The 55,396-nt window shown below is 62.9% G+C and carries 48 protein-coding genes; 25 read left to right on the top strand and 23 right to left on the bottom strand.

Annotated elements, in window-relative coordinates:
• Window positions 1-70 precede the first annotated feature (70 nt).
• Together greA and MOD31_RS19815 are read right to left on the bottom strand one after the other, a co-directional pair.
• Complete coding sequence (gene greA, locus MOD31_RS19820) at window positions 71-577, bottom strand: transcription elongation factor GreA (protein WP_250821479.1); 507 nt, start codon at window positions 575-577, stop codon at window positions 71-73.
• Between the two features lie 154 nt (window positions 578-731).
• Window positions 732-1,190: a DUF4307 domain-containing protein gene (locus tag MOD31_RS19815; RefSeq protein WP_142939884.1), complete on the bottom strand. Its 459-nt coding sequence runs from the start codon at window positions 1,188-1,190 to the stop codon at window positions 732-734.
• Window positions 1,191-1,263: 73 nt separating this feature from the next.
• Here MOD31_RS19815 and mca point away from each other — a divergent pair, with 73 nt between their 5' ends.
• The gene (mca, locus tag MOD31_RS19810) at window positions 1,264-2,169 is read left to right on the top strand and encodes a mycothiol conjugate amidase Mca (protein ID WP_250821478.1); all 906 of its coding nucleotides are present in this window, start codon (window positions 1,264-1,266) and stop codon (window positions 2,167-2,169) included.
• A 106-nt stretch (window positions 2,170-2,275) separates the two neighbouring features.
• Window positions 2,276-2,560, top strand: a complete 285-nt coding sequence (locus MOD31_RS19805; protein ID WP_166841444.1) for a hypothetical protein — start codon at window positions 2,276-2,278, stop codon at window positions 2,558-2,560.
• A 7-nt stretch (window positions 2,561-2,567) separates the two neighbouring features.
• Here the strand turns inward: MOD31_RS19805 and MOD31_RS19800 are convergent, their stop codons facing one another.
• Complete coding sequence (locus MOD31_RS19800) at window positions 2,568-3,209, bottom strand: hemolysin III family protein (RefSeq protein ID WP_166841443.1); 642 nt, start codon at window positions 3,207-3,209, stop codon at window positions 2,568-2,570.
• A gap of 150 nt (window positions 3,210-3,359) precedes the next feature.
• Between MOD31_RS19800 and MOD31_RS19795 the strand changes: the two genes are divergently transcribed.
• Together MOD31_RS19795 and MOD31_RS19790 are read left to right on the top strand one after the other, a co-directional pair.
• The gene (locus MOD31_RS19795) at window positions 3,360-4,121 is read left to right on the top strand and encodes an isoprenyl transferase (protein WP_142939972.1); all 762 of its coding nucleotides are present in this window, start codon (window positions 3,360-3,362) and stop codon (window positions 4,119-4,121) included.
• A 237-nt stretch (window positions 4,122-4,358) separates the two neighbouring features.
• Complete coding sequence (locus tag MOD31_RS19790; RefSeq protein WP_142939880.1) at window positions 4,359-5,753, top strand: PhoH family protein; 1,395 nt, start codon at window positions 4,359-4,361, stop codon at window positions 5,751-5,753.
• A 127-nt stretch (window positions 5,754-5,880) separates the two neighbouring features.
• On the opposite strand, the gene MOD31_RS19785 is transcribed toward MOD31_RS19790, so the two are convergent.
• Together MOD31_RS19785 and MOD31_RS19780 are read right to left on the bottom strand one after the other, a co-directional pair.
• On the bottom strand, window positions 5,881-6,525 hold the full coding sequence (locus MOD31_RS19785; RefSeq protein WP_250821477.1) for a GNAT family N-acetyltransferase: 645 nt from the start codon (window positions 6,523-6,525) through the stop codon (window positions 5,881-5,883).
• Window positions 6,526-6,557: 32 nt separating this feature from the next.
• Window positions 6,558-7,319 (bottom strand): hypothetical protein, encoded by a 762-nt coding sequence (locus MOD31_RS19780; protein WP_142939878.1) that lies wholly within the window; start codon window positions 7,317-7,319, stop codon window positions 6,558-6,560.
• Between the two features lie 61 nt (window positions 7,320-7,380).
• Here MOD31_RS19780 and MOD31_RS19775 point away from each other — a divergent pair, with 61 nt between their 5' ends.
• Together MOD31_RS19775 and MOD31_RS19770 are read left to right on the top strand one after the other, a co-directional pair.
• Window positions 7,381-7,932: a prepilin peptidase gene (locus tag MOD31_RS19775; RefSeq protein ID WP_250821476.1), complete on the top strand. Its 552-nt coding sequence runs from the start codon at window positions 7,381-7,383 to the stop codon at window positions 7,930-7,932.
• A 126-nt stretch (window positions 7,933-8,058) separates the two neighbouring features.
• A complete protein-coding gene (locus MOD31_RS19770; protein ID WP_250821475.1) occupies window positions 8,059-8,535 on the top strand; it encodes an NUDIX domain-containing protein in 477 nt (158 codons plus the stop codon).
• Window positions 8,536-8,537: 2 nt separating this feature from the next.
• On the opposite strand, the gene MOD31_RS19765 is transcribed toward MOD31_RS19770, so the two are convergent.
• The 5 genes from MOD31_RS19765 to MOD31_RS19745 all read right to left on the bottom strand — a co-directional run bounded on the left by MOD31_RS19765 (window position 8,538) and on the right by MOD31_RS19745 (window position 13,976).
• Window positions 8,538-10,208 carry an MDR family MFS transporter gene (locus MOD31_RS19765; protein WP_250821474.1) on the bottom strand — a complete coding sequence of 557 codons (1,671 nt, stop codon included), beginning with the start codon at window positions 10,206-10,208 and terminating at the stop codon, window positions 8,538-8,540.
• Complete coding sequence (locus MOD31_RS19760; RefSeq protein ID WP_142939874.1) at window positions 10,205-10,891, bottom strand: TetR/AcrR family transcriptional regulator; 687 nt, start codon at window positions 10,889-10,891, stop codon at window positions 10,205-10,207. The genes MOD31_RS19765 and MOD31_RS19760 overlap by 4 nt, the downstream gene beginning before the upstream one ends.
• A 185-nt stretch (window positions 10,892-11,076) precedes the next feature.
• A complete protein-coding gene (locus tag MOD31_RS19755; RefSeq protein WP_250821473.1) occupies window positions 11,077-12,504 on the bottom strand; it encodes a class II fumarate hydratase in 1,428 nt (475 codons plus the stop codon).
• An 87-nt stretch (window positions 12,505-12,591) separates the two neighbouring features.
• A complete protein-coding gene (locus MOD31_RS19750; RefSeq protein WP_142939872.1) occupies window positions 12,592-13,206 on the bottom strand; it encodes a carbonic anhydrase in 615 nt (204 codons plus the stop codon).
• Between the two features lie 68 nt (window positions 13,207-13,274).
• Window positions 13,275-13,976: a DUF4245 domain-containing protein gene (locus MOD31_RS19745; protein WP_223942082.1), complete on the bottom strand. Its 702-nt coding sequence runs from the start codon at window positions 13,974-13,976 to the stop codon at window positions 13,275-13,277.
• Between the two features lie 200 nt (window positions 13,977-14,176).
• Here MOD31_RS19745 and glpX point away from each other — a divergent pair, with 200 nt between their 5' ends.
• Window positions 14,177-15,199, top strand: a complete 1,023-nt coding sequence (gene glpX, locus MOD31_RS19740) for a class II fructose-bisphosphatase (RefSeq protein ID WP_187697249.1) — start codon at window positions 14,177-14,179, stop codon at window positions 15,197-15,199.
• Between the two features lie 170 nt (window positions 15,200-15,369).
• Here glpX and MOD31_RS19735 read toward each other — a convergent pair whose 3' ends face one another.
• The 5 genes from MOD31_RS19735 to MOD31_RS19715 are packed head-to-tail and all read right to left on the bottom strand — an operon-like array spanning window position 15,370 to window position 20,998.
• Complete coding sequence (locus tag MOD31_RS19735) at window positions 15,370-16,305, bottom strand: peptidoglycan bridge formation glycyltransferase FemA/FemB family protein (RefSeq protein WP_142939869.1); 936 nt, start codon at window positions 16,303-16,305, stop codon at window positions 15,370-15,372.
• 3 nt (window positions 16,306-16,308) lie between these two features.
• Complete coding sequence (gene manA / locus MOD31_RS19730) at window positions 16,309-17,559, bottom strand: mannose-6-phosphate isomerase, class I (protein ID WP_250821472.1); 1,251 nt, start codon at window positions 17,557-17,559, stop codon at window positions 16,309-16,311.
• A 53-nt stretch (window positions 17,560-17,612) separates the two neighbouring features.
• A complete protein-coding gene (locus tag MOD31_RS19725; RefSeq protein WP_250821471.1) occupies window positions 17,613-19,235 on the bottom strand; it encodes an LCP family protein in 1,623 nt (540 codons plus the stop codon).
• 15 nt (window positions 19,236-19,250) lie between these two features.
• The gene (purE, locus tag MOD31_RS19720; protein ID WP_250821470.1) at window positions 19,251-19,814 is read right to left on the bottom strand and encodes a 5-(carboxyamino)imidazole ribonucleotide mutase; all 564 of its coding nucleotides are present in this window, start codon (window positions 19,812-19,814) and stop codon (window positions 19,251-19,253) included.
• The gene (locus MOD31_RS19715) at window positions 19,811-20,998 is read right to left on the bottom strand and encodes a 5-(carboxyamino)imidazole ribonucleotide synthase (RefSeq protein ID WP_250821469.1); all 1,188 of its coding nucleotides are present in this window, start codon (window positions 20,996-20,998) and stop codon (window positions 19,811-19,813) included. The genes purE and MOD31_RS19715 overlap by 4 nt, the downstream gene beginning before the upstream one ends.
• A gap of 180 nt (window positions 20,999-21,178) precedes the next feature.
• On the opposite strand from MOD31_RS19715, the gene MOD31_RS19710 reads away from it, so the two are divergent.
• Window positions 21,179-21,745, top strand: coding sequence for a GtrA family protein (locus MOD31_RS19710; protein WP_166841431.1), 567 nt, complete (start codon window positions 21,179-21,181; stop codon window positions 21,743-21,745).
• Between the two features lie 2 nt (window positions 21,746-21,747).
• Here the strand turns inward: MOD31_RS19710 and MOD31_RS19705 are convergent, their stop codons facing one another.
• Entirely contained in the window at window positions 21,748-22,443 is a 696-nt protein-coding gene (locus MOD31_RS19705; RefSeq protein WP_250821468.1) for a TIGR03089 family protein, read from the bottom strand.
• 376 nt (window positions 22,444-22,819) lie between these two features.
• Here MOD31_RS19705 and MOD31_RS19700 point away from each other — a divergent pair, with 376 nt between their 5' ends.
• The 3 genes from MOD31_RS19700 to MOD31_RS19690 are packed head-to-tail and all read left to right on the top strand — an operon-like array spanning window position 22,820 to window position 28,450.
• A complete protein-coding gene (locus MOD31_RS19700; RefSeq protein WP_250821467.1) occupies window positions 22,820-23,362 on the top strand; it encodes a WhiB family transcriptional regulator in 543 nt (180 codons plus the stop codon).
• A gap of 11 nt (window positions 23,363-23,373) precedes the next feature.
• Window positions 23,374-26,769 carry a glycosyltransferase family 2 protein gene (locus MOD31_RS19695; protein ID WP_250821466.1) on the top strand — a complete coding sequence of 1,132 codons (3,396 nt, stop codon included), beginning with the start codon at window positions 23,374-23,376 and terminating at the stop codon, window positions 26,767-26,769.
• On the top strand, window positions 26,762-28,450 hold the full coding sequence (locus MOD31_RS19690) for a DUF5719 family protein (RefSeq protein ID WP_250821465.1): 1,689 nt from the start codon (window positions 26,762-26,764) through the stop codon (window positions 28,448-28,450). The genes MOD31_RS19695 and MOD31_RS19690 overlap by 8 nt, the downstream gene beginning before the upstream one ends.
• A gap of 116 nt (window positions 28,451-28,566) precedes the next feature.
• On the opposite strand, the gene MOD31_RS19685 is transcribed toward MOD31_RS19690, so the two are convergent.
• A complete protein-coding gene (locus tag MOD31_RS19685) occupies window positions 28,567-29,085 on the bottom strand; it encodes a metallopeptidase family protein (RefSeq protein ID WP_142939859.1) in 519 nt (172 codons plus the stop codon).
• 164 nt (window positions 29,086-29,249) lie between these two features.
• Here MOD31_RS19685 and MOD31_RS19680 point away from each other — a divergent pair, with 164 nt between their 5' ends.
• From MOD31_RS19680 to MOD31_RS19660, 5 genes are all read left to right on the top strand, one after another.
• A complete protein-coding gene (locus tag MOD31_RS19680; protein ID WP_250821481.1) occupies window positions 29,250-29,627 on the top strand; it encodes a DUF3499 domain-containing protein in 378 nt (125 codons plus the stop codon).
• Between the two features lie 154 nt (window positions 29,628-29,781).
• Entirely contained in the window at window positions 29,782-30,000 is a 219-nt protein-coding gene (locus MOD31_RS19675) for a Trm112 family protein (RefSeq protein WP_142939858.1), read from the top strand.
• Between the two features lie 42 nt (window positions 30,001-30,042).
• Window positions 30,043-31,521: an adenosylhomocysteinase gene (ahcY, locus tag MOD31_RS19670; RefSeq protein WP_166841427.1), complete on the top strand. Its 1,479-nt coding sequence runs from the start codon at window positions 30,043-30,045 to the stop codon at window positions 31,519-31,521.
• 264 nt (window positions 31,522-31,785) lie between these two features.
• Window positions 31,786-32,874, top strand: a complete 1,089-nt coding sequence (locus MOD31_RS19665) for an Ig-like domain-containing protein (protein ID WP_250821464.1) — start codon at window positions 31,786-31,788, stop codon at window positions 32,872-32,874.
• Between the two features lie 187 nt (window positions 32,875-33,061).
• On the top strand, window positions 33,062-33,883 hold the full coding sequence (locus MOD31_RS19660; RefSeq protein WP_250821463.1) for a pentapeptide repeat-containing protein: 822 nt from the start codon (window positions 33,062-33,064) through the stop codon (window positions 33,881-33,883).
• Between the two features lie 44 nt (window positions 33,884-33,927).
• Here MOD31_RS19660 and MOD31_RS19655 read toward each other — a convergent pair whose 3' ends face one another.
• Window positions 33,928-34,731: an RDD family protein gene (locus tag MOD31_RS19655; protein ID WP_250821462.1), complete on the bottom strand. Its 804-nt coding sequence runs from the start codon at window positions 34,729-34,731 to the stop codon at window positions 33,928-33,930.
• A gap of 106 nt (window positions 34,732-34,837) precedes the next feature.
• On the opposite strand from MOD31_RS19655, the gene MOD31_RS19650 reads away from it, so the two are divergent.
• Both MOD31_RS19650 and MOD31_RS19645 read left to right on the top strand, forming a co-directional pair.
• On the top strand, window positions 34,838-35,833 hold the full coding sequence (locus MOD31_RS19650) for a stage II sporulation protein M (protein WP_142939852.1): 996 nt from the start codon (window positions 34,838-34,840) through the stop codon (window positions 35,831-35,833).
• 139 nt (window positions 35,834-35,972) lie between these two features.
• A complete protein-coding gene (locus MOD31_RS19645; RefSeq protein ID WP_250821461.1) occupies window positions 35,973-37,139 on the top strand; it encodes a TIGR01906 family membrane protein in 1,167 nt (388 codons plus the stop codon).
• A 53-nt stretch (window positions 37,140-37,192) separates the two neighbouring features.
• On the opposite strand, the gene MOD31_RS19640 is transcribed toward MOD31_RS19645, so the two are convergent.
• A complete protein-coding gene (locus MOD31_RS19640; protein WP_142939847.1) occupies window positions 37,193-39,025 on the bottom strand; it encodes a long-chain fatty acid--CoA ligase in 1,833 nt (610 codons plus the stop codon).
• A 13-nt stretch (window positions 39,026-39,038) separates the two neighbouring features.
• Window positions 39,039-40,877, bottom strand: coding sequence for a phospholipid carrier-dependent glycosyltransferase (locus tag MOD31_RS19635; RefSeq protein WP_250821460.1), 1,839 nt, complete (start codon window positions 40,875-40,877; stop codon window positions 39,039-39,041).
• 133 nt (window positions 40,878-41,010) lie between these two features.
• Between MOD31_RS19635 and rsmI the strand changes: the two genes are divergently transcribed.
• Complete coding sequence (gene rsmI, locus MOD31_RS19630; RefSeq protein WP_250821480.1) at window positions 41,011-41,880, top strand: 16S rRNA (cytidine(1402)-2'-O)-methyltransferase; 870 nt, start codon at window positions 41,011-41,013, stop codon at window positions 41,878-41,880.
• 160 nt (window positions 41,881-42,040) lie between these two features.
• Window positions 42,041-43,522 carry an NAD-dependent succinate-semialdehyde dehydrogenase gene (locus MOD31_RS19625; protein WP_142939845.1) on the top strand — a complete coding sequence of 494 codons (1,482 nt, stop codon included), beginning with the start codon at window positions 42,041-42,043 and terminating at the stop codon, window positions 43,520-43,522.
• 137 nt (window positions 43,523-43,659) lie between these two features.
• Here the strand turns inward: MOD31_RS19625 and MOD31_RS19620 are convergent, their stop codons facing one another.
• From MOD31_RS19620 to MOD31_RS19610, 3 genes are read right to left on the bottom strand one after another with little or no spacing between them, the layout of a single operon-like run.
• Window positions 43,660-46,170, bottom strand: coding sequence for a DUF3488 and transglutaminase-like domain-containing protein (locus tag MOD31_RS19620; RefSeq protein WP_250821459.1), 2,511 nt, complete (start codon window positions 46,168-46,170; stop codon window positions 43,660-43,662).
• Window positions 46,167-47,630 carry a DUF58 domain-containing protein gene (locus MOD31_RS19615; RefSeq protein ID WP_250821458.1) on the bottom strand — a complete coding sequence of 488 codons (1,464 nt, stop codon included), beginning with the start codon at window positions 47,628-47,630 and terminating at the stop codon, window positions 46,167-46,169. The genes MOD31_RS19620 and MOD31_RS19615 overlap by 4 nt, the downstream gene beginning before the upstream one ends.
• A 13-nt stretch (window positions 47,631-47,643) precedes the next feature.
• Window positions 47,644-48,732, bottom strand: a complete 1,089-nt coding sequence (locus tag MOD31_RS19610; protein ID WP_142939840.1) for a MoxR family ATPase — start codon at window positions 48,730-48,732, stop codon at window positions 47,644-47,646.
• A 197-nt stretch (window positions 48,733-48,929) separates the two neighbouring features.
• Here MOD31_RS19610 and MOD31_RS19605 point away from each other — a divergent pair, with 197 nt between their 5' ends.
• The 5 genes from MOD31_RS19605 to MOD31_RS19585 all read left to right on the top strand — a co-directional run bounded on the left by MOD31_RS19605 (window position 48,930) and on the right by MOD31_RS19585 (window position 55,064).
• On the top strand, window positions 48,930-49,826 hold the full coding sequence (locus MOD31_RS19605) for a TatD family hydrolase (protein WP_142939839.1): 897 nt from the start codon (window positions 48,930-48,932) through the stop codon (window positions 49,824-49,826).
• 290 nt (window positions 49,827-50,116) lie between these two features.
• Window positions 50,117-51,286 (top strand): resuscitation-promoting factor, encoded by a 1,170-nt coding sequence (locus MOD31_RS19600; protein WP_142939838.1) that lies wholly within the window; start codon window positions 50,117-50,119, stop codon window positions 51,284-51,286.
• A gap of 26 nt (window positions 51,287-51,312) precedes the next feature.
• Complete coding sequence (rsmA, locus tag MOD31_RS19595) at window positions 51,313-52,194, top strand: 16S rRNA (adenine(1518)-N(6)/adenine(1519)-N(6))-dimethyltransferase RsmA (protein ID WP_142939837.1); 882 nt, start codon at window positions 51,313-51,315, stop codon at window positions 52,192-52,194.
• Window positions 52,191-53,183: a 4-(cytidine 5'-diphospho)-2-C-methyl-D-erythritol kinase gene (locus MOD31_RS19590; RefSeq protein WP_250821457.1), complete on the top strand. Its 993-nt coding sequence runs from the start codon at window positions 52,191-52,193 to the stop codon at window positions 53,181-53,183. Before rsmA ends, MOD31_RS19590 begins: the two co-directional genes overlap by 4 nt.
• 51 nt (window positions 53,184-53,234) lie before the next feature.
• A complete protein-coding gene (locus MOD31_RS19585; RefSeq protein WP_250821456.1) occupies window positions 53,235-55,064 on the top strand; it encodes an ABC-F family ATP-binding cassette domain-containing protein in 1,830 nt (609 codons plus the stop codon).
• Window positions 55,065-55,396: the final 332 nt, after the last annotated feature.

Here is a 55,396-nt window from a genome sequence, read left to right as displayed (position 1 = left end):
TGGAGCGCCAGCGCAGCGCAGCGAACCTGGCCAGTGTCGCCTCGCTTCTTGTGGGCGTTTACCGCCCGCTTCAGTTTTTCACCGCCGTCAGCTCCACCGACCAGCCCATGGCTTCACCCCGGCGCTCTTCTTCAACGAGGTCAGCCACCTTCTCGGAAGAGGCAGACAAGACCGCGATGATCGCTGCGCCCAGGGGCGATTTCTCGCTGAAGACGTCAATGTCCGAGTCACCGGCGATTTCACGCGAACCCAAAAGGAACTTCTCTTCGTCACCGGCGATGCGGGCAATAACCAGCATGCCGGGCTCAACGATTCCGTCATCTGCCGGGGCCTCGCCCACATGGGCGTCGCGCAGAAGGGCGGTGAGCTGGCGGATACGTGCCTCGATCTTGCCCTGCTCCTCTTTGGCCGCGTGGTAGCCGCCGTTTTCCTTGAGGTCGCCTTCCTGGCGGGCAGCTTCGATCTTCTGGACAATATCCGCCCGGCCAGCGCCGGAAAGGTGGTCCAGCTCAGCCGTCAAGCGATCGAATGCTTCCTGGGTGAGCCAAGCTGCAGTGGCGCTGTTGGTGGTAGACACGGATTTCTCCTCTAGATCTGACAATGCAAAAAGACCCCGCCGAGGTGGCCACTCGTGATACTCAGTAACCAACTTAACGGGGTGAAGGTTTCATCCATTGTAGTAAATCCTTTGGACGAACCCAAACCGGTTGAGTCCTGGCTCACACGAGGTGCTATTTGCCGCTGTCCACGATCCAGCAGTTGTCCACCACTCCCGAGACAGCCGGGGACTCGGTCCTTAGGACAGTTCGCTGCGCGGTGGTGCTGCCGCCGTCGGGATCATCCTGAGGATCGTTGGGCCCGATTTCCACTACCTTCCAGCCCACCACCGCGAACTTCGAATCCAAGGCCTTGATGGCACATTTGGCTGTAGCTCCGGGGTACTTTGTGACCTGGTAATCAACCTCTGCCTGGGTGTCGTCCACCGTGCTGTACCCAATGTCCTTGAACGTGACCGGGGCCTGCGCGGAGCCCGTTGCCACGTAGGCGGCGAACCCAATCCCCAGGACCAAAGCGGCGATGACGATGTTCCGCTTGGTCTTGCGGGTCATGGCGCGCTTTTGACCGCCGTAACGATTGGCTAGGCTGGAGCTTGCCGGTACTCGGGTGGCCGATAGGTCCTCTGAAGTCACCCATCCAGTTTAGTGCCGATCCCGGCGCCCCATCACCGCCCCCAAGCTCGATCCATGAAAGAGGAGCCGTCACGTGACAGCGTCCAGCAGTTCCGACCAGCAGCTCCGGCTGCTCGCCGTCCACGCCCACCCGGACGATGAGTCCAGCAAGGGCGCTGCAACCATGGCGATGTACGCCGCTGCCGGAGTGGACGTCATGGTTGCCACCTGCACGGATGGCTCGCGCGGAGACATCCAGAACCCCGCCATGGAAGAGACCCCCCACCCCAAGCGGGACATGGCCGGCGCCCGTCGCATCGAGATGGCAAACGCAGCCGCCGTACTGGGAATCCAGCAGCGTTGGCTGGGCTTTGTGGACTCGGGCCTTCCCGAAGGTGACCCCCTCCCGCCGCTGCCGCCCGGTTGCTTTGCCTTGCAGCCGCTGGAGCGCGCCACTGCGCCCTTGGTGCGGCTGGTGCGTAACTTCAAGCCGCACGTCATCCTCAGCTATGACGAAAACGGTGGTTACCCGCACCCGGACCACATCATGGCCCACAAGGTTGCCGTGGAAGCTTTTGAGGCCGCTGGCGATGCCGGGCGCTATCCCGGCATGGGTGAGCCATGGGCGCCCAGCAAGCTCTACTACGACCGCGCCTTCAGCCCGGATCGGTTCCGTGCGCTGCATTTTGCGTTGGAAGCAGCGGGCCTGCAATCTCCCTACGCCGAGCGGCTGGCTGCGTGGCTGGAAACCGACGCAGAAGGCCACACTGCACCGGAGGCAGGGCACCGGACCACCACCCAGGTTGAATGCGGTGATTTCTTTGAGGCCCGGGATGACGCTCTCCGTGCACACAGGACCCAGATCGACCCCCTCGGCTTCTTCTTCGCAGTGTCACCGGATCTGCAGCGGTCGACGTGGCCATGGGAGGACTACACCCTGATCAAGTCCCGGGTCCCTTCAGAGCTGCCGGAAAAGGACCTGTTCGCGGGGATAAGATAGGAAAGCCGGTAGTTTCTATCGCTCGTAGAAATTACTGTGTGGCCAGCCGGCTTACCGGCCACGCGCTGCCAGTCGGCACGCATCAGCTCCCATAGAAGGTTTGAAAGTGCATCACTTGATTCTTGCCCTGACCGTCACTCCGTCGCCTGATCCCACGGGCACGCTGCGGCCTGGCCTGTCCGAGGATCAGGTGACGCCCGGTACGTGGGGCTTCGTCCTCACGGCCTTCATTGTGATTCTGACCACATTTTTGATTGTGGACATGGTTCGCAGGATTCGGCGGGTCCGCTACCGCGCACAGGTTGAGGAAGCGCGCCTGGCTGCCGAAGCTGGAGACGACGCCGGCAGCTCGGCTGAGGAGAGCGGCGAAAGCGGCCCTCGAGGCCGCTGAATCCGGCCTAGCTCAGCACTGCCATCATGATCGCCACGAAGTGCGCGGCGAAGGCCAGCACCGTGAAGGCATGGAAGAGCTCGTGGAAGCCGAAGTGCCGGGCACTGAAGTTCGGTCTCTTGATGGCGTAAAAGACAGCGCCGGCAATGTACAGCGCGCCGCCCACGCAAATGAGTATCGCTGCAGGGGCGTTGGCAGTGAAGAACTGGGGCAGATAGAACAAAGCTCCGCAGCCCAAGGCGATATAGACCGGAACGTAGAGCCAGCGGGGAGCGTGCGTCCACAGAATGCGGAAGAGAACGCCAACTATGGCTCCGGACCACACCAGCCAGAGCAGGGTCACGGCCTGTGAGCGCTCCAGGAGGGACCACGCCAGGGGCGTGTAGCTACCGGCGATCACCAGCATGATGTTGGTGTGGTCCAGCCGCTTGAGCAGCATTCGGACCTTGGGTGACCAGTTTCCGCGGTGGTAAACGGCGCTGACGCCAAACAGCAGAAAGCCCGTCAACGCGTAAATGGCTGACGTGATCTTGCGGTCCGGGGTAGGGGCGACGGTCACCAGGATTATCCCTGCAGCGAGTGCGAAGGGAGCGGCGACGGCGTGGATCCAGCCACGCCAAAGGGGCTTGGTGTCAAGGATCTCAGCCATGGGACAAGAATAACTTACGTTTCGGTAAGTTACCCACTGGTAACAAAGAGCGGGCCGAATTTGACTGGCGACTGCACCGGGGCGGCAGCTGGGGACGGTAGCCTTGGATGTGCGCCGTCGTCGTACAAGTAAGGAAGTCAGGTGAGTCCGGTGGAGCTGCCCGGTTTCCTCTATGGCTTCTACGAGCGCAAGCTACTGCGTTCCCTCAAGCAAGACAGAATCCCGCGGCATATCGGCGTCATGGTGGATGGAAACCGTCGGTGGGCCCGGCAGTTCAATGCGCCCACCAGCCAAGGACACCAGGCTGGGGCCGACAAGATCCACGAGTTCCTCGGCTGGTGTCAGGAACTCGGCGTCAAGGTAGTCACCCTCTACATGCTCTCCACGGACAACATGAGCCGCTCCGGCGAAGAACTGGACCTGCTCATGGGCATCATCGCCAACACCATGGACCGCCTTGACGAAGACGAAGACGTCTCCGTCCACGCCATGGGCGCACCGGAACTCCTCCCGGATTACCTGGCCGAGCGCCTCAACAAACTCACCGCCCGCACCCCCGTCCACGAAAAAATCCACGTGAACGTGGCCGTGGGCTACGGCGGCCGCCGCGAAATCGTCGACGCCGTACGCGAACTCCTGCACGACGCCGACGCCAAAGGACGCAGCATGTCCGACGTCGCAAATGAACTTTCGGTGGACGACATCTCCAGGTTCCTCTACACCCGCGGCCAACCCGATCCGGACCTCGTGATCCGAACCTCAGGCGAGCAGCGGCTCTCAGGCTTCCTCATGTGGCAAAGCGCCTACAGCGAGTTTTACTTCTGCGAAGCTCTCTGGCCGGCCTTCCGGAAGGTCGATTTTCTCCGTGCGCTCAGGGACTATGCCGGGCGCCAGCGGCGGTTCGGCGCGTAAGCGACCCCGGTTTACCAAAATTTAACGAGTCGGACATGCGACTTGCCGGGCGTGGATTGCGGAAATGAATGTGCTGAGGATTACGTTAATCCCATCAGCAGGCAAAACCGCCCGCTGATCGGGGAGGCCAGTATATGGAGCGGACTATCGCACCAGTTACATGGGAGGCCACGCCCGGCCTTCCGGCCGAGCCGCTTCACCATTAGGCCGGGCGAACTGCCCGGGGCTGGAGTCGATGTGGCTATTTCTGAGCAACTGCCCGCAATGGTTTCCGACGGGGAAAGTGCAGCTACCTCTCGCGCCAAGCGGGTCTCACCACAAGGGCGGACCACACCATCCGCCACAGGCCGCAGCTACGTGATCGATACGTCCGTCCTGCTATCCGATCCACACGCACTGTTGCGCTTCGCCGAACACGAGGTGATTGTCCCCATCGTGGTCATCAGCGAACTGGAAGGGAAACGCCACGACCCCGAACTGGGCTACTTTGCCCGGAAAGCGCTGAGACTCCTGGATGACCTCAGAATCGAACACGGCGGACTGGACCATTCCATCCCCATCGGCAAAGACGGCGGAATGCTCAGGGTGGAAATGAACCACATCTCCCCGGAAGTGTTGCCCGCAGGATTCCGTGGGGGAGACAACGACAGCCGCATCCTGGCTGTCGCCAAGAACCTGGCCAACGAGGGCCACAACGTAACCGTCGTGTCCAAAGACCTCCCCATGCGCGTCAAAGCCTCTGCCATGGGACTTCAAGCTGACGAGTACCGCAACGAACTCGTCAAAGACTCCGGCTGGACGGGCATGGCCGAAGTGGACGCCACCGAGGAAGAAATCACCACCCTCTACGGCCACGAACCAGCTTTTATCCCCGCAGCCGCGGAACTGCCCGTCAACACAGGACTCGTTCTCCTCTCCAACCGCGGCTCCGCGCTGGGCCGGGTTGGGGCAGACAAGCAGGTCCGGCTCGTCAAAGGCGACCGTGACGTCTTCGGACTCCACGGACGTTCAGCAGAACAACGGTTGGCCATCGATCTCCTCATGGACCCCGCCGTGGGCATCGTCTCCATCGGTGGCCGCGCAGGCACCGGCAAGTCCGCACTAGCCCTCTGCGCGGGCCTGGAAGCCGTCCTGGAACGCCAGGAACACCGCAAAGTGGTGGTGTTCCGCCCCCTTTACGCGGTAGGCGGCCAGGAACTCGGCTACCTCCCTGGCTCCGAATCGGAAAAGATGAACCCGTGGGCGCAGGCCGTGTTCGACACCCTCGGGGCATTGGTCAGCCAGGAAGTCGTGGAAGAAGTCATGGACCGCGGCATGCTCGAAGTCCTGCCCTTGACCCACATCCGCGGACGATCCCTGCACGATGCCTTCGTGATTGTGGATGAAGCGCAATCACTCGAGAAGAATGTGCTCCTGACCGTCATGAGCCGCATCGGACAAAACTCCAAAATTGTCCTCACCCATGACGTCGCCCAGCGCGATAACCTCCGCGTAGGGCGGCATGACGGCGTCGCAGCTGTAGTGGAGACGCTCAAGGGCCACCCGCTGTTCGGGCACATCACGCTGACCCGGTCCGAGAGGTCGCCTATTGCGGCCCTGGTGACGGAGTTGCTCGAAGGGGCTGAAATCTAACCCCATCGACGCTTTGCCCACCTACGGCGAAGGCCAGACATCCTCTGCGTGCTAGCTCGTTCCTCGCTTTTGACGCACGCTGCCGGATGCCTGGCCTTCGCCTTGTCAGGCGCCCCGCCGGAAGTTGCTAGATGGCTATATATTGGGAAAAGGCTTCGTGGCCTTGGACTGTGAGGGTCCAGGTGGGGCGTTTGAAGGTGGTGGGGGTGAGGCGGACCCTTTGGACTTCTTCCACTTTTTCGCCCCAGCCATCGCGGAAGATGCCGTTGAGTTCGTAGCCCAGGGCGGTGGAGACGCCCAGAGATTGTTGGTTCCAGACGGCTGCCTCGGAGGCGGCTACTTCCGCATTCAGGTAATCGAAGGCGTAGCTGACGACGGCGGAACGCATCTCCTTGCCGAAGCCCTGGCCCTGTGCGGACTCCTTGAGCCATGAGCCCGTGCTGACTGTTTTGAGGGTGTTGAAGTTCTTGGCACCGATGTCTTGGACGCCCAGGAGCTCATCGTCGTTCCAGACTCCGAGGAGCACGGTCCAGGACTCAGGCGTGAAGTTCGCCCGGCAGCGCCAGTACCACTGCGCCATATTCGGGGCGAGTTCGTCCTCTGGAAGTTCTGCCCACGGCACGCTGAACGGGCTCTTGCCGGGTCGGTGCACGCCGGAGCGGGCCGCAGCCACGGCGGCCGGGATGTCGTCGTCCAGAACGGGACGGAGGGTCAGCCTCGGGGTGGTGAGGGTGAGTCCGAACGGGGGCCATATTTCTGCCAGCGATGTCATCGCCGTAGCTTAGCGCGGATGGCGTGTGGCTCTTAGGCGGCGGGGCCTATGTCCCAGGAGATGTGGCGCCGGACGTCCGTGAGGTTCATCGATTCCGCCAGGAAAAGGTCGTCCAGCATGTACTCGTCCACGGCAAGGATCCTGAGCCAGTGGCCCTTGCCTGCGGAGTCTCCGTCCAGGCTTTCACTGGCGACGCAAACGCCGGTGGCGGTGTCGATCCTGATCATGGTCCGGCCGGGGTGTGCCAAGGGTTCCGTTGGGTCCGAGGGGACGTACGTGCGGCTGGGCGTGACGATGGTTTCCAGGGCCAGCCGGCCCTCATGGTCCACCTCGCGGGGTTGCTCGAGGAAGACGGGGTTGGTGTCCGGGAATTCCAGGGGGACCGGTGCCTTGCCGGCAAGTTCCACGGGATCCAGCGCGGCGGCGAGGCGGCCATTCCCAAAGGAGGGTTCCCCGTAGGCGGCCTCGGGACGCCGGCGGACGAGGCCGGCGTCGTCATAAACGGGCGTCACAAGATGAGCCGGCAGAAGCCACGAACGGCGCGTGGAACTGACGTAAAGATCATCCCGGGAGTCGTTGATGCCGGTGGTGCTGTGCAGAAGTTGGCCGTCCGGGGTTTCGAGGCGCAGTGCACCCGGGCGCCTGAGCCATGCCCGGACCAAGGTGGCCTTGGGCGCGGACCGTTCAAGGTACTCGAAGCGGAGGCTGGTCCACTTCCACGGCGAAGAACGGCAAAGATTGCGGAATGTGGAGGACAAGTCAAAACCCGGTCCTGCTGCACTATAGCGCCCCATATCCACAGTTTACCCAAGCGTTCAAGCGGGCCGGACGGCCAAAGCGGGATAGCATCCGAAGGTGATTCGACGACTCTCAGACCTCTGGACGGACAGCCCGCTCGGCTTTTGGCTGGTAGTGGCCGCGTGCGTGTACTTCGTGGTCACGGCAGTGCGGTTGACGGTGATAGATGTCCGGAGCCACCTGTTGCCCGATCGCATCGTGTTCCCGGCCTATGCGGTCGCCGGGACGCTCTTGCTGGCTGCGGCCCTACTGGCGTACTTCGCCGATGCACCCACGGAAGGTGCATCGACGGCTGTGCTCTTTGGTGTGCCCGGCCTGGGTGTGATTGCCGGCGGTGCCATGCTCTGGCTCTTCTACTTCGTGCTGCGGCTCGTTCACCCGCCGGGGATGGGCTTCGGCGACGTGAAGCTGGCCGGAGTGCTGGGCCTCTATCTGGGCTACCTGGGATGGAGCCACATTTTTGCGGGGACGTTCGCGGCCTTCCTGTTGGGAGGGCTGTGGAGCCTGGGTATCCTGGTGGCCCGGCGAGGCACGCTGAGCTCGGCCATCCCGTTCGGCCCGTTCATGCTGGCAGGCGCGGCTGCCGCAATGCTGATCCTTCCAGCGTGAAACCATGCAAGCGCTCGTTCCGGGCTAACTGCGGCCAAATTGCAACGCTCCCCGTCTTCTCGGTGTTAACCGTGCTGGGTCATGCTTTAGGCAAGGCCACCATCGAACTGAAGGAAAGCTGACACCATGGGTGCACCCGAATTTGTGCTCAAACTACGGGAAAAGATCGGTAACGACCCCCTCTGGCTGCCCGCCGTGCGGGGAGTGGTATTTGATGACGATGGCAGGGTGTTGTTGGGTCAACGCGCCGACAACGGCCATTGGACGCTCATCACCGGAATGCTGGAACCGGGAGAGCATCCTGCACCCGGGCTCGTGCGGGAAATCTTCGAGGAAACAGCGGTGGTGGCCGAGACTGAGCGCATCATCGGCGTCGGAGTTGTGGGGCCGGTGACCTTCCCCAACGGCGACGTGTGCGACTTCCTGGACATCACGTTCCGGTGCCGGTACATCTCCGGCGAGGCGCAGGTCAACGATGACGAATCACTGGCAGTGGGGTGGTTCGCGTTGGACGAGCTTCCGGACATGAGCGCCGGAAACCTTGAGGCCATCAGGCTCGCCACGGAGCCCGAAGGCCCCGTGGCGTACCAAGTGGAGGACTAGCGTTACTGGCGTCCCGCGTCAGCACGATCCTTGTCGAATCCCTCCGACGCCGCCAGATCGGCTTCCAAACGCGCAGTCTCCAGTCGCTCTGCCTCCAGACGGTCAGCTTCGTCCCCGCCCACAGCCTCGCCACGAGCCACCATGCCGGCGGTATCGGAGAGCGGGATCTGCTTCAGAGTAATGGCCAGGATCAGCGCGATGGCGATGAACGGAACCAGGTACCAGAACACCGGTGCCAGTGAATTGGCATAGGCGTTGACGATCGCATCGCGCAGCTGTTCAGGCATCTGTGCCAAGGCCTGGGGGTCCAGCGTGCTGGTGGACTGCGAGGCCTGCTCGGCAGAGGCCCCGGCCCCAGTGAAGGCCTCAGTGAGGGACTCCGCCAAGCGGTTGGTGAAGATTGCTCCGAAGACGGCCACTCCCAGTGAAGCGCCTACTTCACGGAAGTAGTTGTTGGTACTGGTAGCCGTACCGATCTGGTCCGCCGGAACAGAGTTCTGCACCACCAGGACGATGACCTGCATGATCAGTCCAAGGCCCGCGCCGAAGATGAAGAGCTGAACGCAGATAACCCAGATAGGGGTTGCCGCCGTGAGCGTGGTCAGCCACAGCATGGCAGCGATGGTGAGCGCTGCACCCAGGATGGGGTACATCTTGTACTTGCCGGTCATGGAAATGCGGATACCGGAGTAGATGGACGTGCCCATCAGGCCAACCATCATGGGCAGCATCAGCAGGCCTGATTCGGCGGCGGAGGTTCCGGATGACATCTGCAGGAACGTAGGAACGAAGGCGATGGCCGCGAACATGCCCAGGCCCAGGGTGAAACCGATGGCCGTTGCGTTAATGAAAATGGGGTTCTTGAACAGGCTCAGCGGAATGATGGGGTCCTCGGCGCGACGCTCGACCATCACAAAGAGAACCGCAGCCAGGACCATGCCGGCCCCAAACGCCCATGTAAGGGGCGAGTCCCAGCCCTCATCCTTCTTGCCACCAAAGTCGGTGAAGAAAATGAGGCACGTGGTGGCAGCGGAGAGGAACAAGACACCCAGGATGTCGATCTTCTTCTCGGCCTTCTTGTTAGGCAGCGTCAGGGTGAACCAAGCGGTGATGAACGCGGCGATGCCGATGGGGATGTTGATGTAGAAAGCCCATTCCCAGGTCAGGTGGTCCACAAAGAACCCACCCAGCAGGGGTCCGGCGACCGCGGAGAGGCCAAAGATGGCGCCCAACGGGCCCATGTACTTGCCGCGTTCTTTGGCCGGAACGATGTCAGCGATGATGGCCTGCGAAAGGATCATGAGTCCGCCGCCGCCCAGGCCCTGAATGGCGCGGAAGATGACAAAGCCCCAAAAATCGGTGGCAAACGCGCAGCCTACGGACGCAAGCGTAAACAGGGCAATAGCTACAAGGAACAGGTTTCGCCGGCCCAGTATGTCACCGAACTTGCCGTAAATGGGCATCACGATGGTGGTTGCCAGGAGATAGGCCGTGGTGATCCACGCCTGGTGCTCAACGCCGCCCAGCTTGCCCACGATCGTCGGCATGGCAGTGGAGACGATGGTCTGGTCGAGGCTGGACAGCAGCATGCCTGCAATCAGCGCCGAGAAGATGATCCAGATTCGCTTCTGGGTCAACAGCAGAGGTTCAGCTGCCTTGGAGAGTGTACTCATGCGGGGTCCTTCGAGGATTCAAGGGGGTTGGGGCCCAGTTGGTGGTTCGTGGCCAGCGGCTGGGCAAAGAGTTTGCGTGCGGCGTTGAGGTTCTGTTCGAGGATCCCGCGGTAGGGGCGCTCGTTGTCCTCCGAGAAGAACTGCTGCGCGGTCTTCTTGGATACTGCCCCGAATAACACCGTTGCCGTCATGACTTCGGGATGATCAGGGTCCAGGCCCTCACGGGCGGCGACCAGCTCCGCAAATTGGCGCTCGCGGGCCTCACCTTCAAGAGTGAGCCGCGCCAGGAGCTGCGGCTCGGCAGTGATGGCCGCGATGAACTGCTGAACCTCTGCGCGGCTGATGGAGGAGCGCTCCATCAGGGTCACTGTGAGGACATGCAGCGCAGCAAGAAGGGTTCCGGAAATGCTGTCCGGCGTGCGGGAAGTGTTCTGGTTGAATACTTCGAGCGCATCCGTCGGCAACTCATCCGAAAATGAGCCGATCACGGCGTCTTCTTTGGAATGGAAGTAGTTGAAGAAGGTCCGGCGCGAAATCCCCGCCGCCTCGCAAACTTCCTCAACCGTAAAACCGTTGAGGCCATGCTCAGCGGTCATGGAACGCGCGACGGCGGTGATCGCCGTCCGCGTGGCAGCCCGCTTGCGCTCGCGGAGGCCGCCGTCGATATTTGCACTATTGCTCACAAAGTAAAGTTTTGCACTCTTATCTCAATAGTGCAAAAAGAAAGTAGAGTTTTTGTACAGCTAATGACCCTTAGGGGGCGCCTTAGGGGCGTTAGCTGTACAAAAACTCCGGGTACGACGACGGCCGGCACCCTCCGTGCGGAAGGTACCGGCCGTCGTCGTGCTTCAGGTATTGAACCTTAGGGCTAGGCCTTGTGGGCCGGGGCCGTCATGGTGGTGACGTCCAGGGCCTTGTCCAGCTCTGCTTCGGTGACCTTGCCTTCGCCCTCGCCGACGAAGCCGAGCTTCTCGGTGGCCTGGCGGATGGTGAGGCCTTCCTTGACGGCGATCTTGGCGATCTTGGCAGCGTTCTCGTAACCGATGTACTTGTTCAGCGGGGTCACGATGGACGGGGAAGCCTCGGCCAGGAAGCGTGCGCGCTCCACGTTGGCGGTGATGCCGTCGATCATCTTGTCGGCCATGACGCGGCTGGTGTTGGCCAGCAGGCGGATGGACTCAAGAAGGTTGGCGGCCATGACGGGGATGCCGACGTTCAGTTCGAAGGCGCCGTTGGTGCCGGACCAGGCGATGGCGGTGTCGTTGCCAATGACCTGGGCGCAGACCATGATGGAAGCTTCGCAGATGACCGGGTTCACCTTGCCCGGCATGATCGAGGAGCCCGGCTGGAGGTCGGGGATGGCGATTTCGCCGAGACCAGTGTTGGGGCCCGAGCCCATCCAGCGGAGGTCGTTGTTGATCTTCATGAAGGAGATCGCGATGTTGCGCAGCTGGCTGGAGCCTTCGATAAGGCCGTCGCGGTTTGCCTGGGCTTCGAAGTGGTCGCGGGCCTCGGTCAGCGGCAGGCCGGTGTCGGCTGCGAGGAGTTCGATGACGCGCTCCGGGAACCCGGCCGGGGTGTTGATGCCCGTGCCCACGGCGGTTCCGCCGAGGGGGACCTCGGCAACGCGGGGGAGTGCTGCGTTGATGCGCTCGATGCCGTAACGGACCTGCGCTGCGTAGCCGCCGAATTCCTGGCCCAACGTGACGGGTGTGGCGTCCATGAGGTGCGTGCGGCCGGACTTGACGACGTCCTTGAACTCGGCGGACTTGCGGTCCAAGGATGCTGCCAGGTACTCAAGGGCCGGGATCAGGTCGTTGATCAGGGCAGAGGTGGCGGCAACGTGCACAGACGTGGGGAAGACGTCGTTGGAGGACTGCGAGGCGTTGACGTGGTCATTCGGGTGGACAACTTTGTCACTCCCGGCAGCGGCCAAGGCGCGCGATGCAAGCTCTGCGATGACCTCGTTGGTGTTCATGTTGGAGGACGTACCCGAGCCGGTCTGGAAGACGTCAATCGGGAAGTCGCCGTCGTACTTGCCGGTTGCAACCTCATCGGCAGCTGCGGCGATAGCCTCGGCGAGCTCACCATCGAGCACCCCCAGTTCGGCGTTCGCCAGTGCGGCTGCCTTCTTCACGCGGGCCAAGGCCTCGATGTGGGTGCGCTCAAGCGTCTTGCCGGAGATCGGGAAGTTCTCCACAGCACGCTGCGTCTGGGCGCGGTACAGGGCGTTCACGGGGACGCGAACTTCGCCCATCGTGTCATGTTCAATACGGAACTCAGTGGTGGAAGTCATGGGGCTAGCTTATGGCGATTGGGCGCCGCACAGAAAACCCGAAGGGGAGTGCTACGTGCTCCGGCGCCACGGCCGGAGCACGTCCTCCTAGAGCTTGCCGATCCCGGAAACGAGGGCCGCGCGGCCTTCGTCCAGCTTGTAGGACAGGCCGATCACGGCAACGCGGCCGTCGTCGATGGCGTCCGAAATCACACGTGAGCTGTCAGCCAGGCGGGCAGCGGTCTGCTTCACGTGCTCCACCACCATGTCGTTGACGTCGTCCTGGTTATTGCGCCTGGCCGTCAGGACCGACGGTGTAATGCGCTCCACGAGGTCGCGGATAAAGCCCGGAGGCATCTCGCCCGTTTCCACGGCCGACTTGGTGGCCTTGACCGCACCGCAGCTGTCATGGCCGAGGATGACGATCAATGGAACACGGAGTTCGCTGATGCTGTATTCGAGTGAACCCAGGACGGCATCGTCAATAACCTGGCCGGCGGTGCGCACCACGAAGGCGTCACCGAGGCCAAGGTCAAAAATGATCTCTGCAGCGAGCCGGGAATCCGAGCAGCCGAAGATCACGGCAAACGGGTTCTGGTTCTCAATCAGAGAAGAGCGTCGCGAAGCATCCTGGTTGGGGTGCAGGGATTCGCCGGAAACAAAACGTTCGTTGCCCTCGCGGAGACGGCGCCACGCCAGGGCTGGAGTCAGGTAAGTAGGCACGAGCCTTACTTTACGACGCGGACACCGCAGTCCGTGAAAGTGTTGCGCGTGATAAACCGGACGGCTTCTCAGGCGGAGGGCTGCGGAGACGACGTTGCGGTAGCCGGAACGCTGGCAGGCGGTGCCTGCTCTGCGGACTTCACGACGGCGGCGGCCAGGGTTGCGAACTCATCGAGCTTAGCCGTGCCGCTCAGGACGATGGTGGTGCCGCGATACTCCAGGACCATGCTCCGCTTTTCTTTGCCGGAGTCCCGCAGTTCCCACTCCTGGCCACCAGCGTTACGGGTTCCGGTCACAGGGAGGTTCTCTGTCTGCTGCAAAACCCACGTGGGGTTCGCCTGATTGGTCTGGGTGAGGCCAATGAAATTTTCCTTGGGAGTGAGGAACCCGATCTCCCAGGTAGGCACGCCGCTTCCAGTGCCGGACTCCCACCGGGCGTAATTGGGTTTGAATGTGTCGCCGACGTCCGGGGTGACGGGTGTGAATCCCGCCACACCTGTGGCGTTGCGGGCAATGGCCGCGACGTCAACATCAGGCCGGAAACCCTCGCCCTTGGGCGCCGGGTTCATCAAAACGATGGGAAGAAAAGCCAGGACACAAACCAGCAACGCAATGACCATGCCGATGACAGAAGCGTTGGCCCGCTTGGCAGCTTTCGCCGCAATGACGGGTTTATAGGGGGCATCCGGGGCTGCCTGGGCATCGGTGGGATTGGCCGCTGCAGCCTCGGATGGGTTCTCTGCTGCGGGCCTGTCCTGCGTTTCACTCACCCCTCCATGATCCCTTATCCGGGCAGGGAACACACATCCGGTAACCTCACCACAGGTGCCGGGGGCTGTGGTCATCCAACGACTCCCGGACCACTCGGCGACTATGATCGTTGATAGAGGAACCCCGGGTTGCCCCGTGCAACCATGTCCGGTCCCGTGAATCGTCACTCGAAGAAGAGGTTCAAGTGTCTCCTGCACCAATGACCCAGCAGTATTCCACGATTTCGCCGTCGCTCGCCGTCGGCCTCGACGAACCCGACCGCAACCTTGCGCTTGAACTCGTCCGCGTTACCGAAGCTGCGGCAATTGCCGGCGGCCACTGGGTAGGTTTCGGTGACAAAAACAAGGCCGACGGCGCCGCCGTCGATGCCATGCGTTCATTCCTTCAAACCGTCCACTTCAACGGCGTTGTGGTCATCGGTGAAGGCGAAAAAGATGAAGCCCCCATGCTGTTCAACGGCGAGCAGGTTGGCGACGGCACCGGTCCCGAATGTGACGTCGCCGTCGACCCCATCGACGGTACCCGCCTGACCGCCCTCGGCATCAACAACGCCCTCGCGGTGCTGGCAGTAGCTGAGCGTGGCTCCATGTTCGATCCCTCCGCCGTGTTCTACATGGAGAAGCTCGTTACCGGCCCCGAAGCCGCCGACATGGTGGATCTTCGCCTGCCCGTCAAGCAAAACCTGCACCTCATCGCCAAAGCCAAGGGCGTCAAGGTCAACCAGCTCAACGTCATGATCCTGGACCGCGACCGCCACCGCCCCCTCGTGGAAGAAATCCGCGAAGCCGGTGCACGCACCAAGTTCATCATGGACGGTGACGTTGCGGGTGCCATCGCGGCAGCACGCTCCGGCACCGGCGTCGACGCCCTCATGGGCATTGGCGGTACCCCGGAAGGCATTGTCACCGCCTGCGCCATCAAGTCCCTCGGCGGCGTCATCCAGGGCCGTCTGTGGCCCACCTCGGACGACGAAAAGCAGAAGGCCATCGACGCCGGACACGACCTCGACCGCGTCCTCTCCACCAACGACCTCGTCACCTCCGACAACTGCTACTTCGCAGCAACCGGCATCACCGACGGCGACCTCCTGCACGGGGTCCGCTACCAGAAGGACCGCGTGCTGACCCAGTCGATCGTGATGCGCTCCAAGTCCGGAACGGTCCGCTTCGTGGAGGCCGAGCACCACGCATCCAAGTGGGAGACGTACGCGCGCAAGCCGTAACCCCTCCATTGCAGTCGCGTCTTTGACGCGAAAAGCGCCCCATCGCTCTGCGGCTATCTCCTCGTACCTCGTCGATTTGATGCCGCTCCCGCGATGGGGCGCTTTTCGCTGTTTGGATGCGGTGGGGGCAGCGGCTCCCGGCTTCGCGCTGTTGAGAGGCTGATGTGGGCCTAGCGGAGCTTGTCGCGCAGCTTCCGTGCCATTTGGTATGCCCCGTAGCGGAGCTTGTTGACGGGGAGGTCCCAGGTGCCGGGGTAGGAGACTTCGCGGCCGCCGAAGGACTTCTTGAAGGCCGTGAAGCCCGCCCATTTGTGGTCCGGCTGGTCCTCGGGAGCCACGCCCCAAAGGTCCACGTGTTTGAGGCCCTTCTCCTTGGCATCGGCCATCAGGGTCACCAGGAGGGGAATGCCCGCACTGAGCTTGCGATGGGTATCGTCCAGGGCAGCGTGGGCGTAGACACGGGTATCAGCGGAGTCGTAGGCGAAGGCAGCCGCGATCGGCTCGCCCTCAAGCTCGGCAATGAACAGCGTTCCCGCCCCATTGGGCAACAGGGAAGCGGCTACTTGGGTGAGATACTCGTCGCTCTGCGGTTTGAAGCCGTTCCGGGCAGCCGTCAGGTGGAGGAAGTGCAGAAGGATCTTGATGTCCGCCGGATCTTGGGATGCGCGGAACGTCACGCCCTTCTTGTGGATGTTCCTGTAAAGGTTCCGGTTGGTGGGCTTCATCCCGGCCAACACGTCCTTGAAGTCGCCTTCCAGATCTACGACCCAACTCAGCTCCGGCTGCTGGTTGACCGGCGCCGGCTGCAAGCCGCGGGCGCGCAGGAGAGGTCCAGCGTCGGACGCTGTAAACCCCGCCGCAGCGGGTTCCATCCGCACGAACACCGCACTCTCGGTCTTAGCCAGGGCAACCAGGGCCGCCGTGGCGGCGTCGAAAGCCTCCACGGACTCCGCCACGGGGCCATAGGGAGCATAGATAACCTTGCCGGCAGGGTTCTTTTCCTCAATGGCGAGGAAACTCCAGCCGGGCCCGGACTGCTCGTGGACACGGCGTCCCAGGGAACGCTGGACTGCCGCCCATGCGGGCGTTTGCAGGAAAAACTCCATGGATCAGTTCCCCAGGCCCGTGGTCACTGCGAAGGCAACACTGACGTCGGTGGCACCTTGCACTGGGTGAACATTGACGGGCGCTTCGATATCGGGGATGAACGCGGCGGCGCCGCGCTCAAGCCGGAGGTCGCTCTTGGGGGAGTCGAGCATCACCGAACCGGATACCACCACGACGACGGCGGGCCCGGTTTGCGCCAGCGGCACCGGCTCGGCCCCCGGGGCAAGCTCGATGCGCTGGAGCTGGAATTCCCTGAAGGGCGGGCGGTACAGTTCCTGCCCGAATTCCGTACCGCTGGCCTCGACGCGCGGCACGCCCAGTGCTTCGAAACGGACAGTCTTCAGCAGCTCGGGGACGTCCACGTATTTGGGCGTGAGTCCGCCGCGGAGCACGTTGTCAGAGGACGCCATGACCTCCACGCCCAATCCGTGGAGGTAAGCGTGGATGTTGCCGGCAGGCAGGTAGACCACGTCGCCGGGCTCCAGGGACAGGTGGTTGAGAAGGAGGGAAATGAGGACGCCGGGATCTCCGGGGAAGGCCTCATTGATGTCCAGCATTGCGGTCAGGGCTTCGCGGTGCGGCTCCAACGGTGCACCGGCGGACAGGACGGCAACCACCTCATGGATCACGTCGGAGACGTCGCTGCCACCCTGGATCAGCCGGCTGAAGGCGGCCTTCAGCGCTGCGGACTCATCGGAATGGCCGAGGTCTGCGATGACGCCGCTGATGACATCGGGAGTATCGACTGCTGCCGAATCAAGGACAGAGGCCAAGTGCTCAAAGATGTCCTTGGACGCAGCCGGCGAACGGAAACCGCACAGTGCCTTGAACGGAGTCAGGGCGAAAATCATCTCCGGTTTGTGGTTGTCATCGCGGTAGTTGCGGTTCGCGGCATCCGCCGGGATCCCGGCTTCATTCTCCCTGGCAAATCCTTCCCGTGCCTGCTCCAGGCTGGGGTGCACTTGCAAGGACAAAGGCTGCTCGGCAGCCAGGAGCTTGGTGAGGAAGGGGAGCCGGGGCCCGAACTCGGCGATGCTCTCGGAACCCAGGCAGCGCACCGGGTCCGAGCCGATCAGGGCATCGAGGGGCTGGGTAACACCGTTGGGGTGAACGGCTGTGGAGGGCGAGTCCTGGTGGGCCCCGATCCACATCTCGGCCTCGGGTCCACCCGACGCGGGACGACCCAGCAGTTCGGCGATGGCCGTCGTCGAACCCCACGCGTAGGGTCGCAAAACATTCTCAATCTTGTACACGAAAGAAGGTCCTTATCGTTGCGCTGGACGTGGGGTGGAGCGGACGAACAAGCCTACAGGGGCGCGCACTGTCCATTGGTGGCCACGAGATTACGGATGCCTTGCTCATCGCCTTGCGCCTTGAGGCCGTTCAGCAACTCGATGGTGATTGGCGTGCCGTCCGGTGTGGTGGTTACGGGGGTGAAATCGGCCGACGGCGAGGGCAGCTGACTTGCGGGCAGGAGCCCGACTGTTGGACCCGCGGCCACAACGGTACCGGCACTGGCGTCGTCGTGGGATACGACGGCGTCTTCCGCCTTGGGGGTGTTGGACGACGCCAGGACTTCCTGGACCTTGGCATGGATCAGGTCAAAGTCAGGCACCGTGGAGAAGGACGCGTCAAAGTCCGGGGGCCCGATGGTGAGGCGCTTGACCGGCTGGTTCTTGGACTTCAAGGCCAAGTCAACGAAACTGCCCAGTTGGGTGGAGGAAATGTTCGAATCCACCACCTTGGTGCCGGCGTTGGCGATGTCCTCGAACTTGGTCAGCAGGGTGGCGGGATCGAGTTGCTTGAGCATGGCCTGCTGCACACACTGCTGGCGCGCGATGCGGGCGTAGTCATCCACGAACTCGCGGGAACGTCCGTACCACAAGGCCTGGAAACCATTCAGGTGCTGATCACCGGCCGGGATCCAGCCGTCAGGCATGCCGTGGATTCCGTTCGCCTCGTCAGTGACCGGACCACTGATAGGCACCCAACCGCCGGCCTTGATACGGATTCCACCCATGGCATCGATGAGTTTGGCAAAGCCGTCCATATCCACCAAGACATAAGCTTGGACGGTGATGCCCAAGGTGCCGGACACCGCTTCGAGCGTGGCCTGAGCGCCGGGATCGGCAACCCCCGGGTAGAGATCCTGGTGGTTGTTGGTGACTTCGGTGTTGACGGCGTTGATGAGGCATTCGTCGCCGCAGTTGTAGCCGTCCGGGTAAATCTCGCGCATGGGCGAGCCCTCGCTGAACTGCGCATTTTGCAGGTTGCGGGGGACGGAGATGATGGCGCTCTCTCCGGTTTTGGCATCGACGCTGATGACGGAGAGGCTATCCGGTCGCCGGCCTGTCCTGTCGTCGCCGGCGTCGCCTCCCATCATGAGGAAGTTATAACGGCCGTCCACGGGATCGATGGCGGGACCGGCGTTGAAGATGCTGCCGATCGCATTCCGGCTCACGTTCAGCACGTAGGCGAGGTAGCCAAGAGATCCGCTGGCGATGACGGTGCTTACCGCCAAAACGACGGCGATGATGGGCCGCATTCCCGGTGCCAGGAGTGCCGGCCTGATGATCCGCAGAGTATTGAGGAACAGGAAGGCCCACCCCAAGGCCAACGCCACCAGGATCACAATGATGAACAACGAGCCCACGGGATGGGTGGCAAGGCTGAGCAGCAGGCTTCGATTCACCAGCGCAACGATGAGCGTGAGCAGGGCAAGGGCCCACACCGTGATGGTGACGCGCAAAGCCATGCGGCCAAGTTTGCGGTCTCCGGCAACGATTTGGGCACTGCCGGGAACAAAGAGAGTGAGGAGTACCAGCACGAAGGCGCGTTTGGTCCGCACCGGCGCACTCGCGCTGGACGGATAGCGGACGGGATCAGTCAGGGCGGAACCGGGCTGATTCGTGGACTTGTGCATGGTCATCAACCGCTGCCTTCCTTAGCGGGGGCTCCGGGCGGAGGCATTGGCAGGGGAGAAGACTTGTTCCACCTTGTGGCGCAGGTTTTCGCCCTTCTTGGTAGCGACGTCGTTCAGTTCCTGGGCAAAGGTAAGGAGGTCTTCGCGGAGCTTGGACGCGAGTTCATCCGTTCCTGAGGCAAGCATGCGAACGGCAAGAAGTCCCGCGTTGCGTGCTCCTGCGATGGATACCGTGGCCACGGGAACGCCGGCAGGCATCTGCACGATGGACAGGAGGGAGTCCATGCCGTCCAGGGTTTTGAGGGGGACCGGGACACCTATGACCGGAAGGGGCGTCACCGAAGCCAGCATGCCGGGGAGGTGGGCTGCGCCGCCCGCACCGGCAATGATGACGCGCAGGCCGCGTTCGTGGGCCGTCTGTCCGTAGCGGATCATCTCGGTGGGCATCCGGTGGGCCGAGACCACGTCTGCCTCAAAGGGTATGCCGAACTCGGCCAGGGCATCCGCCGCGGCTTCCATGACCGGCCAATCGGAATCCGAGCCCATCACAAGTCCTACCAACGGGGCCGTTTTTTCGGAAGTCATGCAGTCTCCTCAAGGGTGGTCTGTTCCGGTTTGCGGCCGTCACGGATGATGTTGGCCACCGCGGTGGCGCGCTGGCGGACGGAGTCGACGTCGGAAACCGAGCTGCCAACGAGGTTCACGTGGCCGATCTTGCGGCCTGGCCGGACGGACTTGCCATAGGAGTGAACCTTGGCTGCTGGCTCGAAGGCCAACGCCATAGGGAAGGCTTTGAAGAGGTCCTGGTTGTCGCCACCCAGGAAGTTCTTCATGACTACCACCGGCGCCAAAGCATCGGTAGCGCCCAAAGGAAGGTCCAACACGGCACGCAGGTGCTGCTCGAACTGGCTGGTGATGGAGCCGTCCTGCGTCCAGTGACCGGTGTTGTGCGGGCGCATGGCGAGTTCGTTGATGAGGAAGCCGGCTCCGACTCCTGGCGTTTCGAAGAGTTCTGCAGCCATGACCCCGGTGACGCCAAGTTCGTTGGCAATTCGCAAGGCAGCTTCCTCGGCAGCGGCCGCCACTTCAACAGAGATGTTCTGGGCAGGAGCGATTACTTCGTCGCAGACTCCATCCACCTGGATGGTGTGCACAACGGGCCAGGCACGCGATTCGCCACTGGGGCTGCGTGCCACCAGGGCAGAGAGCTCGCGGCTGAAATCAACCTTGGCTTCGGCCAGGAGCGGGCTCATGGCCTGGAACCAGTCTGCCGTGTCCAAGGCTTCGTCCGGGGAGCCAACAATCCTGACACCCTTGCCGTCGTAACCGCCGCGGGGTGTCTTCAGGACCACGGGCCAGCCGATCCTATCGCCGAAGGCCACCAGCTCCTCAACGGTGGAGACAGCCGACCACTCCGGGTTGGGCAATCCAAGACGATCAATGGCAGCACGCATCACCAATTTGTCCTGGGCGTTGACCAAGGCATCCGGGCCCGGTTGGACGTTGACACCAGCGTCAAGAAGGGCCTGGAGGTGTTGTGTGGGGACGTGTTCGTGATCGAAGGTCATGACGTCCAGCCCCTTGGCGAACTCAAGGAGAGCATCCAGGTCCTTGTAGTCGCCAATGGGTGCGGTGGCCACTGCAGCCACGGCAGAAACGTCCTCATCTTCAGCCAAAACGCGGAGTTCGAAGCCCAGTGCGGTAGCGGGCGGAGCCATCATTCGTGCGAGTTGGCCGCCGCCAACTACGCCAATTACTGGAAAAGTCACAAGGTTCAGCCTACCGAACCGGCGGCAGGATCACTGATTCTGCCGCCCCATGGGACGGATTTCTACCGGTGTGGGGTGTCAGTATCGGCCTTCTCACAGCCCCCTCAAAGGCAGCGCAAGGAAATCGGCGCTAAAATGGGCTTGGCCCATCGGCCCACATTTCAACGGCCATGGAGGGTCATGATCACCACACTTGCAGATCGCATCCGCGGACTTGCCTCACTTTTTTGGCGTGAGGTAGCAAAGTTCGGCGCCGTCGGCGGTGTTGCTTTTGTCATTGACTCGGCAGTTTTCATCTGGCTGTTTTCCGGCCCGATGCACGGCAGCGAAGTGTGGGCGAAGGCCATTGCGACGATTGTTGCAAGTATTTTCTCCTGGGTGGCAAACCGCTTCTGGACGTTCCGGCACCGCAAGCAGGCCAACGTTGTTCGTGAGGCCGTTTTGTTTGCCATCATGAACCTTGTAGGTCTCCTGATTGCATCCGGCTGTGTGTGGTTCGCCAAGTACATTCTGGACCTCAACGACAAACCTTCGCTGTTCATCGCAGGCAGCGTGGTGGGCCTCATCCTGGGCACCATCTTCCGCTTCTTTGCGTACCGCTTCTGGGTCTTCAACGAAGAGCTGGACGCCGAACCCGAGTTCTCGCATGACCACGAGATCATTGAGCTTCACCATAAGGCGAAGGCGGGTTCCGAGGCAGGGACGAACCCTGCAACGGGCGAATTTCCTTCCGTCAAGAATCTCTAACGCTACGAACGGCTGACGCGCTCGTTCTCGAGCAGGTGTTCTGTCACGTCCAAGTCCGGATGCACCAGTACTACTGAGCCGTCCTCCTTCCAAGCGCCCAAGGATGCTGCCAGGCAGTGCTCCAAGCCTTCGGTGGCGCGGACCAGCAGGCGGACGCCTGGCTCTTGTGGAGCAGCAAAGCCATCAATAAGTTCTTCATGGGGCAGTCCGGTGGTTCCGCGCACGGCGGGCAAGCTTGCCTCGGGTTCGTTGTGTGCCATGAAGACGTCACCGTGGGAACGGACTTCAGCGGCGTAGTCCACGACGCCGGATGGCAGCTCGCCGGGCCAGCGCATCGCAAGTGCCGCGAGCGGCACGGCGACCACCGCCTCGAAGCCGGCCCCGGCGCCGTCGTCGGGCTTGTCCGTCGCCAGGAGGTCGGCTGAGGTGTGGTCGAAGACCACCTCCATGCCCAGCTGCCAGGCAGCCAGGGCCCAGACGACGGATTTCCAGTGCGCCGGCAGATCCAACCTGATGGACATCCCTGGTTCGGCGTCAAGTTCGTCCTGCAGCAGGTTGCTGGTTTTTGCTACCCAGTTGTCCAGAACGCGCCCCGATAGCTCAACCCGCTCGGAGTCGGGGCCATACCAAGTGAGTCGTGGTGAGGTTGAGTGACCGGATCGTAGGGCGGTCATCAGGTTCGCTGCCGGGATGCTCATGCGTCAATCTTGCCACGGCGTTAGGCAGGTTCCTTAGGGCCGGCCATCGTTAATGTGAAATGCAACACACCCTATTTTCTCCAGTCGTTGGCCTCCCGCGGAAGCTGATGCAATTTTCCGCGGAAATTCAATGAAAGTTCATCCGGGCCGATCCAAGGCTGTCATTTTGCGCCACGACACGCGGCGGCTCGACAAAAATGTTGGGCGTGGCGCATCCCACGTTTCTAGAGATTCTTGATTATTATCCCGGCGCGGCTTGACTGGTGGGTAGTTACACGCGTGTAATTAGTAATCAACGCCGCTGCACAGATACCCGGAACGTCGCCGGGAATCGGAAACACATCCAAGCAGCAGCTGCAAAATCAGGAGGGACGCCATGGGGCAAGCGTTGCGTATCCAGGAAGATGCAGTCGTCGCAGAACATGCGTCGGTGAAATACCGTTCGAGGGAAGTACCGGGGGATTGGTACGTTGACCCGGCGGACCCGGAAGCGGCAGATCGATACAACCAGAATGTCCAGCAGTCTTTGGAGGATCAGGCTACCGCCCTCCTCGCTGCTCATGAGGCACTGATTGGTGACCTTCCGGCTGGGCCGGATGAAGACCTGGACGACCCTCCCATGGAGCTGCGTCGTCCCGTTGAGACTCCGGGGCAACCGGTGTGGATCGGCCTTCCCCAGGGGGACTTCGATGACGAAGGCGAACTTGGCTGGCAGACTGATGCGCTGTGCGCACAGACCGATCCTGAAGCCTTCTTCCCTGAAAAGGGTGGATCGACGAGGGACGCCAAGAAGGTCTGCGGAGCGTGCAACGTCCGCTCGCAGTGCTTGGAATATGCTCTCGCCAATGATGAGCGGTTCGGTATTTGGGGCGGACTCTCCGAGCGGGAGCGTCGTCGGCTAAGGAAGCGAGCGGTCTAATTCTCAAGGAAGTGCATGTTACCGCCGTCGTGGTTTCTCACGACGGCGGCAACTATCTGCCCAGGACATTGGCGGCATTGTCGGACCAAACGCGGTCGGCAGATGCCGCCATTGGCGTTGATACAGGTTCCACGGATAACTCACTGGAGTTGCTCAGCGAGGCCTTCGGCCACAACAAGGTGACCTCGTTCCACCATGCAAAGTCGGGTTTCGGGGCCGCTGTCCAGGCTGGTCTGCAGGAGCTGGCCCCCTCTGGACACACCGCACACGCTGCCGATGGCGGTGCCGCACCGGCCGGCAACGACGCCAAGACCACGTCCGTCGAATGGATCTGGCTCCTGCACGATGACGCCGCCCCCGCGCCTGATGCGCTTGCGGAGCTTCTCCATGCGGTTGAACGCGCGCCCTCAGTGACAGTGGCGGGGTGTAAGCAGCTCGGCTGGGACAACAAGCGGCACCTGGTGGATGTAGGACTTTCGACGAGTCGCTGGGCGGAACGCCTCACACTGATCGACGCCGATGAAGTTGATCAAGGTCAATACGATGCCCGTACTGACACTTTCGCTGTGAACTCCGCAGGCATGTTGATCCGCCGCGATGTCTGGGATCTCCTGGAGGGATTCGACCCCGCGTTACCGGGCAGTGGCGATGACGTGGACTTCTGCTGGCGGAACTGGCTCGCGGGCAATCGCGTAGTTGTAGTCCCAGGTGCCCGCATGTTCCATGTAGAACACCGCCCGCATGGCCTGGGCACATCCTCCGCGGCACGTAAAGCCCAGATCCACATGCGCCTCAAGCACACCCCGTGGTGGAATGTGCCGTTCCAGGCGATGGGCGCGTTGTTCGGCGCCATGATCCGACTCGTGCTGAGCATTTTGGTCAAAGAACCGGGCTATGGCCTCTCGCAGTTCACGGCCACCATCGCTGCCCTTGTTCGGCCCGTTGCCATTGCCAAAGGCCGCCGCGTTGCGGCCAGGACGCGACGGGTGCACAGATCGGTTGTGCGCGGGCTGCAGACGCCCTCACGGGAGGTGCGTGCCAACAGGCGCTCGTTGCTCGAAGCGATACGCCCCGCCGACGAAACGCCGGCTATCTCCGATCTTCTTGCCCCGGAACCCAGCGGGGATGCTGCCGATGACTTCGCCGCTCTGGCCACCAATGAGCGGGGCTGGGTGGGCACAGGTGCCGTCGTTGCCGCACTGGTGGCACTCAGCGCCGCGCTCGTGGGATTGCTGGGGTTGCTGCGCTCAGGCGCTGTTACCGGCGGCGGACTCCTCCCTCTTTCAGCCTTACCAGGAGATATTTGGGCCAATGCGTCCACATGGTGGATCACGTTGGGAGCAGGTCTGCCCGGACATGGCGATCCGTTCGGCTATGTGTTGTGGCTGCTCTCGCTCTTTGGCGGCGGGGACGGCAACGCCGCCATGGTGTGGCTGCTGATCCTTGCCATGCCGTTTTCTGCCGTTGGCGCCTGGTTCGCGGCAGGCGCGCTCACTACCAAGCGCCGTTTCCGGGTTGCGGCCGCCTTGGCGTGGTCCGGTGCTCCTGCACTGCTGATTTCCATCAACGAGGGCAGGGTCGGGTCCCTGGTGGCGCATGTCATGATGCCGCTGTTGCTGCTGGCACTGTTGCGCGCCTCGGGATCCGCCGTAGCCCAAGGCCCTGCCCTTGCGGGGACACAGCTGAGCCGTCGTCCTGCCCTGCTCTCCGGCAAGCCCGGAATTAACGGGACGCCATCGTGGACTGCTGCCGCCGCTGCCGGTCTGGCCATGGCCGTGGTCACTGCCTCTGCGCCGTCGCTGTTGGGACCTGCCATTGTCGTGGTGGTTCTGGCTGCGGTGGTCCTCGGGCAACGGGGCAAGACGCTGTGGTGGTCGCTCCTGCCCACAGTCGCCCTGTTCCTGCCGTATGGAGTATCTGTGCTGGACAGGCCGCGCTCCTTGTTGGCCGATCCCGGGTTGCCACTGACTTTTGAGGCAGCTCCCCTGTGGCAGCAGCTTCTCGGCCAGCCGCTCGGTTTTGACATCGACGGCGGTTTGACCGGTTTGGCGGTCTTCGGTCCGGGCGTTGTGCCATGGGCACTACTGCTGGCTCTGCTTGTTGTCGCACCAGTTCTGATCCTTGCAGTTGCCGCCTTGTTCCTTCCCGGAAAACGCGCCGCACTGGCCCGGGTGTTCTGGTTGGTTGCTTTGGCTACCCTTGCCAGCAGTTGGTTGGTGGGTCACGTGGCCACCGGGGTTAACAACAACGTGATTGTTGGCCCATTCACCGGCCCTGCGGTGTCGGCTTCGGGCATGCTACTCCTGGGTGCTGCCGTGCTTGGCGCTGAGAAGCTTTTTGCTGCACCTCGGAGGATGCCCAAGGGTTCCCGGCGTCCAGTCCAGGTGCGGCGCGTTGCTTCGGCTGTCGCCATGGCACTCCTGGTTGCCGGCCCCCTTGCCGGCATGGCGGCCTGGGCTGCCCAAAACGTCCTCCAGCCCACTCCGACTGCTGGATCCAGCGTGGCGGCCGGGGCTGCCGAACAGGCGTCGTCCCTCGGCGCCCGCCGTCAGGTTTGGCCGGAAGATACGGGCACGTTGCCTGCTACTGCCGTAGACCGCGGACAGGGGCCTGAGCGCACGCGAACCCTGGTCATCACCAGCGGTGAACAGGGGGCCTTCTCCTCGTCACTGATGCGTGGAGCCGGGACCACGTTGGACAGTTTGTCCACCATAGCCTCCGCTCGGACCATCATTGGCGCACCAGGACGTGAAGAGATCGCGGACGATGACGCTGCCACCACATCCTTGCGTCGGGCCGTCGCCACCATCGTGGCGGGCACGGGCGTGGATCCGCGCGCAGACCTTGAACAGCTTGGCGCCGGATTCATCGTCCTCAAGGCCGAGGACAACGCCGCGCAACTCACGGCCAGCAGAATCGACGCAGTCCCGGGACTGGTGGCCGTAGGCCAGACCGACGCCGGATGGCTGTGGCGGGTGACGCCCCGGAACCAGGAAGCCGCTACTGCCGCCGATACAGCGCATAGGGTACGAATCGTGGACTCCAAAGGTGCTCTTGTGAGTACGCTCCCATCCGAAGAAGTAAACGTAGACGCCACTGTGCCCTCCGGGGATGAGGGTCGAAAGATCGTCCTCGCCGAACGCTCCGATCCCGGCTGGACCGCGTGGATGGATGGTCGCCAACTGCGGGCCACAACATCAGGTTGGTCACAGGCGTTCGAGCTGCCTGCCAGCGGAGGCGACCTTGAGATCCGGTACGCAAACCCCTGGGCCCTGTGGTTCGGGATCCTGCAAGCGGTGGTCATCGGTCTCACGGTCCTGCTGGCTGTGCCGATGCCCGCACGCCGTAGCCGAACCGGCATGTCGAGGGACGAAGTCTCCCTCCGTAAGGAGTACAGCAGTGTCTGAGGACCAGAAGAACGTGTCCGGCGAAAGCACTGAAGCCCAGGAGCCCAAGAAATCCCGCAGCGCCAGCTCCAGCCGCAGCGCCGGCTCCAGCCGCAGCTCCAACAGCCGCAGCTCCAATAGGGGAGCCATCACCGGCGTCCTGTCAGCAGTGGTCATCCTTGCCGCCAGCGGAGGGGCAGTAGCCGCCACATCCATGGTGCCTGAACCCTCAGGCGGGACCTCCGTGGACATCCGCCAGGCTGACGTACCTGCTGGCCGCGCCCTGGCGGTGTGTCCCGAACCCGCGCGGCTTGTCAACGGAACCGTGGTCGGCACGGACGCTGACTTCAGTCCTGTATCCACCACGGCCACCAGCGCCCTGAATGCAGTGGTGCTCAGTAACCCGGCCGGAACAGTGCCAGGGAGCAGTGTGGCAGCGTTGGGTGGTGACCTGGTGGCCCGGATCGCAGAGGCACCCAGCAGTACGCCTCCGCCCACAGCTGGCCCGCCGGTACTTGCCGCCGGCGTAGCGTCCATCACCCCGGTGACGTCACCGGCCGTGGTGGGTGCCGATGCCATGGGAAACGAGCAGGCGTCCCTGGCTGCCAACCTCAGTTACTCAGCCACTGACGGCGATCTCCGGGGCCTGGCGGCAACTCAATGCCAGCCACCGGGCAATGACGCGTGGTTATTGGGCGCCAACACTGCTGTTGGTCGGACTGCCGTTCTGAACGTGAGTAACGCCTCCGAGACTCCGGCCACGGTCAACCTTGAACTGTATGGATACGAGGGGCAGATCCAGGCGCCCGGGGCCCGTGGTCTCCTGGTAGCTCCCGGCACCACCCGTTCGGTTAACCTGGCCGGCCTCGCGCCCGGTGAATCGCAACTTGCCGTGCACGTGCGCAGCACGGGAGGCCCCGTTGCCGCCACTATCCAACAGAGCGTGTTGCGCGGAATCGCTCCCGGTGGTGTGGAGTACCTTTCGCCGGGTGCTGGTCCATCGAACCTTCAGGTCATGTCCGGCGTCGATATTCAAGACCCGTCTGGCGTCAAAACCCTGGCCGCGAAGCCGGGGTTCGCGGATGCCGTTCCGGCGCTTCAGATCGCCGTACCCGGTTCTACTGACGCCGTGGTGCAGGTCAGCCTTTACGGTGCCAACGGAGAACGCAAAATTCCCAACGGGGGAGTGGTGACGGTCAAAGGCGGGACGGTGGCCACCCTCAACCTTGACGGCGTCCCAGCCGGCAGCTATACCGTCAGGGCCAGCTCGGATGTCTCTTTCCTGGCATCAGCGAGGGTCACCCGTGGAACCAAAGCCGAAGATGCAACGGACTTAGCCTGGTCTCCGTCGTCGGCCCGCCTCGGTAGCCAGCACTTGGTGGCCGTTCCCAGGGACGGGCAGAAGTTCCTGAGCTTTGGTGTCCCTGAAGGGCGAGGCACAGTCAGCTACGCTCCGGTGACTGCCGACGGAAAGGTTGGCAAGTCCATTGACGTGGATATGTCCGGCGGGACCACCTCCATGATCGAGCTACCAGAGAAGTCCGGCAACTCCGTGGTGGCCGGTTATGTGGTGTCCGCGTCGGGTGACCCGGTGTACGGCGCACTGGTACTCGGAAAACAAGGACGCACAGACGTTTCGGTCGTGGCGATTCAGGATGCGGCCTCAGGGCTACAGAAGGTGCCGGTCTCGGTCGGCTACTAGGCACACCTTGCAGGCAACAGCACTTATCGCATGAGCCGCCCGACAATGTGAATCGCCCGACAGCACGACCCAGCTGACAGCATGACCCGCCTGCCGGCGTCGGTGTTATTCCGTCGTCACTGGTATCGACGCCGGTAGACCGGGTCCAGGGTCTCAGGCGGCACGCCGAGCATCTCGGCCGTGTACTCCACCACGACGTCGTGGACGAGGTCCTGTAGTTCCTCACGGGTGGAAACGCCCTGTTCAACCACGCGACGGTACACCGTGATCATGGGTGCCTCGCCACGGCCACCGGGCGTGTAGGAGCCCAAAGGGGCCGTATTCCCCAGGGCGACAAGCTGTTCAAGGTTGGGCGGGATTTCGTCCACGGCAAAGAGCACACCGTCCAGTTGCTTGCCCCACATGTCCTGGAGCCGCTCCGCGGAGTCCAGCACCATGTCATCGAATCGCTCCGCGCGGGTGCGGAACCCAGGGAGGTTGGGGAGCATCAGTTCTCCGCGCAGTCCCCGTCCGTGCCGGTTGCGCCGGCGTCGCCGGAAGCCCCGAACTTCCGAACCGGCGTGTTCCTGGGCCTGATCGCCATCGGCGTCAGTCCACCGGATATTGAACCCGGGAACATGTGGCTGTGACTGCATATATCGACTTTAGTCCCGAGGAACCGCCAGCGCGACCTCATGGCCCGCACCGCGCCGCGTCGGGTGATACGCCGGAGACTTCTCACTTGATGCTCGGCACAGTTGGCGGGGCACGGACCATCAATGCGCAATATAGCCGCCCATTGGCGCTAATCTGGGATGTTGTGGGTGCCATTCGTCAGTGTTCCAGATCAGCCTGCCGCCAGTCCGCGGTGGCTACTTTGACGTACGTGTACGCAGAGTCAACCGCAGTCCTGGGGCCTCTGGCCACCTACGCAGAACCGCACGCCTACGATCTCTGCTCCCAACATGCAGAGTCCCTGACGGTTCCGCGTGGCTGGGAAGTCCTGCGTCTGGCCATGCCCACAACGCCGCAGGAACCGGGTCCGGATGATTTGCTGGCACTTGCCAACGCGGTCCGGGAGGCGGCCTCAGCCCCTGCGGAAACTCCTGCCCGGCAAAACCACGCCCAGATGGAGCCGCCCGCCGGCGCCGAGGGCACCCGCCGCGGGCACTTGCGGATCCTCCGGGAACCGACTTAATCGTTCCCGCCACCCGCTTTCCGTGCCACGCTTCCCGGGCTCTGGACGCAATTCGTCGTCGGGATCAAAACACGATCTCCCTGCGCGGTAGTCTGGAATCTGCAGATATATTCGCCAGCGGCGCCATGCCGGCGCCACCCAGGGAGCATCATTCATGCCAAAGGTCAGTCCTGAACTGTTGTCCATCCTGCGCTGCCCCGTGACGGGGTCACCGCTGGTCCAGGAGGGCGATGAGTTGGTTTCCACCGACGCCGCTGCGGACGGCGTAAAGCTCCGCTACACCATTGAGGACGGCATCCCGTTGCTCCTGCCACCGGAACTGCTGGCCGCTGCCAATGCGGCAACGTCGGGCCAGCACGATTCCAAGGCCTGACGCGCCTTCTTCCACATCCGCACGGTACCCCTAAGGACTTTCATGACTTTTGACTTCAAAGTGGCTGACATCACTCTTGCCGAGGCCGGCCGCCACCAGATCCGTTTAGCCGAGCACGAAATGCCGGGCCTTATGTCGCTCCGCGCGGAGTTCGGTGCCTCCCAGCCACTCAAGGGCGCAAGGATCGCCGGTTCCCTCCACATGACGGTCCAGACCGCGGTGCTCATAGAAACCCTCACGGCCCTGGGCGCGGAAGTTCGCTGGGCCTCCTGCAACATCTTCTCCACCCAGGACGAAGCCGCGGCCGCCGTCGTGGTTGGTAAGGGCACCCCCGAGGACCCGCAGGGCGTCCCGGTTTTCGCTTGGAAGGGCGAAACCCTTGAGGAGTACTGGTGGACTGCCGAGCAGATCCTCACCTGGCCCGGCGCTGACGCCAACCCGGAGTTGGGTCCCAACATGATTCTCGACGACGGCGGCGACGCCACGCTGCTGCTGCACAAGGGCGTCGACTTCGAAGCTGCAGGTGCCGTCCCCACTGCCGCTGAAGATGATCCGGAGGAATACGTCCTCATCCTGGATCTTCTGCGCAGGACCCTTGCCGCTGATCCGCAGAAGTGGACCCGCCTGGCAGCCCGTATTGAGGGCGTCACCGAGGAAACCACCACCGGTGTGCACCGCCTCTACCAGCTCGCGGAGCAGGGCAAGCTGCTGTTCCCGGCCATCAACGTCAACGACTCCGTCACCAAGAGCAAATTCGATAACAAGTACGGGATCCGTCACTCCCTGCCGGACGGCATCAACAGGGCTACGGACGTCCTCATGGGCGGCAAGGTTGCGGTTGTCTGCGGCTATGGCGACGTCGGCAAGGGCGCCGCCGAGGCGTTGCGCGGCCAGGGTTCCCGGGTCATTGTCACAGAGATTGATCCCATTTGTGCCCTCCAGGCTGCGATGGACGGCTACCAGGTGGCCAAGCTGGAGACGGTGCTCGCCCAGGGTGACATCTTCATCACCACCACGGGCAACAAGGACGTCATCATGGCCGAGCACATGCTGGGCATGAAGAACAAGGCAATCGTTGGAAACATCGGCCACTTCGACAACGAGATCGACATCGCCGGGCTTGCAAGGATTCCGGGCGTCAAGAAGGTTGAGATCAAGCCGCAGGTGCACGAATGGGTGTTCGAGGCCGGCACGGATTCGGAGCGTTCCATCATTGTGCTGTCCGAGGGTAGGTTGCTTAACCTTGGCAATGCCACTGGCCACCCGTCGTTCGTGATGAGTAACTCCTTCGCCAACCAGACCATTGCGCAGATTGAACTCTGGACGAAGAAGGACCAGCCGGCCGGAGAGCGCGAGTACCAGAATCAGGTCTACGTCCTCCCCAAGATCCTGGATGAGAAGGTTGCGCGACTCCACCTGGATGCTCTGGGCGTGGAGCTGACCGAACTGAGCAAGGATCAGGCCGACTACCTCGACTTGGACGTTGCAGGGCCGTACAAGCCGGAGCACTACCGCTACTAGGCTTCACTGCTTGCCGGTGCCGGCAATACCCAAATCGATGGTGAAAGGCCGGACACGCGACCAGCGTGTCCGGCCTTTCGGCTAGAATTGGGTGTTCAGTAATGCTTGCGGGGGACAGGATGACGGGAACCATGACGGAAGTCGCCACACGGAAAAAGGGCAAGATCCTTGCCATTATTGGAGTCTGCGCAGCCATTGTGGTGGGCGGAATTGGCGTGGTCACGGTACCCGGACTGCTGGCCGGATCTCCCCAGGAAACGGCCGTTGCACCGTCGCCTGCCCCCCACTGTGGAGGCCAAGCCCGTGGAATTGGGCATCACCCCCCTGGATGGGGCTGTTGAGTGGAATCCCGTGGTTGGCCCCCAGATCAAAGCGGTCAACGGCAAGCTGAAGGACGTGGTGCTGGCGCCGGTTAGCGGCGGGGCACCTGTGCAAGGCAAGACCAGCCCTGATGGCAGCACCTGGACCACTCTGGAAGTCCTGAAGTTCAAAACCCAATACAACTACTCCTTCACCGTGGTTGATACTGCGGGGAAAGAGACCAAAAAGTCACAGACCTTCACCACTGTTTCCGCAGCTTACGAGGCCGACGCGTCCATCTACCCCCGCAACGGCACCACGGCTGGCTCCGGGCAGCCTATTGAAATCAACTTCAGCGAGCCCGTAGTGGACAAAGCGGCCATGGAAAAGCGGGTTGCCATTACCGTCTCATCCGGCCAGCCTGTGGCCTGGCACTGGTACTCAGACAAGAAAGTCAGGATCCGTCCGGAGGCCTTCTGGGCTTCAGGCACCACCGTCACCGTGGACATGAAACTCCTGGGCGTCGATTTCGGTAATAACATGATCGGCAACGCGGACGTCGTCTCAACGTTCACTACGGGCCCGCAGCGTGTGGCCGTAGTAGACGACAAAACCAAGACCATGAACGTGTACTCCGACGGCCAGCTGGTCCACACCGCCCCCGTCTCACTGGGCGGGGAAGACTGGCTTTCGCCCACCGGCTACGCGGTCATCATGGAGCAAGAACGCCACTCCAACTTCAACGCCGGCACCATCGGCCTGAAGCCTGGAGACAAGGGATACTACCCGCCGCTCGTGGTTGAATACGCCAACCGCCTGACGTGGTCCGGTGTCTACGTTCACCAGGCTCTCGAAGCCGCGTGGAGCTCTATTGGTGTGGCCAACGTATCGCACGGCTGCGTCGGTCTGTTGCCTGCGGACGCTGCATGGTTCTTCAACAACATGAAGACCGGGGACGTCGTTCAGATCCTCAACACCGGAGCACCGGCAGTGGAACCGCTGGAAGGCTTTGGAGACTGGAACATACCCTGGGCGAGCTACGCTCAACGCTAGTACAGCTGTTAACATCATTGCAGTGATTCTTTCCTGCGCGCTTTGACCCATTTCTCCAGCGCTGACGGTTCGTCGGCCCTGCTCTTTGCGCTGCCCTCCATGGTGATTGCGGGTGTCCCCCTAGGGAACCCGTTGATGGGTTCCCCGGCTCCTTCCACCGGACCTATTCTCTTCACCTGGAGTATGCATGAGACTTTCACCAAACCTCACCCCGGACTGCGGCAACTGCTTCGCCCTGTGCTGTACCGCGCTCGGATTTGCCCGGTCGGCTGACTTTGCGATCGACAAACCTGCCGCTTCGCCGTGCCCGAACATGGCGGACGACTTTTCCTGCACCATTCACCAACGCTTACGGCCCCGGGGCTTCCGCGGCTGCACGGTCTTTGATTGTTTCGGTGCCGGCCAAGTGGTCTCCCAACACACTTTCGCCGGGACCAGTTGGACACAGGATCCCTCATCCATGTCCTCGATGTTCGCGGTGTTCAAAGTAGTCAGGCAACTCCACGAGATGCTCTGGTACCTGGCTGAGGCCCGGCAACGGACCTTCGATCCCGAGCTCGCGGCCGCGGCGGACCACCTGTCAGAGGGCGTAGTAGCCGCCGCCCAAGGTGACGCGTCAACGGTCCTTGCCACCGACGTCGAGACACTCCACAGGCAGGTCCGGGCGCTCCTGATGGAGGTCAGCGAAGACGCCCGCGCCTCTTACGGCGCAGAAGACCAGCAAACGCCCGACGGCGGCCTCCAGCCAGGTGCCGACCTGATGGGCGCCAACCTTGCCAACCAGCGCCTCTGCGGAGCAGATCTCCGCGGCGCGTACCTGATCGGAGCCAATCTGAGGAAGTCAGACCTCACCGCCGTAGACCTCCTGGGAGCTGACCTTCGCGGAGCACAGCTTCACGGAGCGGACCTCTCCAGGGCGCTCTATGTGACCCAACCGCAGATCAACGCCGCCGAAGGCGACCCCCACACCCTCCTACCCCCAAGACTCACAAAACCGGATCACTGGTGAGCCAAACGGGTGGCGGCCGCCCGGCGTCAGTCGGTAGCGGGGCGCTAACTGTCAGTGAACGGCAGTTTCCTGAGTCGCTCGCCTATGGTTGCGTTCCGCTGTTCCGCTTGCCGCAGGCGGATGAGTTCGCGGTTGCGCCGTTCCCCGAGGACTGCGCCTATGTAGTCTTCGGGGATGGTGCCCGCTGGCGGGGGTGGTGCCACGTAACTTGCGAGTTCGGATGCGAGCGATGCCGCCATGTTGACGCGCGAGGCCGGGGCCATGAGATAAGCCTGCTGTACAAAGGTTCCAGCCCGTCGGGCGGTGGCGTCCGGTACCCTGCCGATGTCCGCCATGGCCACCCATGATTGAAGATGATGCGGGGCTACGGGCATGATCCGGGGCTTTGAGGGTACTCGCTGCCGGAGGGAGTAGGTGCCTGCAACAATGTCCCCGAGGCGCTTGGATTTGTCGTTGAAGAGTGCCACACCGATTGCGAGGCCGCCGAAGGTCAGGTAGATCTCCAGGAATCCAAGGAGCCCGCGGATGAGGGCGTGCCGGAAGCGGATGGACCCGCCGTCGTCGCGGACTATTCGTAGCCCTGTTGCGAGCTTTCCCAAGGAACGCCCGCGGGTCAGGGTCTCCACCGTGACGGGGACGATGACCACGGAGAACACAACGCTGCTGAGGATCAGTGCTCGGATGGCGGCATCGTCAAGGTCCCGGGAGGCTGAGGCGATGAGGATGATCAGGAGTATTGCGAGGACCACCTGGGAGATGACATCCAGGATGAGGCCCAGGGCCCGCGCGGCAAAGGAGGCGGGGCGAAGCTCGAGGACTACTGCCTCGCCTGTGATGATTGAACTCATGCCTGCCCCCAAGTTTTGCCAATTCTGTGGGCGCTGTGATCGCCCGCATCAACGAGTCTAGCGGCGGGGCTGACCGCACGGTGGATACAGGCGCTAGGGTGGTGGCGTGGACATTGATGCCTTCTCGGCCGTACATGAGGACAAATGGTCGCGGCTTCATTTCCTGGCGCACAAGCGCAGGCTGACGGGTGCCGAGGCGGACGAACTTCTGCGCCTTTACCAGACGGTGTCCGGGCATCTTTCCTTGATCCGTTCTGTGGCACCGGAGACGGGATTGTCCGCATCCTTGTCCGCAGCGCTGGCCCAGGCGCGGACGCGGTTCACCGGGGCCCGCTCGAATTTCATGGAGGATCTGGCGCGGTTTTTCGTCATTTCACTTCCTGCGGCGTTTTACCGCATCCGGTGGCTGACCCTGTGGTGCGGGCTCGCCTTTGTCCTGGTGGCGGGTGCTTATGCACTGTGGATTGGCACCTCACCGGAGGCATTGAGGGCTGTGGCCTCCAGTGACGCCAGAGTGCAGCAGTACGTGGAGGAAGACTTCATTGACTACTACTCCGAGAATCCGGCAGCCTCCTTTGCCGGCGCAGTGTGGACCAACAACGCTTGGATCTCAGCTCAGGCCGTGGCTTTCGGCGTTACCGGATTCTGGGTGCCCTTCATCCTGTTCATGAACGCGCAGGGGCTGGGAATCGCTGCGGGACTTTTCCTTGCGACGGGGAAGATGGACATTTTCTTCAGCTACATCCTTCCGCACGGTCTCATGGAACTTACGGCCGTTTTCATCGCCTGTGCTGCGGGGCTCAAGATTTTTTGGGCCATGGTGCGGCCGGGCCCGAGGACGAGGCTGCAGGCCGTGGCTGATGAGGGCCGTTCCCTGATCACCATTGCCTTGGGGCTGGTGCTCGTCCTGCTCGTCTCCGGCATTGTGGAAGGCTTTGTGACCCCGAGTTCCCTGCCCGTATGGGCCAAGATCGCTATCGGCGCCTTGGTGTTAGCAGGCTACTGGGTGTACACGCTGGTCCTGGGCGGGAAGGCCGTCCGCGCGGGCGTCACGGGAGACATGGATGCCAACGACGCCGGGTACCGAAGCATCGCAGCGTAGAGCTTACAGTTGCGTTTCAATCTGGTCGCAGCCGGGGTGGCACCGCGTGTCTCTGTAAGGCCGGGCGGTAGGCTCGAAAGCAGACAAGAGAGCCGGCCGCAAGCAATCGCCGGTGGATGCCTACGGAAGTGAACCCGCTGTGAGCGACAAGAGCCAAAAACCACAAGAACCGGACACGGCCGTCCACGAGGACCCCAACGAACCGGCCTTCGACTGGATGAAGCCAAAAACGTCCGGCGGCGCCACCGAGGCCACTCCTGCAGCCACCACTGGAGCCACCACCGTGGCAGCAAAATCTTCAGCTGATTCAACTGCGACGCCAGCTAAGGGCCAGCCCGGTAGCCGCGCGGACCGCAAAGCTGCTGAAGCTGCCGACGCCGGTACTGAAACCCCGTTGTTCGCGGACACCCTTGCCGAAGCCTCCACCAGCAAGGCGCCGGCGCACTATTCTGAACCGTTGCCGACGTCGGCCCTTCAGGTCCGCCCGCCGGAAGACGAAGTGGCGCGACGGAACGCCGAACGCGAGCAAGCGGCAAAGGTGAAGCCAATAGGGCCTCGGGTTTTTCAGGTGCTGCTGGCCATTTCGTACCCGATCATTCTCCTGGTGCTCGCCGTCCGGGCAGTCACCAGTCCGTTGTTCCTGTGGGTGGAGTACAACCGTCCGGGTTTCCCCGGCGACGGATACGGCTTCAGCACTGACGACCGAATGACGTACGGCTCGTACGCTGTGGACTACCTCAGTAACTGGGCCGGCCCCCGGTATCTGGGAGGCTTGGTTAATCAGGACGGGGAGAAGCTCTTCACGGACAGCGAAGTTTCCCATATGGCCGACGTGAAGCTGGTCATCCTGTCCTCCTTCGGGGCAGGGCTCCTGCTCATCATCCTCAGCATCATCGCCATCCTGTATTTGCGTAAGCGGAGCAATGGCGGGATCCGTCGAGGTCTCTTTGCCGGATCCATTGTCACGCTGGTCATCATCATTGGTCTAGCTGTCCTGGCCGCCCTGAGCTGGCAGCAGTTCTTCACGGAATTCCACCGGATTTTCTTTGCCAACGGAACATGGACCTTCGCGCTGGAAGACACCCTCATCCGGCTTTTCCCGGGCCAGTTCTGGATTGACGCGGGCATTGTGATCGGCGCTCTGGTATTCCTGGCGGCCACGGTCACGTTCATCCTGACATGGCCCACCAAGCGGCGCCGCGGCGTTGCGGACAAGCAGGAGGCCGCGGACGAGAACGCTGAGGCACTGGACGAAGAACCTGAGGCTGCAAGCCGGTCCAAGGAAACAACGGACGCCACACGCTAGGGGCTTTTAGCCGCCAGCGCACCACCTGGGCTGAAAGCAGCCTGGGTGGTGCGCTACTTCTCGTACAGCTTCTCCACTGCCGTCGAGAAGTCGCTGAGCACCGCAGCCCGCTTCAGTTTGAGCGAGGGCGTCAGGTGCCCGGACTCGACGCTGAGCTCCGCCGTGATGAAGGCGAACTTCTTAATGGATTCAGCAGCTGAGACGAGTTTGTTGGCCTCGTCCACTGCAGACTGAACCGCTGCCTTCACCCGGTCATCAGCGGCGGCTTCGTCGGGGGACATGGCTGCCACCTTGTTCTCCGCGCACCAGTCAGCAATCCCTTCAGGGTCCAGGCCAAGCAATGCTGCGACGAACGGCCGGCCATCGCCCACCACCACGGCCTGCCCCACCAAGGGGTGTTCGCGCAGTTTCTCCTCCAGCGGAGCCGGCGCCACATTCTTTCCTCCGGCGGTCACTAAGAGGTCCTTTTTGCGTCCGGTGATGGTCAGAAAGCCGTCGGCGTCGAGTTCGCCCAGATCTCCCGTGCGGAAGAACCCGTCAACGAAGGCAGCCCGGGTGGCCTCGTCATTGTTGTGATAGCCCTTGAAGACACCAATGCCCTTGACCAGCACCTCCCCGTCCCGGGCCACCCTGATGGTGGTCCCCGGAAGCGGAATCCCCACGGTCCCGATCCGGGACATAGCGGGTGTGTTGACCGTGCAGGGCGCAGTAGTCTCCGTCAACCCATAGCCCTCAAGAACCGGAACACCGGCTCCATGGAAGAAGTGGTTGTCCCGCAGGCTCAGGGGACTGGCACCGGAAACTGTGTAACCTACATTGCCGCCGAACAGCTCCCTCACCTTGGGGTAGAGGAGTTTGTTGAACAACGAATGCTTCATGCCCAGAAGCCAACCCGGCCCCTGCCCCTCGCCACGGGCGGCGAGGTCCACCGCCGTCGAATACTCAACCGCGGTGGCGGACGCTGCCGAGAAGAGCGCGGATTTTCCGCTCATGGCCGCTTTGTGGCTGGCGCCGGCGTAGACCTTCTCGAAAATGCGCGGTACGGCGAGCAGGAAAGTGGGCTTGAAGGATCCCAGGTCTGCCATCAGTCCATTGGCGCCGGCGCTGTGTCCCAGAGTAATGCCGGCAGTGAGGCAGACTACCTGGACTGCGCGGGCGAGGACGTGCGCCAAGGGCAGGAACATCAATGTCCGCGCGCCTTGCTGCATGAGGAGCTCGGGGAGGAACGGGATGACGTTTCGCGCCACGAGGACAAAGTTTCCGTGGGTGATTTCGCAGCCCTTGGGCTTGCCCGTTGTTCCGGAGGTGTAGACGATGGAGGCGACACTGGCCAGGTTCGCTGCGCTGCGCTGGCGCTCCAGTTCGTTGTCCATGACGCCGATCCCGACGGCGGAGACGCTGGTCAGGTTGGGTGCGTCGCCGTCGTGCTCCATCCGAATGATGGCCACGGGGTCCTCGCCCAGGACGGCAGAGTGCTCCACCAGTGTGTGGACGAGATCTGCTTTGGCGGCGTCCTCCACAAAGATGCGTCGGGCTCCGGAATCGGCCAGGATCCACTCGATCTGGCTTGCCGACGACGTCTCATAAATGGGCACCGTGACTCCGCCGGCCATCCAGATGGCGAAGTCCACCAAAGTCCATTCAAAGCTTGAGCGGGACAACACCGCTACAGGATCTCCAGGGTTGAGTCCTCCTGCGATCAAGCCTTTGGCCAGGGCGGTAACATCGCCAAGGAACCTCGCAGCGGAGACGTTCAACCAACCGTTCGCCGTGTTATGCGCATACAGGTTTCCGAACGGATCCTTATGGCAGCGTTCCAGAAGAAGGTCCGTCACGTTGGTATCCGGGTCCGCCTCGACCAGAAGGTCCGTGCTTGCTTCCCTCACTACTTGACTCCTCCTAGATCCATGATGGCATCCACATTCTCATCCGCCACTCCTGGTAGCTGATGACCTCCGCCGTGAGCACCGGATAGAAGAATGCCGTTGCCAGCACGGCCAACACCATGACCAGAGCCACAATGTAGAGGCCGGACCGTCGCCGCCAGACGGGGTCGCTGCTGCGTCCCAGCACCAACCCCAACACATATGTCAGGCCCAGAACCAGGAAGGGTTCGAAGGACACGGCGTAGAAGATGAACATGGTGCGTTCCGGGTACATGAACCATGGAAGGTACCCGGCTGCCACGCCGGCGAGGATGGCACCGGCCCGCCAGTCGCGGCGGCCCGCCCACCAAAACAAGAGGATCACCAACGCGATGGTTCCACCCCACCAAACCACCGGATTACCCACGGGCAGAATGGCCGAAGAGCATGTCTCAGCCAGGCAGCCGGGAGTGCCCGGTTTGGGAGTCTGGTAGTAGAACGAGGTGGGACGGCCCATGATGAGCCACGTCCAGGGGCTGGACTCATACGGATGGTCCGAGCTCAGGCCCTGATGGAATTTGTAAGCTTCAAGGTGGTAGTGCGCCAGGGAGCGCACGGAGTTGGGCAGCCAATCCCAGCCCGGGGCAGGGTTGGTGGCAGCCCATTGCCGGTAATAGGCGTCTTTCGAGAGGAACCAGCCCGTCCACGTGGCCACGTAGGTGACTGCAGCGATGGGAATGATGGTCACGAATGCCGGCAGGCCGTCCTTGATGATGCCGGCACTGAACCAGCTCCGGATCCCGGCGACACGGCGGGCGTTCAGGTCCCACAGCACGGTCATGATGCCGAAAGCCGCGACGAAGAACAGGGCAGACCATTTGGTGCCCACGGCAAGGCCGAGGCAAAGCCCTGCAACCAGCCGCCACCACCGCATGCCCAGCCAGGGACCGGTGACCAGCTGGGTGGGTGTGGGTAGGCCGCCCGGCGAAGCAGCCGCTTGCGCGGCAAGCCGTGACGCCAAACGGCGTCGGCCGTCGTCGCGGTCCATGAGCAAGGCGCCGAAAGCGGCCAGGATCCACAGGGCCAGGAACACGTCCAGCAGGGACGTCCGGGAAAGCACCAGGTGATGGCCGTCGATGGCCAGCTGGAGACCGGCAACCGCCCCGAGGGTGTGTGAGCGGAAGAGCTTCAGTGCGATCAGTGACACGAGGAAGACCGTCACCGTGCCCGCCAGAGCTGCGCTGAACCGCCAGCCGAAGGGGTTATCGCCGCCAAACAGCCACATCCCGAACGCGATCATCCATTTGCCCACCGGTGGGTGGACAACGTACTCGGGAGTGTTGAGGAGAACATCCGGGTTGCCGGCGATGAAGGAGTCATTGGCGTTGGCCGGCCAACTGCGTTCGTAGCCGCTCACCACATAGGAGTAGGCGTCCTTGACGTAGTACGTTTCATCGAAAACCAGGCTGTGCGGGGCATCAAGGCGGAAGAAGCGGAGAATGCCGCCCAGGATTGCCGTGAGGGTAGGGATCAGCCAAAACCATAAGCGCAGGGACGCCGGGTAGTCCCGCCAGCTTTGGGTTGCGCCGATCAGACGTTCCTTCAATGCCTGGGCGGTGTAAGCCTCGGACGGCCGTGCGATCCAGCGGTGCCCCTCCAGGCCTCGGCCGGGCACACCCCGGCCGGGCAGTCCTCGGCTGGGCCCGGTCTCAGCGGGCGGGGCTTCTTCCGGATGGGCGCGCGACGTGCCTGCGGGTTTCGGTGTGTCCGACTGCCCGTTGTTCTCCGCGGCCTTGGAGTCTTCAGGTTCCGGGCTCGCTGGGGACGCTGCCGGGGATCCGGAAGCGGTGGCAGGAACGGGCGACTGGTTCACCCGCCCATGCTACCTTTCCATCCTTGCTGCAACCCTAAACCCCGCGCCTGCAACCCTGAACCCCGCGCGGTATTAGGCTTGGCAGGTGGACGAACAACGCGGCACCCCTGACGAAGCTCCCTTCAACGAGAACCTGGAAGAGGCGGCTACTGCCTCGGGCGCAACTCCCGGCGTGGGCAGGATTGTCCTGGCGGCAACACCCATAGGCAACGTCGGGGACGCTTCCGCGCGTTTGGTTGAACTCCTTGGCACCTCGGACATCGTGGCCGCAGAGGATACCCGCCGTTTGCACCGGCTGGTCACTGCCCTTGGGGTTGAAGTCAAGGGACGCGTCATCAGCTACCACGAGCACAATGAGGTAGCCAAGACCGGTGAACTGTTGGACCACGTCCGCGCTGGCAAGACCATCCTGATGGTCAGCGACGCCGGGATGCCCGCAGTTTCGGACCCCGGCTTCCGTCTGGTGGAGGGTGCGGTTGCTGCCGGGCTGACGGTCACGGCGGTTCCCGGCCCTTCCGCGGTACTGACGGCGCTGGCGCTATCCGGTTTGCCCACCGACCGTTTCTGCTTTGAAGGATTCCTGCCGCGAAAGTCAGGGGACAGGAACTCACGCCTTGCAGACCTGGCCGACGAACGCCGCACCATGGTCTTCTTTGAGGCCCCGCACAGGCTTGAGGTCATGTTGCGGGCACTTCATGAGCGTTTCGGGGCCGATCGCCGCGTGGCAGTCTGCCGTGAGCTGACCAAGACGTATGAAGAAGTCATTCGCGGCACGTTGCGTGAACTGCTCCAGTGGGCAGAGAACAACGAGGTCCGTGGCGAGATCGCGGTTGTGGTGGCCGGTGCGCCCGAACATGAACCCGGCAAGCCGGAGGACCACGTCGCAGCGGTCAACGAGCTCATTTCGCAAGGCATCCGGTTGAAGGAGGCCGTAGCCGCAGTGGCCGAGGAGGCCCGGGTCAGCAAGCGGGAGCTCTACTCAGCGGTACTAGCAGCGCGCTGACCTATGCTGTGCACCTGCACAAATCGACGACCATGTGGCAGTGCGTGAAGGCGTAGACACTGCTTCTCGTGGGGCAGTACCGTGGCAGTAATTCAAGCCACTTCCGGCAACGAACCCCTGTGGTGCAATTCTCCAAAGCACCCAAGACGAAGGAGTCGCCATGACTGTCACGGTTGAACGCGAAAGCGAACTGCTGGCTTCCGTCCCTACCGGCCTGCTGATCAACGGTCAGTGGCGCCCGGCTGGTTCCGGAAAGACCTTTGATGTTGAGGACCCGGCAACGGGCAAGGTCCTGCTCAGCATCTCCGATGCCGGTGCTGAAGACGGCGCTGCCGCCCTCGACGCCGCTGCTGCCGCCCAGGCTGACTGGGCACGCACCGCACCGCGCGAACGCGGCGAAATTCTGCGCCGTGCCTTCGAGCTGGTCACTGAGCGTGCCGAAGACTTCGCGCTGCTGATGACCTTGGAAATGGGCAAGCCCCTGGCCGAAGCCCGTGGTGAAGTGACCTACGGTGCCGAATTCCTGCGCTGGTTCTCGGAAGAAGCTGTCCGCGTGTCCGGCCGCTATTCCGCAGCACCTGATGGCAAGAACCGCCTGCTGGTGCAGAAGAAGCCGGTGGGCCCCTGCCTGCTGATCACCCCGTGGAACTTCCCGCTGGCCATGGCCACCCGCAAGGTAGCCCCAGCTGTCGCAGCCGGCTGCACCATGGTGCTCAAGCCCGCAAACCTGACCCCGCTGACCAGCCTCCTGTTCGCCCAGGTCATGCAGGAAGCCGGCCTTCCCGCCGGTGTCCTGAACGTCATCCAGACCTCCACGGCAGGCGCTGTCACGGGCCCGCTGATCAAGGATGACCGTCTCCGCAAGATCTCCTTCACCGGCTCCACCCCGGTGGGCCAGGCCCTGATCCGTGAAGCCGCGGACAAGGTCCTGCGCACCTCCATGGAACTGGGTGGCAACGCCCCGTTCGTGGTCTTCGAGGACGCGGACCTGGACAAGGCTGTTGAAGGTGCCATCGCCGCGAAGATGCGCAACATGGGCGAGGCCTGCACCGCAGCAAACCGCTTCATTGTGCACGAGTCCATCGCCGATTCCTTCGCGGAGAAGTTCGCCGCCAAGATCGGCGCACTCACCACCGCCCGCGGCACCGAGCCGGAGTCCAAGGTTGGCCCGCTGATCGACGGCAAGGCCCGCGACGGCGTTCACGCCCTGGTTTCCGAAGCCGTAGCAGGAGGTGCCACAGCAGTCACCGGTGGTGCCGCCGTCGACGGTCCCGGTTACTTCTACCAGCCCACCGTGCTGAAGAACGTTGCCGCAGATGCCCGCATCTTGCAGGAAGAGATCTTCGGACCGGTAGCGCCCATCATCACCTTCTCCACCGAAGACGACGCTGTTCGACTGGCCAACAACACCGAATACGGCCTGGTTGCCTACGTCTTCACCAAGGACCTCAACCGTGGCCTGCGCATCAGCGAAAGGATCGAGACCGGCATGCTCGGCCTCAACGCCGGTGTGATCTCCAACGCCGCCGCGCCGTTCGGTGGAGTCAAGCAGTCCGGCCTGGGCCGCGAAGGCGGCTCCGAAGGCATCGAAGAGTACCTCTACACCCAGTACGTAGGTATCGCGGACCCGTACGCCGACTAATGCTGCTCTTTCCACCAAGGAGCCCTGTCCGCCGCTCTCGCAACAAGAACGGCTGACACATGCAGGGGCCCGGCCCCGGAACCACAAGTTCCGGCGTCGGGCCCTTTGCGTCTGAATCCGGATCAGCGGTCCCGGACCTAGTGGCGCTGGGGGAGCAATCCTTTGAGCCTGCGCCAGGAAAAAGCGATCGCCCGCCCCGTTGCCGTGCCGAACCTTCCAACAGCCCGGAACGGTGCGCCGAGGGCATGCACCCAACGCTGCATCATCGACGGCGGCAGCCAGTCCGCGCGGAAGCGGACCAACCAGCGGGCATTGTTCCGCAACGATTCGCGAACGACAGCGATCCGGGCGGCCGCTGACGGCGCAATCGTCATGGTTCGGCCGTACCGTTGCCGTTCGAAGTCCGAGGTGAGGGACGCGACTGCCTCATGTGCGGCGTCGTCGAGTCCTCCCGCGACCCCCAAGGCGGAGCTGGAGCGCAGCCGGGCGGAGAAATGCCTCGGCGTCTCGCTGGGCGTTGACGGCACGCCGTAGTCGGTGGAGAGATCCTGCAACTCCGCCCACGCCAGTTCAGGGGCAGGATCCTTATAGCCCGGGAGCTCGGAATCGGCCGGAGGCTTTTGGCTGAGCCGGCGTCGCCGGAGCACCGTCCGGCTCAGCCTCGGCGACCACAGGAATCCAGCAAGCACCAGGACCCCGGCCACTGCGGCGCCGATCGCCGGCCACGGGTTCACTGCGGCCGAACTTGCGGCAGGCGTATTCAAGCCAGGGAGTGGGGCGGCTGGGGTGGGAGCGGGGGCGGGGGTGGTAAGCACCTCTTTCTCATCGGCGTTGGTGCTCAAGTTGCCGGCTATCGAACTTTCCGTCGCGTAGTCCGGAGGAACGCCGCGGGACGGTGTCGGCTCGAAGGGGACCCAGCCCAGGCCCTCGAAGTACAGCTCAGGCCACGCGTGCGCGTCCCGGGCGTCAACCTCGTACTCGGGGAAGGATCCCTGACCCACCAAGGCCACCGATTCACCCGTGAGGCGGCCCGGCGCGTAGCCCACCGCAATCCTGCTGGGGATGCCTTCAGCCCGTGCCATGACCGCCATGGCGGAGGAGAAATGGACGCAATAGCCGCTCTTCACTGCAAGGAAGTCGGCCAGGACCGAGAGGCCATTGCCGTCATAGCCATTCTGGACGGGAGCCTGAAGTGAATAAGTGAACTCGCCTGAACGCAAGTACTTCTGGATGGCCAGCGCCTTCGCGTAATTGCTGCCAGCCGATGCCGTGACGGTATCAGCCGTTTGGCGCACGATATCCGGAAGGTTCCCGGGGACCTTCAGAAAGTCCTCGGAGATATCCTGCGGAACAGCATTGGCCTGGGATAGGGACTGCGCAGTGATCTTGGGAGCTGCGGAGAAAACCACATACCGTTGCGCGCGGGTGGTGGTCTCCGTGCTCATGATGCTCAAGGTTGATGGATCCCACGTCCATCGTCCGTTAAGGCCGTTTACGGAGGCGGGGGCAAATGGAGCAGGAAGGTAAGGGCTGGAAAACAGGCCCGCATTGACCGACGTGACTGCGTTGACCACCTCGCCTTGGATCGCATATCCGGTCTCGATCCTGTCCACGCCCGCCCGGCGACCCGCCCCCCGATCATCAGGGGCCCAGGTTTCGCCGTCGAAGTTCTCCACCGTCACGGACCGGAGGTACAGGGGAGCACTGGCACTGGTGGCATAGGTGATGCGTCCCGAACCGGTGGGGCTGCGGAGGCTGTTGCCCAAAGTGATCATGGGGTTGAGCCCATTGGAGGTTCCCCACGGGCTCAGCCGGGAGCCCTGCGGAAAGGTGCCGGTCTCGAAACCGGGAATCACCACAGGGACGGTCATGGTCAAGGCCAGTGCCAGGCCGCCTGTAATCACAGAGCGCCTGAACTGCCCGGCTCCGCGTCCTGAACCCGACTGCAACCTCGCATCCGGGGCGAACCAGTGGCTGCACCCGAGGATGAGCAGGTAGCCCACGGCCGCGCCCATGAATCCGGCGACGCCCACGCTCTGGGGCTTGATGGTTGCCGGGACCACCATGACAGCCAGGAGACCAATACCGCTGGCGGCCGGCATGGACAGGGGAACGGCAAGGGCATCGATCAAGATCACCAAGAGGCCCAGGCAAGCGCAGAGGACAAAGACGATCCCCGCGTTGGGTGCTACAGGAGCACTTTCGGACACCACTGTCTCTGCAGCCCGTTTGATAAGGCGTCCGACGGCGGTGAAGGTTCCGGTGGTGGGGATGAACCCCGCCAGGCTTTCCTGGCGGCAGAAAATGAAGCTGAGGATGCCGGCCAACGAGGCAAATGAGGCCAAAGTGACCAACAACGGCTGGGCACGGAGCGCCCGGAGTACAGCAAGCGTCAGTGCGACCACCACCACGGTGGTGATCAGCGGCATGAACCAGGCCCAGCCCCTCAGGACTCCATTCAGGGACAGGGCAGCGCCAAGAACGGCCACTGAGACTGATCCCGCCATGACCCACGGGTATGGTCCGGCCCCCGGGGCCCGTGGCCGTAGCGGCTTGCCGGGTGCGGGCGTGCCGGAATCGGGCGTGCCGGAAGGACCGCCGGGTTGAGTCGGCGCGTTGGGGGAGCCTTGGTGTGATGTAGCTGTCATCGGGGCACCGCCGCTCCACGCCGGACATCCATGGCGGCATCGGCCGCCGCCACGATTCCGCCCTCGTCGAAGGCAGACCAGGCTGCGGTCAGCCGGGTCTTTGAGGTGACTGCCGCCGCTCTCCAACCTGCCAGGCGCAGGATCTCCAATACTTGGTCGGTGTTACGCGAAGCATCGGTCACCACCATGGCGAAAGCATTGGCGCCATACCCGGCCGCGGGAGCGAGCGCCCGTGCTTCTGCGAGTGTCAGGTTGCCCACCAAGGCCAGCAGGGGGCCGCGCAGGCGATGCGCCGAGAGTTTGTCCATCAGGTGGTCGTTGAACGGAGAATCCGCAGTCTCCGCGCCCGCTGCGCCGGAGGTGCCCTCTTTATGTTCCGGACCGGATTTGTGGTCCCCGTTCTCGGCCCGGTGGTGATCCGGCCTGACGTGCCGGGGGCCGCTCAGCTCCACAGCCGCCAAAGCCTCGGCGATTGCCTGAAGGCCGCCCGCACCCGAGAACTCCTCCGCATCAGGATCCGCGGCCGACCTCGAACGGTGGAACGCCGGCCCACCGAACGAGTCAAGGAGCCGCAACGAATAACTTCGTTCCGCCAAGTGTGCGGCGATCGACATCGCTGCCGTAACTGTCCACTCAAAGTTGGTACTGGTGACCAAATCCGAATCTTCGTCACGGCTTCCGAACACGGAGCCGTTTCCGGAGGCAAAGGCGGTGAACCTTTGGTCAAGGATGAGAGTCGCTTCCGGTGTGGTTACCGACTCCTCCTGACGGACCATGAGCTGGCCATGGCGGGCCGTAGCGGCCCAGTGAACGCGTCGCATGGGGTCCCCATGCCTATACTCGCGGGTCATAATGTCGTCGTCGCTGGGATTGGCCCGGATGCGGGTTGCCGTCACGCCGTCATTGCCCCGCGCCCCGGCCAGGCCCGTGACGGGAAGTTCGACGGCGGCAGGCGTCACGGTCAGGAGGTCGCCGTCGTCAATTGCGTGCCTGCGCAAAGACAAACCAAACGGGTCACTGAACTCTGCCGTGACCGGACCGATCCGGAACTGTCCACGCTTGCCCGAGCGAAGGTGATACTCGTAGCGGCTGGTGCCACCTGACGCTGACCTGGCCGGAAAACGGAAAGCGGGAGGCTCCCCGAAACGCTGAGGCAACTGCTCCTCCATGATGACCTGCCCCGTGGCAGATGAAGAACGGGCAATGGCCAGGCGAACAGTGGTGGTGCTTGAGGTTTCCACCGTGGACGGGTTGAATTCGCGGTACACCTGGAACTTTGGTTTGAGTACCCGGACGCCGGCAAGCGCCACCAATGGCAGGAGAATCAGCAGGACCGCCAAGGACAGGAGATCGCGCCTTCCCATGACGTAGGCGCACCCCAGGGAAAGGGCCCCGGCTGCCAGGAGTCCCCAGCCACGGTTGGTGAATAAATGCTTGGGAAGCCGATCCAAGAGCGCCATTGGGGCGTGTCTCCTAAACGCTATGCCTGTCCCTGCGCCATGCGCCGGGCGGTTCCTGGGCAACGGGCAGGGAAGCGAAGATGCCCCGAAGAATACTCTGTGGAGTATCGCCGGAACTCGCGGCTTTGCGATCCAGGATGATCCGGTGGGCCAGCACCGATTCGGCAACGTCCACCACGTCATCAGGGAGGACAAAATCGCGGCCATCCAAAGCTGCCGTGGCCTTGGCAGCACGCAACAATTGCAGCAAAGACCGAGGGCTGGCGCCCAGGCGAAGGCGTGCGCTGTCCCGGGTGGCCCGTCCAATGGCCACCGTGTACTCCTTGATGGCCGTGGAGACGTACACCTGCTGGACCGTGGAAATCATGGCAGCAACATCGGCAGCGGTCACCACGGGAGTCACGTTTACCAAGGGCGAGGACGCCTGATGCGTCTCCAGCATCTCGATTTCGGCGTCCTTGTCCGGGTAGCCCATGGAAATCCGAGCCATGAAGCGGTCACGCTGGGCTTCAGGAAGCGGGTAGGTGCCTTCCATTTCGATGGGATTCTGTGTGGCTACCACCATGAAGGGCAATCCCAGCTGGTAGGAATGGCCGTCCACGGTTACCTGGTGCTCCTCCATGCATTCCAGCAGCGCGGACTGGGTTTTGGCCGAAGCGCGGTTGATTTCGTCACCGATGACGATGTTCGCGAACACGGCGCCGGGGCGGAACTCGAACTGCCGGGAAGACTGGTTGTAGATGGACACGCCAGTGACATCGGAGGGAAGCAGGTCAGGGGTGAACTGTATTCGGGAGACCGTACAGTCCACACTCCTCGCCAACGTCTTGGCCAACAGGGTCTTGCCCACGCCCGGGACGTCCTCCAAAAGAAGGTGACCCTGGGCCAGGAGGACCGTCAGGGCGAGCTTTGCCGCGTCCGCTTTGCCGTCTATGACCTTATTGATGGAACCCAGGATGCGCTGGCTGGCATCGTGGAACCGTTCCGCGTCCATGACCTGCGGCCTATGCCCGTTGAGCCCGGAACCATCCTGTGGCAGGGTGCTGTAAGCCTCGCCCTGGACGGGCGGAGGCTCAACGGTGACTTGTTGCTTGGACTCCATGAATCGCCCTTCAGCCGTGGCCTCGGCAACAGCAATCTTCGCTAAACGCTGTTGTTGTTGACCGCTTGTCCGTTCCAGACTACCTAGACATTGGCCGCCGCTGACATAGTGCTCCGGAATTTATGTGCCATGTGGAATTTAGTGTGTACAACTTGGTGGTTGCCCAAGGAGGACCGCAGTCCGATTAAGGTGGAAGCATGTGCAACTCCCTCGCCCCAGCACCCTACAGGGCGCCATCCGATGCAGCAGAAGAAAAAGATTCCCGCCGGGAATACCCGCCGGCACCGGAGCCCCTCCCCGTAGCCGTCATGGATAACCACACACATCTGGACTTCAGGCACGGACTGATCGAGGTCTCCGTCAGGGATGCCATGGACTCCGCAGAAGCGGTGGGCGTGCAGGGAGCCGTGCAGGTAGGTTGCGACCTCGAATCGTCACGATTCACAGTGCAGGCCGTGGACGCTGATCCCCGGCTACTGGGCGCCGTGGCCATCCACCCCAACGACGCCCCCGAATACGCGGCCCGCGGGGAGCTGGAATCCGCGCTCGCCGAGATCGAGGAGTTGGCCCGGCATCCGCGGATACGGGCCATCGGTGAGACAGGGTTGGATTTCTTCCGGACCCACGGTGAAGGACTGGCGCATCAGCGGTACTCGTTCCGCCGCCACATCGACATCGCCAAACGGCTTGACCTGACGCTGCAGATTCACGACCGCGACGCCCACGACGACGTCGTCCAGGTTCTGCGCGAAGAAGGCGCTCCCGAGCGTGTGGTTTTCCACTGCTTCTCCGGAGATGAAGAACTCGCCCGGATATGCAACCGGAACGGATGGTACATGTCGTTCGCCGGGACAATGACGTTCAAGAATGCCGGGAACCTCCGCGCCGCCCTCGCCATCGCCGAGCCAAGCAGGATTCTGGTGGAAACCGATGCACCGTTCCTCACACCCCATCCCCACCGTGGCAAGCCAAATGCCAGCTATATGGTGCCCTACACGGTCCGGTCCATGGCGGACGTGACAGGAGATGACTTGTCCGAACTTTGTTCCCGCCTGGCCGAAAATACCTTGAATGCCTACGGATCCTGGGCATAAACGGCCCTTTTGCGTCCAGGTTCAGCAGCCCGGCTGGATACCCGGTATGCACGTTTCTTGGTTCGTTTATAACGGATCGGTTACTGTGTTAAACAAGTAGCCGGGGTCGGGGAAGGCCTTCGGACAACTGCGTCGGTTCATTCCGGGGCAATCAGTTGAATGTTTTTTGGCGGCGCAGATGCCGGCAGCAAGAGCAGGACCAGGCGTGTTGCCTGGCCCTGATGTTTTGCGGTCGGCATTACTTTTGCGCTTTTCCCCGTGCCCGGATGGTCTGAGAGTAATGGGCGATCGTGATCAAGTTCTTCACAACGGATGGCAAGTTCAGCTTCCTCAAAGTAGGTACCCAGTTGCTGGTAGTCGCGGCGCTGGTGGTTGGAGTTGTGGCCTTCGTGGGCAACAACAAGACCGTCACCCTCAACGTGGACGGCAAAGTGAGCTCCATCCAGACCTTTGGCGGCACTGTTGACCAAGTGGTCAAGGCAGCCAAGGTCGAGCTGAAGGACGCGGACCGCGTTTCGCCGGCCCTCGACGCGAAGGTCGACAACGGTTCAGTGGTGAACGTCAACCTGGCCAAGGCCGTGTCCATCGAACTGGACGGCGCCCGGAAGACCGTGAACACCACGGCCCCTGATGTTGCAGGCCTTGTGAGCGAGCTCGGCGTAGCCAGTTCCTCCGAAATCTCCCAGCCCAAGGAAGCGTCGTTGGAAGTAACCGGCTCGTTCGTTTCCATCTCCACGCCCAAGACCATCAGCGTCGTAGCTGACGGCAAGGACACCAGCACCACCACGACGGCGGCCGACGTCGCCACCGTGCTCAAGGAGACCGGAATTACTGTGGGCGCCAACGACCACATCTCCCAGCCCGGCAATGCTCCGATCGTCCAGGACATGGTAATCAAGGTCTCCCGCGTGGACACCAGCAAGACCGCCGAAGCCACAGAAGAAGTTCCCTTCGAAAGCGTGAAGAGCGACAGCGCGGAGCTCTTCAAAGGCGAAGAGAAGGTGACCCAGGAAGGCGTGGCAGGATCGTTGGTCAAGACTTTCAAGCTTGTCCTCGTCGACGGCCGTGAAGCTTCCCGCACCCTGGTCTCCAGCAACGTCGCCACCCAGCCGGTTCCCGAGAAGATCAGCGTCGGCACCAAGGCCCGTCCCGTTGCCACTCCCGCTCCCCAGGCAGCAGCCGCCGCAGCGGCACCCGCAGCCAGCGGCCCCACCGGCGCCCCGAACGAAGCCATGTGGGACAGGATTGCGCAGTGCGAATCGGGCGGAAACTGGTCCATCAACACCGGCAACGGCTACTACGGCGGACTGCAGTTCTCCAGCCCCACCTGGTTGGCAAACGGTGGTGGAGCCTACGCTCCCAACGCCAGCCTGGCCACCAAAGCGCAGCAGATTGACATCGCAAACCGCCTCTACGCAAAGAACGGCCTCAGCGACTGGGGATGCGCCCACGCGGCCTGACCCCGCACAGGCGATACGATACCTAGGTGACTGAACCGAATTCCGAACCCGCCGCCGTCGCGCCTTTGATGGGTGCCACAGATATCCGACGGCTCGCCGAAGAAATCGGTGTACGCCCCACCAAAACGCTGGGGCAGAACTTTGTGATCGACGGCAACACGATCCGCAGGATCGTGGCCGCTGCCAACATAGCCGATGGTGAGACCGTGCTGGAGGTTGGCCCCGGCCTTGGCTCCCTGACGCTCGGCTTGCTGGACGCAGCCAAGACCGTGGTCGCCGTCGAAATCGACCCCGTCTTGGCGGAAAAACTGCCCGAGACCGTGCGGGCCTGGCGTCCCGAGGCGGAAGAGAACTTCCACCTGGTGCTCTCGGACGCCATGAAGGTCACCGAACTGCCCCTGCCTCCCACCGCGTTGGTGGCCAACCTGCCCTACAACGTGGCTGTGCCCGTGGTGCTTCACCTGCTGCAGCATTTCCCTAGCCTCCAGCACGGCCTGGTCATGGTGCAGGACGAGGTTGCCGACCGTCTTGCCGCCACGCCGGGTTCCAAGATCTACGGTGTTCCGTCGGTCAAGGCTGCCTGGTACGGGCACATGCGCAAGGCGGGTGTGATCGGAATGAACGTGTTTTGGCCGGCACCGAAAATCCATTCAGGATTGGTGGCTTTCACCCGGCACGACCCCCCGGAAACGCATGCAACCCGTGAACAAGTGTTCGCTGTCATTGACGCAGCCTTCGCGCAGCGGCGGAAGACACTGCGAGCAGCACTTGCCGGTTGGGCCGGGAGCGCCTCCGAAGCCGAACGGTGCCTCGTTGCCGCCGGTGTTGACCCCACCGCACGCGGCGAGGTCCTGGACATCAACGCCTACGTCAAGATCGCCGAAGCCCGCCACCCTGTGAGCGCATGAACCCGGGCGGCCGCAAACCCAGCAGCCTCCCGTTCGTGGGGGAGCGCTTCCACGCTCGCACAGTTCGGGTCAAAGCCCCGGGCAAAGTCAACGTCTCCCTGAGCGTGGGCCCGTTGCGGCCTGATGGCTACCACTCGGTTGCCAGCGTGTACTTGGCCGTCTCCCTGTATGAGGAAGTGGCTGCCACAAGTACAGAGACTCCAGGAATCACCGTCAGCATCAGCCCGGACAGCACACTGGACCTTGACGGTGTGGATATCCCCTTGGACGAACGCAACCTCGCCTACAAAGCGGCAGCCATCATGGCCGAAGTGTCTGAAAAGCCAACAGGCGTGCACTTGGAAATCACCAAACGTGTGCCCGTGGCCGGTGGAATGGGCGGCGGATCCGCAGATGCCGCAGCCACCCTGTTGGCGTGCGACGCACTGTGGAACAGCGGCCTCTCACGCGAGGAACTCGCGCATTTGGCGGCCGAGCTGGGCGCGGACGTTCCGTTTTCGCTCCTGGGCGGCACCGCCGTCGGGCTTGGCGTGGGAGACGAACTCTCACCCGCACTGGCCAAGGCACAAATGGACTGGGTGCTGGTTTTTGCCGACTACGGGCTGTCCACACCTGACGTATTCCGCACCCTTGACGGTCTCCGGGATTCCGAAGGCGCCGAGATTCCGGAGCCCGTTGATGTTGACCCCACCATCCTCCAGGCCCTGCGGAACGGCGATCCCGAAACCCTCAGCCGCGTGCTCATCAACGACCTCCAGCGGGCCTCCATCACGCTCGCCCCCCAACTTCGCGACACCATTGGGCTGGGCGAAGCGCGAGGCGCCCTCGCCGGCATGGTGTCAGGCTCCGGTCCCACCATCGCGCTGCTTGCCCGGGATTCCGTCGCAGCCGCGGTTCTTGCTGAAGAGCTCGGCCACCGTGGACACAATGCCCTGGCCGTACACGGTCCGGTTCCCGGCGCCCGGATCATCTCCGATACCCTCCTTTAGTACCCTCCAGCTCCCGTACCCCCGCATTCCAGCAGTAGAAAGTAGTACCCATTGGCCCACCTGCTTGGCGGCGAAAACCTCACCGTTTCGTTCGCGACCCGCACTGTCCTCGACGGCGTCACCCTAGGCTTGGAGGATGGCGACCGCATCGGCATGGTGGGCCGCAACGGCGACGGTAAATCGACGCTCATGCGCCTGCTCGCCTCCCGCTCGACGCCGGACTCCGGTCGCGTCACCAAGCGCGGGGACGTCAACGTCGGCTACCTGGACCAGGGCGACGTGCTCGACGGCGACCTGACAGTGGGCGCTGCGATCGTCGGCGACCGCGCGGACCACGAATGGGCGGCCAATCCCAAGATCCGCGAAGTCATGGGCGGACTGGTGGGCGATGTGGACTGGCACGCCAACGTCCACGCCCTCTCCGGTGGCCAGAAGCGCCGCGTCGCGCTGGCCAAGCTCCTCATCGAAGACCACGACGTCATCATGCTGGACGAACCCACCAACCACCTCGACGTCGAAGGCGTCGCCTGGCTGGCCCGGCACCTCAAGACACGCTGGCGCGCCAACCAGGGCGCCTTCCTCGTAGTCACCCACGACCGCTGGTTCCTGGACGAAGTCTGCAATTACACCTGGGAAGTCCACGACGCCATGGTGGACATGTTCGACGGCGGGTACGCCGCCTACGTCTTGGCGCGCGCCGAGCGCGACCGCACCGCCGCCGTCGTCGAAAGCAAACGCCAGCAGCTCGTCAAGAAGGAACTTGCGTGGTTGAGGCGCGGCGCTCCCGCCCGAACCGCCAAGCCCAAGTTCCGCATCGAGGCTGCCAATGACCTCATTGCCGATGTGCCCGACCCCCGCGACTCCGTTGCCCTCAGTAAAATGGCAACCGCACGCCTGGGTAAGGATGTGCTTGACCTTGAGAACGTAACGCTGGACTTCCTGGACGGCAACGTGGGGCAGAAGCTCTTTGACAACATCACGTTGCGGCTGGCCCCGGGCGAACGGCTGGGGCTGGTGGGCGTCAACGGCGCCGGCAAATCCACCCTGCTGAAACTGCTTAATGGCGAAATCCAACCGAGCTCGGGCAAGGTCAAGCGCGGTAAGACTGTGGTTACGGCCGTATTGACCCAGGACGTTAAGGAACTGGACGACGTCTCCGATCTTCGCGTCATTGAGGTCATCGAGCGCGAGAAGCGGTCCTTCAGTGTGGGCGGCAAGGAATTCACCGCCGGCCAGCTGGTGGAGCAACTCGGGTTTACCAAGGAGAAGCAGTGGACCCCCGTTTCGGACCTTTCCGGCGGTGAGCGCCGGCGGCTTCAACTCCTGCGCCTGCTGGTGGGGGAGCCCAACGTACTGATGCTCGACGAGCCCACCAACGACCTTGATACCGACACCCTTGCCGCCGTCGAGGATGTCCTGGACGGTTGGCCCGGAACCCTTGTGGTGGTCAGCCACGACCGTTACCTGCTGGAACGCGTCACCGACAACCAGATGGCCTTGCTGGGCGACGGCAAACTCCGTGGGCTGCCCGGCGGCGTGGATCAATACCTGGAACTGCGTGAAGCCGCACTGGCCTCGGGCGCCGTTGGGGGCGGCTCCGGTGCTCCGACCGCCGCTACCGGGTCCTCGTCCACTGCCGCCTCTTCCGGTGCCAGCGAAGCCGAAAAGCGCGAAGCCCGCAAGGACCTTAACAGGATCGACCGTCAGCTCGGCAAGATCTCACAGCAGGAAGAAAAGCTCCACACCCAGATGGCCGCTAAGTCCGAATCCGGCGACTTCGATGCCCTGGGGGAGCTCAACGCCAAGCTGCAGGAGCTGCTCGAGGAGAAAGAGGGCCTGGAGATGGAGTGGCTGGAGGCCGCCGAAATCCTCGGCGAGTAAGGGTGCTGCGGCCTGTCAGTGCCGTTTCGCCGTCGCTTAGACACGACGCATAGGGGCTCCTGCGGTCGCGGGGCGACCTACGGTTCCCGATGCGCCGCGATGCGCTCCTTCGCGAAACGCCACTGACCGCCGATTACCAACGCTCGCTCACATCCCGCGGGTTTGGGGCGATCCCTCTCTCACATCCCGCGGGTTTGGGGCGATCTGCGGTCGTCAAGTTTTTGAGACAGGTCTCGTTGTTGTTTTTGGTTAGGCGGCCAGGGGTTGCTGGGCGCGGGTTTGGTAGTTGGTGTGGGCTTTGGCTGGTGGTATGCCGCCGGCTCGGCGGTTGG

Source organism: Paenarthrobacter sp. TYUT067 (genome assembly GCF_023656375.1).
GTDB lineage: Bacteria > Actinomycetota > Actinomycetes > Actinomycetales > Micrococcaceae > Arthrobacter.
The sequence above is the reverse complement of the archived record's forward strand: the minus strand, read 5'-3'. Positions and strand labels throughout refer to the sequence as shown.

What these genes read in the sequence shown, in the direction of transcription:
- MOD31_RS19800 (WP_166841443.1), bottom strand. Translation starts at nt 3,209, where the DNA reads ATGGCTGAGATCCTTGACACCAAGCCCCTTTGGCGTGGCTGGATCCAC.
- MOD31_RS19785 (WP_250821477.1), bottom strand. Translation starts at nt 6,525, where the DNA reads ATGACATCGCTGGCAGAAATATGGCCCCCGTTCGGACTCACCCTCACC.
- MOD31_RS19780 (WP_142939878.1), bottom strand. Translation starts at nt 7,319, where the DNA reads ATGGGGCGCTATAGTGCAGCAGGACCGGGTTTTGACTTGTCCTCCACA.
- MOD31_RS19770 (WP_250821475.1), top strand. Translation starts at nt 8,059, where the DNA reads ATGGGTGCACCCGAATTTGTGCTCAAACTACGGGAAAAGATCGGTAAC.
- MOD31_RS19765 (WP_250821474.1), bottom strand. Translation starts at nt 10,208, where the DNA reads ATGAGTACACTCTCCAAGGCAGCTGAACCTCTGCTGTTGACCCAGAAG.
- MOD31_RS19755 (WP_250821473.1), bottom strand. Translation starts at nt 12,504, where the DNA reads ATGACTTCCACCACTGAGTTCCGTATTGAACATGACACGATGGGCGAA.
- glpX (WP_187697249.1), top strand. Translation starts at nt 14,177, where the DNA reads ATGACCCAGCAGTATTCCACGATTTCGCCGTCGCTCGCCGTCGGCCTC.
- MOD31_RS19735 (WP_142939869.1), bottom strand. Translation starts at nt 16,305, where the DNA reads ATGGAGTTTTTCCTGCAAACGCCCGCATGGGCGGCAGTCCAGCGTTCC.
- MOD31_RS19725 (WP_250821471.1), bottom strand. Translation starts at nt 19,235, where the DNA reads ATGACCATGCACAAGTCCACGAATCAGCCCGGTTCCGCCCTGACTGAT.
- purE (WP_250821470.1), bottom strand. Translation starts at nt 19,814, where the DNA reads ATGACTTCCGAAAAAACGGCCCCGTTGGTAGGACTTGTGATGGGCTCG.
- MOD31_RS19710 (WP_166841431.1), top strand. Translation starts at nt 21,179, where the DNA reads ATGATCACCACACTTGCAGATCGCATCCGCGGACTTGCCTCACTTTTT.
- MOD31_RS19705 (WP_250821468.1), bottom strand. Translation starts at nt 22,443, where the DNA reads ATGAGCATCCCGGCAGCGAACCTGATGACCGCCCTACGATCCGGTCAC.
- MOD31_RS19700 (WP_250821467.1), top strand. Translation starts at nt 22,820, where the DNA reads ATGGGGCAAGCGTTGCGTATCCAGGAAGATGCAGTCGTCGCAGAACAT.
- MOD31_RS19685 (WP_142939859.1), bottom strand. Translation starts at nt 29,085, where the DNA reads ATGCAGTCACAGCCACATGTTCCCGGGTTCAATATCCGGTGGACTGAC.
- MOD31_RS19675 (WP_142939858.1), top strand. Translation starts at nt 29,782, where the DNA reads ATGCCAAAGGTCAGTCCTGAACTGTTGTCCATCCTGCGCTGCCCCGTG.
- ahcY (WP_166841427.1), top strand. Translation starts at nt 30,043, where the DNA reads ATGACTTTTGACTTCAAAGTGGCTGACATCACTCTTGCCGAGGCCGGC.
- MOD31_RS19660 (WP_250821463.1), top strand. Translation starts at nt 33,062, where the DNA reads ATGAGACTTTCACCAAACCTCACCCCGGACTGCGGCAACTGCTTCGCC.
- MOD31_RS19655 (WP_250821462.1), bottom strand. Translation starts at nt 34,731, where the DNA reads ATGAGTTCAATCATCACAGGCGAGGCAGTAGTCCTCGAGCTTCGCCCC.
- MOD31_RS19625 (WP_142939845.1), top strand. Translation starts at nt 42,041, where the DNA reads ATGACTGTCACGGTTGAACGCGAAAGCGAACTGCTGGCTTCCGTCCCT.
- MOD31_RS19620 (WP_250821459.1), bottom strand. Translation starts at nt 46,170, where the DNA reads ATGACAGCTACATCACACCAAGGCTCCCCCAACGCGCCGACTCAACCC.
- MOD31_RS19615 (WP_250821458.1), bottom strand. Translation starts at nt 47,630, where the DNA reads ATGGCGCTCTTGGATCGGCTTCCCAAGCATTTATTCACCAACCGTGGC.
- MOD31_RS19610 (WP_142939840.1), bottom strand. Translation starts at nt 48,732, where the DNA reads ATGGAGTCCAAGCAACAAGTCACCGTTGAGCCTCCGCCCGTCCAGGGC.
- MOD31_RS19605 (WP_142939839.1), top strand. Translation starts at nt 48,930, where the DNA reads ATGTGCAACTCCCTCGCCCCAGCACCCTACAGGGCGCCATCCGATGCA.
- MOD31_RS19590 (WP_250821457.1), top strand. Translation starts at nt 52,191, where the DNA reads ATGAACCCGGGCGGCCGCAAACCCAGCAGCCTCCCGTTCGTGGGGGAG.